Raw genomic sequence first — 57,671 nt, 5'->3', positions numbered from 1 at the left:
GTAGTATCTCTAAATTTATCTACAATAGCATCTTTTGTTTTTAATGCAATGTATTTTGAATGTGTAAACACATTAGAATGTACTGTAGCATCAATTGCCAAAGAACCTGTAGGTTTCATGTAGTTTTCCCAAGGCATTTTGTACACCTTATCATATAAATCTTGCTCAGTTACAACTCTAAACGTTTTTATGGGTTTAAGAATTTTTATGGCTGTTCTTAATCCTAAATTGGCTTTGTACATAAATCCTTTATCACCAACAAAGCTTACATTTCGCACTCCTTTTTTAATGTCTTGTGCTCCTAATTGCAATAGCTCCTTTTCTAGTAAATCTTCAAAGCCAAATAAGGTTTTGGCAACCATTTTAAAATTATTCTCCATACATAAATGCCTTATAGTACTTTCAAAATTCAAAAATACTTTATTTTTGTCAATGCTTATAAACTGTAAGACGATATTCTTAGAAAATTCCACTAGTAGATGAACAAATATTTATTTCCTGTATATGCAGTAATTTTGGGTGTTTTAATCGTATTGATTTACAAAAAGAAAAACCTACACTCTAAATTACTACTATCCTTTAGTGGAGCATTTTTATTAGCTTTAACGCTTTTTGAGTTACTCCCAGAAGTTTATCATCACTTAGAAGCCAAAAAAACAGGCTTACTTATAATGACAGGTATTCTTATACAGGTTATTTTGGAGTTTTTCTCAAAAGGTGCTGAACATGGTCACGTACATCATGAAGACACCAAGGAATTTCCATGGTTACTTTTTATAAGCTTATGTATTCATAGCTTTTTAGAAGGGTTCCCAATACATCAACATAACGATATTGTCTATGGTGTATTAGTACACAAAATACCAATAGCTATAGTAATTACAGGGTTTTTACTAGAATCAAGATGTAATAAATTACAAGTAGTTCTGTTTTTAATTTTGTTTACTGCAATGACGCCTTTAGGAACATTTATTTCTAATCATACAAGTATGCCATCCAACTATGTAAATGCAATTAACGCTATTGTAATTGGTATATTTTTTCATATTTCTACAGTTATTCTTTTTGAAAGTGATGAAGGACATAAATTTAGCTTAACCAAACTAGTTGCCATATTACTAGGTATTGGAATGGCTTATGTAATTTAAAAGGTATGTTTAGTAAAGAAGAATCAAGACGACTGCGTCAAGACTTTTGGATAAGCTTTGGAAAATCATTTCCAAGGAAATGGACGCTATACGATACCAAAATAAAAGGCTTTAGCTTTAAATTTCATTTTGACACCAAAAAAGCACTTATAGCGCTAGACATTGAAGACGATTTAGAAAACCGAATTACCTACTGGGAAAAACTAGTATCACTAAAATCTATTTTAACTCAAGATTACTTACCTAACGTCATTTTTGAAGAAGAATACTTTCTAGAAAACGGTAAAGAGATATCAAGAATTTACCTTCCTTTAGAACAAAAGGTGTCTATTCACAATAAAAATACATGGCAAGATGTAATGGTGTTTTTCAATGAAAATATGAGCAAGTTTGAAGATTTCTTTGAAGATTACAAAGAGGTAATCAAGGATTAATTTATAGGTTTTTAACCATTCGGTAATCGTCCATCACAAAACCATTTCCTATATCCATTACCAATGCTTCAACGGTTTTAAACCCTAGTTTTTCATAAGCTTTAATAGAATTGACATTGTACTTATTCACTGTCAACTCAATGCTATTGCAATGTAACGTGTTAGCTCTACGTTCAACAAACTGCATTGCTGTTTTTCCTATTTTCTTTCCTCTGTAATTAGAAAGCACATAAATCTTACTTAAAAACAAAGCGTCTCGCTTTTTCTTAATGCAAATATATCCTACAGGCACAGTTTCAAAAGTGATCAAATAATACTCAAAACCTTCTTTTACTTGCTGATGTATAGCTTTTTCTGATTGAAACTTATCTAGCATATATGCTACTTGTTCCGCTCCAATAATGGGTGTATAATGTTCGTTCCAGATGATAAAACCTAAATCGGCTATCTGTTTATAATCGTTGGGTGTTGCTAGTGTAATTTCTGTCATCTATTAAAAACTAAAGCACGTAAAAATAAATCATAAAAAAATGACAAATGGCGCCTCCAAGAACAAAAAGATGCCAAATCACATGGTTATAAGGAATACGCTCAATAGCATAAAACACAATACCAATGGTGTAAAACAATCCGCCAGCAAATAATAATAACACTCCATTGCTTCCTAAAGCGCTTGAAACATTAGAAAAATCGAACACAATTAACCAACCCATAACCAAATACAGTAAGGTTGAAAACACTTCAAACTTTCCTGTAAAGAATAGTTTTAGCACAACGCCAAAAGCAGCAATTCCCCAAACAACCCAAAACAAAAGCCAACCAAGACTATCTGGTAATGCAATGAGCAATACAGGAGTATATGTTCCTGCAATGAGCATGTAAATACTAATGTGATCTACTATCCTGAAATAATGCTTTCGCTTTTCTCCTTTTACAGCATGATAAAAAGCGGATGCACTAAACAAAACAATTATTGAAATACCATAAACTATTACGCTAAATAAACTCCAAGGCAACTTCACTTGTAAGGCTGAGAGAATAAGTAAAACCAATCCTGCAATTCCCAACAAAGCACCAAGTGCATGACTCCATGTGTTTAGACGTTCTTCAAAAGGTGTTTGTATTCTCATTCTTTATCAACAGTAGGTTTTGGGTTTAACCATTTATCGGTAAGATCATAAAAATCGATATCAACAGCAGGTTTTTGACGTACTAATAATCCATTTTGAAACGCACGTTCTAAAATATCTTCAATAAGATAATCCTCTTTCACATTCAAAGGGTCAAACTCTTTTTTAAGTGAAATATCAAATAGCTTTGCAGTATTTTGAAACCAGAAAGCGCGCCAACCACTTCTAAGGTCTTTAATAAGCTCAAAAGTCGTTTTACCAGTTTGCCTATGAATTAGTTTTATGAGTATTTGCCCTTCGGTTCGAGTGAGCTTTTTTAATTCCGCTGAAAACTCTTCTTCAATATATCGCTGAATTATCTTTGCATACTGCCTACGTTCTCGTTTAGAATCTAAAGTTGCTAAACGTTCGTTTAAGGTTTCTAATCGTTCAGCAGCTAGTTTTGCATAAGGATATACTTTTATCGTTTTTCGTTTTAAAATAAGATAGCGTTTTCGGTCTTCACTACTATCAAACTTTAATTTATTGAGCAGAATAACTTCATCTAAATCAATTGTTGTTCTTGGAACCGAATCACCTTCAATTATTATCCATTCAACCTCTGTTGTATCTTTCTCTACAACAGGTCGTAATTGGGCAAATGCCAAAAACGGAAACAATATAAAGATGTAGGTTATTTTATGCATACACAGTATATAATCTAAAAGTATTCCAAACTTTTAGGTACTTAAAACGTACTGACCAAAATTAATAATTTACAACCTCTAAAACCTTAAAATCGTATTAATATTATTATTTTAGTCCAAAATAATTGAATATGGCAAAAAAGAGTATACTAAATAAAAAGTCAATGGACTTTTTAGAAAAATATTTAAACAATGCGTCTCCAACTGGTTATGAATGGGATGGACAAAAACTATGGATGGAGTACTTAAAACCGTATGTTGATGAGTTTATTACTGACACCTACGGAACTGCTGTTGGTGTTATAAACCCTGAAGCAGAATACAAAGTAGTTATTGAAGGTCATGCTGATGAAATTTCGTGGTATGTAAACTATATTACTGACAACGGATTAATCCATGTAATTAGAAATGGTGGTAGCGATCACCAAATAGCACCAAGTAAAATTGTAAACATCCATACCAAAAAAGGGATTGTAAAAGGTGTATTTGGTTGGCCTGCAATTCATACCAGAAACAAAGCAAAAGAGCAAGCTCCTACTTTAGAAAATATCACTATAGATGTTGGTGCAAAAGACAAAGAAGAAGTTGAAAAAATGGGTGTTCATGTAGGTTGCGTCATAACTTATCCTGATGAGTTTCATATATTAAACAAAGACAAGTTTGTATGTCGTGCATTAGATAACAGAATGGGAGGTTTTATGATTGCTGAAGTTGCGCGTTTACTTCATGAAAACAAAAAGAAACTGCCTTTTGGACTTTACATAACAAACTCGGTACAAGAAGAAATAGGACTTCGTGGTGCTGAAATGATTACGCAAACCATTAAACCAAATGTAGCTATAGTTACCGATGTAACTCATGACACTACTACTCCAATGATTGACAAGAAAAAAGAAGGTCATCTAGAACTTGGTTTAGGTCCTGTTGTGGCTTATGCGCCTGCAGTACAGCAAAAACTACGCGATTTAATTACTGATACTGCTGAAGAAAAGAAAATACCGTTTCAGCGTTCAGCCTTATCAAGAGCTACAGGAACTGATACTGATGCTTTTGCTTATAGTAATGGTGGAGTTGCATCTGCATTAATTTCTTTACCTTTACGCTACATGCATACTACAGTAGAAATGGTACATAAAGACGATGTAGAGAATGTTATCAAGTTAATTTATGAGTCTTTATTAAAGATTAAAAACGGAGAAACATTTAGCTACTTTAAATAATCAATTCCCGCAAAAAAGCGGGAATCTTTTTTTACACTATGGATGAATTAATTGACATTGTTGATGCCTCTGGTAACCCAACAGGAGAAACTGCTTTAAAATCTGTAATACATACAAAAGGGTTTTATCATAATACTGCTCATGTTTGGTTTTACACTAAAAATGGAGACATTCTACTAGCGCAACGAGCAGCTTCAAAAACCATTTGTCCGTTACTATGGGATGTTTCAGTTGCTGGTCATATCGATGCTGGAGAAGCCATTACACAGGCAGCAGTTAGAGAAACCAAAGAAGAAATAGGTTTAGCTATTTTAGAACAAGACCTTAATAAGATTGGTGTGTTTGAATGTTTTCAAAGCTACGATAATGGTATTGTTGACAACGAGTTTCATCATACTTTTATGACAGAATTAAAGGTAGACATTAATCAGCTAACACCACAAAAAGATGAAGTTGAAGCTTTAAAACTAGTTAGCTTTTCTACATTTCAGTCCTTATTGAATAACAGTGAAACCAACAACCATTTTGTAGCTAGCAATAGAGCCTACTACACTACTATTTTTAATGCTATCCAAAAAAACTGTAGCAGGTTTTAATATTTTACTTAATTTTCAACTATGAATCTACTCCTCCTTGCGATAGCTCCTGTTATAATGATTATCCTTTATATTTATTTTAAAGATAAATATGAAAAAGAGCCCAAACGGTTAATCTTATATTGCTTTTTGTTTGGTGGTATTGGAAGTATAGCGATTACAACTTTTCTTTACCTTGTAACAGATAGTGTTATTCCAATACCTTTTAACACAAGTGTTTTTGACCAATTCATCAAAGCTTTTTTTATTGTTGGATTAGTTGAAGAGTTCAGCAAATATGTCATTGTACGCTATTTTGCTCAGCCTAAAAAAGACTTTAACGAGCCTTTTGATGGTATTGTATATGCTGTGGTAGTTTCAATGGGTTTTGCTGCTACCGAAAACATTATGTATGTGTTTGAAGGTGGTTATAAAATTGCATTTTTAAGAGCCTTTACTGCAGTTCCTGCACATGCTACCTTTGGTGTATTAATGGGCTATTTTATGGGTAAAGCAAAGTTTTCTAATAACAGAATAAAACTAAACCTTATAGGTCTTGCGTTGGCAACCCTATTCCATGGTGCTTACGATTTCTTTTTGTTTATCGACTTTATTCCTGGTATTTGGGTAGGTGCTTTTGTCTCGCTAGCTGTTGGATTATTCCTAGCTAGAAAAGCCATAAAACGCCATCAAAATGATTCGCATTTTAAACTAGATTAATTATGCAAATACAGGTTTGGTGCTTAACTTAGCAGTATGAAGAACACTATAGCCGAACGTATTGCCGATTTCCTTAAACGCTTCCCTCCTTTTGATTTGCTTAAAAAAAATCAGTTGTTGGAGATTGCTGTTCAGGTTACCATTAAGTATCTCGACAAAGGACAGATAATCTACAACCAAAACGACGCATTACACCAGCATTTTTATATTATTCACAAAGGTGCTGTGTCACTAAAAAAGACTATTAACAACACGTCTGAAGTGATTGATAAGTTTGACGAAGGCGATGTGTTTGGACTTCGTCCGCTTTTCGCACAAGAAAACTATGCTATTACTTCCATAACCGAAGAAGAATGTATATTATACAGCATTCCTATTGAGGTCTTTAAACCTATGGCCGAAAAAAACAAAGAGGTAGGTAAATACCTTTTGGAGAGTTTTGCTTCCAATACCGAAAACCCTTTTTCTAAAGAGCATCAACTGCGCTTTTTTTCGGATACCGAAATTGTCTTAAACCCAACCGATAACTTATTTGAGCTACAACCAGTAAGCTACATTAAAAAAATTGTCACTGCTAAGCCCACTTCAAAAATTAAAACCATTGCAAAACTCATGAGCTCCAAAAACATTGGCTCAATAATTATTGAAGACAATGGTTTGCCCTTGGGTATTGTTACCGATAAAGACCTTAGAAATAAAGTTGCTACTGGCTTACATACCATTAAAGAGCCTGTTAAAAATGTAATGAGCGCTCCTGTGCTTTGTTATCCTAAAAACTTAACCATTGCTCAAGCACAAATTACCATGATGAAACATAAAATTGGGCATTTGTGTATTACCGAAGATGGCACACCAAACTCTAAACTCATTGGTTTAGTATCTGAGCACGATATGACGCTTATGAAGGGAAATAACCCTTCTGTGTTAATGAAAGCGATTAAGCGTACTAACAGCACCAAAGACCTTAAACGTGTACGAGAAAAAATAGCCATTTTACTAAAAGGCTATATCCTACAAAATATTCCATTGACACATACAAGCAAGATTATTTTTGAATTAAATGATGCCACAATAAAGCGAATTATTGAACGATGCCTTGAGAAAATGAAAGAAGAGCCTCCTGTTAAGTTTGCGTGGATGTCTCTTGGCAGTCAAGGACGTAAGGAACAGCTTTTACAAACCGATCAAGACAATGCCATTGTGTTTGAAAATGTCCCAAAAGAAGAACTTGAAACCGTTAGAGATTATTTTTTAAAACTGGCAAAAAAGGTCAACAAGCGTTTAAACACTATAGGTTTTGAGTTTTGTAATGCGGATATGATGGCTAAAAACCCTAAATGGTGTTTAAGTCTTGATGAATGGAAAGCGCAATTCAGTAATTGGACCTCCAATACAGGAAATGATGAAATCCTACTCTCTTCTATTTTCTTTGACTTTGATATTAGTTATGGCGAAGCATCACTCACCAACGCCTTGTCAGACCATGTGTTAAGCATAACCAAAACCAATTCGGTGTTTTTAAGCAAATTGGGTGTAAATGCTTTAAGAAGTGCATCGCCTCTTGGTTTCTTTAGACAGTTTCTTGTTGAAAGTGATGGTAAGCATAAAGACTTTTTCGATTTAAAAAAACGTGCACTTATGCCTTTAATTGATGCTGGTCGTTTGCTAACACTAACGTATCAAATCAAAAACATCAACAATACTGCTGAGCGTTTTGAAAAACTTGCTGAACTGTTTCCTGAAAACAAGGAACTTTACTTATCGTCTTCATATGCGTTTAAGGCTATCCTTAAGTTTAGAACCAAACACGGACTCCTAAATAACGACAATGGAAGATTTATTGCTCTTGAAGTCTTAACCAAAGAAGAAAAGATGAAACTAAAGCGTTGTTTTAAAACCATAGCAACACTGCAAGAGTTTATTAAAATAAGGTTTAACCTAAGTACTCTAGTGTAATGTTATCGTTTTTTAAAAAGCAACCCGAACCTAATTATCCTAACTACTGGCTAGACTATGAAGCTTTGTTTACAAACTCCAAAGGCTCTGAACTTCACAATACACGCTTTGTTGTTCTTGATACTGAAACGACTGGTTTTGATTATGAAAAAGACCGTGTACTATGCATAGGTGCTGTAGAGGTCTATAATAATGAGATAAATATTGCCAACACCTTTGAAGTATATATTAAACAAGAGCATTTTAACGAAAACACTGTAGAGATTCATGGAATCATAAAAAACGAACGTATTGAAACCACTACCGAAGAAGATGCCTTAAAGCTGTTCTTAAATTATGTTGGCAATAGCATTTTAGTGGCGCATCATGCACGATTTGACATCACTATGATTAACAAAATGCTTCTGCGTCATAACTTACCCAAACTTAAAAACAGGGTTTTAGATACTGTAAATTTATATCGCGCGACACGCATTAAATCTAACCTTATTAAACAAGATAAATACACCCTTGACGAAATTGCAGAAAACTATGTACTTGATGTCTCTGATAGACATACAGCTGCTGGTGACGCATTACTTACAGCAATTATTTTTTTAAAAACCACTACACTACTAAAAACCAACAAAGGCTTAACCTTAAAAAAACTCTTCAAGTTATAAGAAGTAGTCTTAACGCTTCAAAGGTTTCGAAAACGTTTTAGTTTATGTACCTTTACAGCTCTAAAATTATAATTTCATGACGAACTTTAAAACATCTGTTAATAACACAGATCATTTTGAAATTTCAAACGAAAACATCCAAAACCTTGATGTCGTTCCTACAAAAGCAAATACATTTCACATCCTAAAAAACAATCAGTCTTTTAATGCAGAAATCATAGAAAAAGATTTCAATAACAAAACCTATGCTGTAAAAGTAAACAACACAGTATATAATGTTGCAATTGCTGATTATTTAGATCAACTTATCAAAGACATGGGATTTGAAGTTGGTGCTTCTAAACATGTAAACGATATAAAAGCGCCAATGCCAGGGCTTATCCTAGATATCAGCGTATCACAAGGTCAAGAAGTTAAAGAAAATGACACATTGCTTATCCTTGAAGCTATGAAGATGGAAAACGTATTAACATCTCCACGTGATGGTGTTATAAAAACCATTTCTGTAGCAAAAGGCGATGCTGTTGATAAAAACCAACTATTAATAGAATTTGAGTAGAACTCAAGAGATGAGAAAAGAGATAAAAGAAATGATAAAATAGAGATCAAATATATACGTCTTTATTCTCTATTCTCTGCTCTCTATTCTATCTTCTATTATCTAAAAAGAACATCTAAAACATGAATATTAAAAAAATATTAGTAGCAAACCGAGGCGAAATTGCCATTCGTGTCATGCGAACTGCAAAAAAAATGGGTATAAAAACGGTTGCCGTTTATTCCACTATAGATAGACATGCACCACATGTAAAATATGCTGATGAAGCTGTTTTAATTGGTGAAGCACCTTCTAATCAATCGTACTTATTAGGTGATAAAATTATACAAGTCGCTAAAGACCTTAACGTAGATGCCATTCATCCTGGTTATGGATTCCTTTCTGAAAATGCTGACTTTGCCGAATTATGCGAAGCCAACAACATTACCTTTATAGGGCCAAAAAGCAAAGCCATAAAAATTATGGGAAGCAAGCTAGCAGCCAAAGACGCTGTTAAAGCTTATGATATTCCTATGGTTCCAGGAACCGACGAAGCTATTACAGATATTGCTGAAGCCAAAAATATTGCTACTGGCATTGGATTTCCTATCTTAATAAAAGCCTCTGCTGGTGGTGGCGGAAAAGGAATGCGTATTGTTGAAAAAGAAGCCGATTTTGAATCGCAAATGGATCGTGCCATTAGTGAAGCCGTTAACGCCTTTGGTGATGGTTCTGTGTTTATTGAGAAATATGTAGCATCGCCGCGTCATATTGAAATTCAGGTGATGGCAGATACACATGGTAACGTCATTCATTTATTTGAGCGCGAATGTAGTATTCAACGTCGTCATCAAAAAGTGGTTGAAGAAGCGCCATCATCTGTACTAACTCCAGAGTTACGTGCTAAAATGGGTGAAGCTGCTGTAAAAGTGGCAAAAGCCTGCGATTATATTGGTGCTGGAACGGTTGAGTTTTTATTGGATGAAAACCACAACTTCTACTTCTTGGAAATGAATACGCGTTTGCAAGTAGAACATCCTGTTACCGAATTAATCACAAAAACCGATTTGGTTGAACAACAAATTCGTGTGGCTCGTGGTGAAGTTTTAGCCATTAAGCAAGCCGATTTAAGCATTCATGGTCATGCTCTTGAGCTGCGTGTTTATGCTGAAGATCCGCTAAATGATTTCTTACCAAGTGTTGGTCATTTAGATGTGTATCAATTGCCAGTTGGTGAAAACATTCGTGTAGATAACGGTTTTGAGCAAGGTATGGATATTCCTATTTATTACGATCCTATGCTTTCCAAATTAATCACTTACGGAACGACGCGTGATGAGGCTATTCAACTTATGATAAAAGCGATAGAAAACTATCAAATTGAAGGTATTCAAACCACTCTTCCATTTGGAACGTTTGTTTGTGAACACGATGCTTTCCGTTCAGGTGATTTTGACACTCATTTTGTTAAAAAACATTACTCTCCAGAAGCCATTAAAGCCAAACAAGAAACTGAAGCAAACATTGCTGCGCTTATTGCTGTAAAACAGTATCTGGAAGACCAAAACGTATTACGAGTACCAAACTAGACAATTATGCAAGACAAAATAAAAGACTTAAACGAAAAATTAGCCCAAGCCTATTTAGGTGGTGGCGAAAAACGTATAGAAAAACAACATGCCAACAAGAAACTAACGGCTCGCGAACGCGTGCAATATGTGCTTGATGAAGGCTCGTTTGAAGAAATTGGTGCTTTAGTGACGCATCGTACCAAGGACTTTGGTATGGACAAGCAACAGTTTTATGGCGATGGCGTTGTAACAGGTTATGGTACTATTGATGGTCGCTTGGTGTACATCTTTGCGCAAGACTTTACGGTATTTGGTGGTTCGCTTTCTGAAACTCACGCCGAAAAGATTTGTAAAATTATGGACCTTGCTGTAAAAGTTGGCGCACCATTAATTGGATTGAATGATTCTGGTGGTGCACGTATTCAAGAAGGTGTGCGCTCGCTTGGTGGTTATGCTGATATTTTTTACAGAAACGTGCAAGCATCAGGTGTTATACCGCAGTTATCTGCCATTATGGGACCTTGTGCTGGTGGCGCTGTATATTCTCCTGCCATGACCGATTTCACCCTTATGGTTGAAAACACCAGTTATATGTTTGTAACTGGACCAAATGTGGTTAAAACTGTGACGAATGAAACTGTAACTTCTGAAGAACTTGGTGGTGCATCTACACACGCATCAAAATCTGGTGTGGCTCATAAAACGTCAACAAATGATGTGGAATGTTTAGAAGACGTCAAAAAACTATTGAGTTACTTACCTCAAAACAACCAAGAAAAGCCAAAAGCCTTACCGTTTGAATTAGGTGATGAATTGAGAGAACAATTATCTAACATTGTTCCTGATAATGCCAACAAGCCTTATGATATGCACGAGGTTATTTCTGGTATTATTGACGAAGATTCATTTTACGAGATTCATAAAGACCATGCCGAAAACATTATTGTTGGTTTTGCGAGATTAGGTGGAAAATCTATTGGTATTGTTGCTAACCAACCTATGTTTTTAGCAGGTGTATTAGATGTAAACAGCTCTAAAAAAGCAGCGCGATTTGTACGTTTTTGTGACGCATTCAATATTCCGTTGTTAACGCTAGAAGATGTTCCTGGTTTCTTACCTGGAACTGACCAAGAATGGAATGGTATTATTGTTCATGGTGCTAAATTATTGTATGCTTTTAGCGAAGCCACTGTACCAAGAATAACGGTTATCACCCGAAAAGCTTATGGTGGTGCTTATGACGTAATGAACTCTAAACACATTGGTTCTGATATGAACTTTGCATGGCCTAGTGCTGAAATTGCTGTAATGGGTGCCAAAGGTGCTGCGGAAATTATCTTTAGAAAAGAGATAAAAGACGCTGATGACCCTGAAGCAAAATGGAAAGAAAAAGAAGCTGAATATGCTGAAAAATTTGCTAATCCTTACAGTGCTACAGAACGTGGTTTTATTGATGAAGTGATTTTACCAAAGGATACACGACGTAAATTGATAAAAGCCTTTGCGATGCTTGAGGACAAACATGTAGATACGCCAAAACGTAAACATGGTAATATTCCGTTGTAATTTTTAGTATCTTTATGATAATCAACTTTTAATCATACTATTATGAAAAAATTACTGGTATCACTAACACTATTGGTGTTTTGCGTAACAGGGTTTGCGCAGACTCCAGAAGAAATGAAAGCATGGCAGGATAACATGACTCCTGGCAAATACCATAAATGGTTAGCTGCTATGAATGGTGAATGGAACGCTACTGTAAAAATGTGGATGGATCCTTCGCAACCACCTTCAGAGTCTAAAGCAACTACCACTAACGAAATGATCATGAATGGACTGTACCAACGTTCATCGCATAATGGTGAAATGATGGGAATGCCTTTTATGGGAGAAAGCATTACAGGCTATGATAATGCTAAAAAAGAATTTATTGCCACTTGGATTGATAATTTTGGAAGCAGTATCATGCTCATGAAAGGACAGTTGGATGAAAAAACCAACACCTTAACCCTTGAAGGCAGTATGCTTGATCCTGCAAGCGGACAAGACATGCAAGTCAAAGAAGTGTTTACTGTATTATCTGAAACCTCTCACAAATTTGAAATGTTTATCGTTATGGGAGACCAAGAAATGAAAAGCATGGAAATAGTTTACACAAAAAAAGACTAAAATAGTGTCAATTTCATAAAAAAAGAGCTCCTTAATTATCGATTAAGGAGTTTTTCTTTTTTTAAGATAGCTTTAAGACTTTACATTCAATTCAATACAGTAAAACAAGGTACTTTTGTAGCATGCGAAAAAAACCAGCCTTCAAAATTGAGTTTATAGCACTTATGGCATCTTTGATGTCTATTGTAGCACTTTCCATAGATGCTTTATTACCTGCTTTACCGCAAATAGGTGATGCTTTGGGTGTGAGCGACCCTCATCAAAATCAGTATTTAATTACCATGATTTTTTTAGGTATTGGGTTTGGGCAATTAATCTTTGGTCCGCTATCGGATAGTTTTGGTAGAAAGCCCATGGTGTACTTTGGGTTTGCTGTGTTTGTTATAGCAAGTATCATTTGTGTAACTACCAATGATTTTACGGTTATGCTTATAGCTCGTGTGCTTCAAGGTGTGGGTCTGTCCTCTCCGAGAACCATTGCTGTTGCTATGACACGCGATACTTACAGTGGTGACTTTATGGCTAAGGTGCTTTCCATAATTGTAATGTTCTTTATTTTGGTGCCTATTGTAGCTCCAACTTTTGGACAGCTCCTCCTCGACTTTTTTAATTGGCAATCTATTTTTAATGCCAACTTAATTATAGGTTTAATCATTGTGCTTTGGTTTTGGAAACGACAACCAGAAACGCTTTCTCCAAAAAAACGTATTCCGTTTAAGCCTTCAATATTTATAAGTGGTACTAAAGAGTTTTTTAAATATAAAGATGCTATTGCCCTTACTCTAGTGTCTGGTTTTATTACAGGTTCTTTTATGGTGTATTTAAGTACGTCTCAACAAATATTTCAAGAACAGTATAACCTTGGGGACATGTTCCCTTATATTTTTGCGAGTACTGCCTTTTCGGTTGGGTTTGCAACCTTTAGCAATAGCCAATTGGTTATTAGGTTTGGGTCGTTTAATATTGCCTATACTGCTGGTATTGCGTATACCATTATCTCATTACTATATGTAGTCTTGTTTCACTCAGGTGTTAACCCTAGTGTGCATGTATTAATTACCTTTTTTATTCTGCAGTTTTTTGCAGTTGGTTTCCTTTTTGGAAACTTACGCTCTCTAGCTATGGAACCTTTAGGACATATTGCAGGTATTGGGTCGGCAATTAATGGTTTTGTATCTACCGTTATGGCTGTACCTATCGCCAACTATATAGGAAGCTTTGTCACCACTTCTGCATTGCCATTATTTATAGGATTTTCGGTATTTGGAATATTATCAGTATTAGTGTTTGCTTGGTTGCGTAACGCACAAAAAAAGACCTTAGCAACAGCTTAATCTTTATCGATTGTTGGTCTTCTGTTTTAATAAATACAGTTATCTTTACTACATCATTTTAAGTTATACGTTATGAAACCTAAACACCTATTGCTGTTAAGCCTGTGCCTCGTCTTGTTAGTTCCTACCAATGCCAATGTGAAATGGGGAAAAACAGGTTATCGTACTGTTGGAGCCATAGCTGATAACTATTTAACAGCTAGGTCTAAACGTATGATTAAAAAACTGCTTAATCATGAGTCTTTAGCTTTTGTATCGACCTATCCTGATGAAATTAAAGCCGATGATCGTTTCAGCCAGTTTTACACTTGGCACTATATAAACATGCCACTAGATGCCGATTATGATGCATCTAAACAACATCCTGATGGCGACTTAGTTTCTGGTATTGCACACTGTAAAGCCGTATTGCAAAACCCTGATGCTACACATGAGGATAAAGCCTTTTACTTACGTATGCTTGTACATCTTATTGGCGATTTACACCAACCTATGCATATTGGTTTAGCCGAAGATAGAGGTGGTAACGACTTTAAATTACAGTGGTTTTATAAAGACACCAACCTGCATTCGGTATGGGATACTAAAATGATTGACGACTATGGCATGAGTTATACTGAACTTGCCTCTAATGCCGATTACCTTACCAAAACCGAAGTAAAAGCCATACAACAAGGTACAGTTATTGATTGGGTCAATGAAACCCATATTCTTACACGAGAAGTGTATGCCAATGTAGAACAAGGAGAAAACTTAAGACACAAATACTCTTATGCCTATTTGCACGTTGCTAGAACACAACTTCAAAAAGCAGGTATTCGACTTGCAGAAGTGTTGAATAGTGTGTTGTAAATTTAGCTTTTAACCTCTCCTTTATTTTTCCTTAGTTAACCCTAAAGATTCTTTACTTTTAACCTGTATATACCCTAAAATACCCCTTAGGTTTATACGCTATATATACGCTATACCTATTTGATATCTCACTGATTATTATAACATTAGTATTATAAAGGACTCTTAAAACTAGTTGGTAGTGTTGCAACACTCGAACTAACGAAAGTTGAGACTGACTTTTCCTTTGTCTTCGACAAGCTCAGACTGACAGTATAGGGATAAGATTGCTTCGTCTCTTCGTTTCTCGCAATGACAAGGAATGACACAAAAAAACCGTTTCTGGGGAAGGAAACGGTTTTAGTGCTATTAATCTATTAAAGGTTTAAAACTGAAGGTCTGCTACAATATCAAACTCATCATATATTGCTTTGTCTTTTAAGTTGTTGAAAAAGCTTTTAGAACCATAACGTACGTTGTACTGGCTACGGTCAATTTTTAAGTTTACAGTGGCTTTACTTCCATAAACTGACAATGTGAAACTAATAGGGTTAGTGATGCCTTTTATAGTTAGGCTTCCTTGTACATCGTAAGCATTTTTACCTGATGGCGTTACTTTAGTAAATACCAACTTAGCTGTTGGATGATTCTCTACACCAAAGAAATCGTCGCTTTTTAAATGTCCGTCCAATTGGTCTTTGTACTCGCCTTCGAGGTCTGTGGTGTTAATGCTAGTCATATCCATTACAAACTCGCCTCCTGTAAGTTGCTCGCCATTGAATTGTAATGTACCTGATTCAATCTTAATGGTACCTTCGTGAGATCCTGCTACTTTGTAGCCTTTCCAAACGACTTTACTCTCTGAAGTGTTTACGGTTTGTTCTTGTGCTTCAACTGAAGCTGTAAATGTTGCAAATGCTATAATTGCAGTGGTTTTTAATGTGTTCATTTTGTTGTGGTTTTTTTGATTAAAAAATTACACTACAAAACTACCAACACATCGTAAGGGTAAAAATGAAGTAGTTTATAAAATAAGGTTAAACTAGTTTAACTTTCTTGAGCGACCTGTTTTTTTATTTTGCTTAAAAACTCTTTGGTAATACCCAAATAAGAGGCTATCATGTACTGCGGAATGCGTTGTTCTATCTTAGGATAGGTTGCTCTAAAGAACAGATAACGATCTTTAGCCGTCATACTAAAGTTGCGAATAATTCGGTTTAAGGCTGCTGCAAGACCACGTTCGGTTACCTTACGGAAAAAGCGCTCTAGCTTTGGTATACGTTCGAAGATCTCTTCGATAGTGTCATAATGAAATTGTGCCAACTCGGTATCTTCTAAACACTGTATGTTGAATTCGGCAGGTGTTTGATTTATGAAACTTCCAATGTCTGAAGTCCACCAATCTTCAACACCTAGCATAATGATGTGTTCGGTTCCTGTATCGTCTACGTAAAATAGTTTGGTGCACCCTTTTAGTATAAACGAACTGGTTCTGCACACATCGCCTTGCTGAAGGATGTATTGTCCTTTTAAATACCTACGATAGTGTAAATGCTCCACCAGATAGTCGGTTTCTTCTTTGGTGAGCGCTACGTGTTTTGCTATGTAGTTTAAAAGTGGTTGGAAGTGCATAACTGTACTTTTGGTAAAAATAGAAAAAGTAGTTTATAGTTTTAGGGTTTATTTGGGTTTAGTTTTTGGGTTCTCGATACTTTCCAACTTTGCGGTTGGAACACTCGAACTGACGAAAGTTGAGATTGCCACGTCGCTACGCTCCTCGCAATGACAAGAGTGTGAAATGCTTAACTAATGGATTCCGCATCAAGTGCGGAATGACAAAACTGAGATTGCTTCGTTGCACTCGCAATGACAATAAGGAAAGACATAAAAAAACCGTTTCTGGTATGAAACGGTTTATCATATAGAATTTAGTGTATTAAAGTACTCCATCCATAATCTCTTTAACACAATCAGGGTTTAGCAATGTGCTTGTATCTCCAAGATTAGCTGTATCATTACTAGCAATCTTACGAAGAATACGACGCATTATTTTACCACTACGTGTTTTTGGCAACCCACTTGTAAACTGTATTTTATCTAGTTTAGCAATAGGCCCTATTTGCTCTGTAATGAGTTGGTTAATTTCCTTACGTAAGTTATCGTGATTTCTGCTTTCTCCTGTTTCTTTTAAAATAACATATCCATAGAGTGCGTTTCCTTTGATGTCATGAGGAAACCCTACAATAGCACTTTCAGAAACTGCTGGATGTTCGTTAATTGCATCTTCTATTGGTGCTGTTCCTAAGTTATGACCAGACACAATAACAACATCATCTACACGACCTGTAATTCGGTAATATCCTACTTCATCACGTAACGCACCATCACCTGTAAAGTATTTATTTTCAAAAGCTGAAAAATAGGTGTCTTTATAACGTTGGTGATTGCCCCAAATGGTTCTTGCCATACTTGGCCAAGGGAATTTTATACATAAGCGTCCATCTACCTGATTACCTTTTATTTCCTGCCCTTGCTCATCCATTAATGCTGGTTGTATCCCAATAAAAGGTAAGGTTGCATAGGTAGGTTTTGTAGGTGTTGCAAACGGAATAGGTGTTATCATTATACCTCCTGTTTCGGTTTGCCACCAAGTATCTACAATAGGCGCTTTTCGTTTACCTATATTATCATCATACCAATGCCATGCTTCTTCATTAATAGGTTCACCAACTGTACCCAAGACCTTTAAAGACGATAAATCATGATTTTCGACGTGCTCAACTCCTTCTTTAGCTAGAGCTCTTATAGCTGTTGGCGCTGTATAAAATTGGGTTACTTTATGTTTTTCTACAATCTGCCAGAAGCGACCATAATCTGGATAGCTTGGGACACCTTCAAACATAACGGTTGTTGCACCATTGGCTAGTGGACCATATACAATATAGCTGTGTCCTGTAATCCAACCTATATCTGCAGTGCACCAATAAATGTCATTTTCTCTATATTGAAATACGTTTTTAAAGGTATATGCTGTATACACCATATAACCTCCTGAAGAATGCACCATCCCTTTTGGTTGACCTGTTGAACCAGAAGTATATAAAATAAATAAAGGGTCTTCGGCATCCATTATTTCTGGTACACAGTCGTGATAAGCTTCTTCCAACAGTGGCTCCAACCAGTGGTCACGTCCTTCTTTCATATTGATTTCAGAATGAATGCGTTTAGCTACCAAAACTGATTCAACTCCTTCACAATCGTTTAATGCATCGTCAACTATTCCTTTTAAGTCAATTGTTTTTGAGCCACGATATGATCCATCAGAAGTAATCACCATTTTAGCATCACAATCCTTAACTCTTGTTGCTAGAGCCGATGATGAAAATCCTGCAAATACTACAGAATGAATCGCACCAATACGCGCACAAGCTAATACTGAAATAGCCAATTCAGGAATCATTGGCAAGTAAATACATACTCTGTCGCCTTTACCTATCCCTTTTTCTTTTAGCACATTGGCAAACCGACATACTTTATCATGTAATTGCCTATAGGTTATATGCTGAGCGTCCTCATCAGGATTATTGGGTTCAAAAATAATAGCTGTTTTATCGCCTCGCGTATAAATGTGTCTATCAATACAGTTTTCGGTAATATTCAATTTTGCACCTTCAAACCACTTTACTTCAGGTTTAGTAAAATCCCAGCTTAATACATTATCCCACTTTTTTCGCCACATGAAGTGCTCTTCAGCTATTTCTTCCCAAAAGACCTCTGGGTTTCTAACCGATTTACGATAGACTTGATAATATTCTTCTAAATGTTTGATATGGTAGTTGCTCATTATTTATTCTGTTTTCCTAGTATTAAAATGGTTTTCCTCTTCTTGTGTTAGTAATCTAGATTTTATAATAAACCGAAGCCCTAAAGGGATTTCTAAAGAGAAACTGGCTCCTCTACCTTCGGTAATATCTATCGTTAAGTGTGTGTGTTTCCAATATTCAAATTGGTCTTGATTCATGTAAAAGTTAACACCTTGAAGTGTGCCTAAAAGCACATCACTCTCATCAAGGTACATGTCATCTTTTTCAAAAATCATTGGTGCAGAACCATCACAACAACCTCCACTTTGATGAAAAATAAGTTCACCATGTTTTTCTTTAAGTTGATTGACGACTGCTGCGGCTTGTTCTGTAATTGCTATTCGTTGCATACCCTAAATATATTAAAAAGGCTGAACATAGATTCAGCCTTCGTTTCTAAATAAAACTAACTAATTTAAAAGAAACCTAACTTATTCTTGTCATAAGAAATAAGCATATTTTTGTTTTGACGATAGTAATCCATCATCATCACATGATTTTCTCTACCAAACCCTGACTTTTTATAACCTCCAAATGGTGCGTGAGCAGGATATGCATGGTAACAGTTTACCCAAACACGACCAGCTTTAATAGCACGAGGTATTTGATATAATTGGTGTGCATCGCGTGTCCAAACACCAGCACCTAAACCGTATAATGTATCGTTTGCAATCTCTAAAGCTTCTGCTTCATCTTTAAATTTAGTCACACACACTACAGGTCCGAAAATTTCTTCTTGGAATACACGCATTTTGTTATGACCTTCTAAAATAGTTGGCTTGATATAAAACCCATTTGCAAGTTCGCCACCCAATTTATTAGCTTCTCCACCACATAATACTTTAGCGCCTTCTTCTTTTCCTATCTCTAAATAAGACTGAATTTTCTCATACTGATCGTTTGAAGCCTGTGCTCCTATCATGGTATTTACATCATACGGATTGTCTTGCACAATAGCATTTGTACGTGCAATAACACGCTCCATAAACTTATCATAAATATCTTCTTGTACTAATAAACGCGAAGGACATGTACAAACTTCACCTTGGTTAAAAGCAAATAATACAGCACCTTCTATAGCTTTGTCTAAATAAGCATCATCTGCATCCATAACACTATTAAAGAAAATGTTTGGTGACTTACCACCTAACTCCATAGTTACTGGATTAAGGTTTTTAGACGCATATTGCATAATCAATTGTCCTGTAGTTGTTTCGCCTGTAAAAGCGACTTTATCTACTTTTGAACTTGATGCTAAAGGTTTTCCTGCTTCTGGTCCGAAACCATGTACTACGTTTATTACACCTGGAGGAAACACGTCAGCTATTTTTTCCATTAATAACGTAGCTGATGATGGTGTTTGTTCTGCTGGCTTTAATACCACACAGTTACCTGTTGCTAATGCAGGAGGTAATTTCCATGATAACATAAGCAATGGGAAATTCCATGGAATAATTTGTCCCACAACACCAAGTGGCTCTTTAATATTCATAGATAAGGTATTGGCATCTAGTTCGGTTGCGCTACCTTCTTCAGAACGAATACACGCTGCAAAATAACGCCAATGATCTGCAGATAAAGGTACATCCGCATTAAGCGTTTCTCTAATAGCTTTCCCGTTATCGCAGGTTTCAACCAATGCAAACTCTTCTAAATTGGCTTCAATAATATCTGCTACTTTATTTAATAAGGTTGCACGCTCTGTTGCAGATGTGTTTCCCCAACTTTCTTTTGCTGCATTGGCTGCATCTAGTGCTAATTCTACGTCTTCTTTTTGAGATCTTGGATATTTCGCAATCACACTATTATCTATTGGTGATCGGTTTTCAAAATATTGACCATCTAATGGTTCTATAAATTTTCCGTTTATAAAATTTCCATAGGATTCTTTAAACTTTGGTTTTGAATAACTCATACTTTTTTAGTTTAGATTATTATTTCGCTTAAAATCAGATAATTATCAATCACTATGAATTGTTAAAAATTTTAACATTTAAACAATTTAAAGCCTATATATTTAGGTTATTGATAATTTTTATAAAGTTATTTTATGATATTCTGATTTTATTGAACATATTTATTAAATTGTTGAACATATCTATCAACACTAAAATAGACTTGTTCAATTTTTGTAATATTGAGTATGAATCATTTATTAAGACATCATAAAAGCCATAGAAAGCTCACCACTTTGGTAGAGAATCGTACTACCTATAATGCAGATTATGCCGAATTGAATATTTATGAAACTCATGAATATGCCGAAAAGGTATCGTTAACTTTCAATTTTCCTGTTATTGCGAGTATGCTTACCGGAAAAAAGATAATGCATATTGATGGTTTACCGTCTTTTGATTTTTTTCCAGGCGAATCTGTTGTTATGCCAACTAATAAAGAAATGATTATTGATTTTCCACTGGCAAAAGCTAATGACCCAACGCAATGTCTTGCACTTGGAATAGATAGCGATAAAATTGATGAAGTCGTTGAAAAGTTTAATCATCATGTAACTATTGAGAGTGAAAACAACAATTGGAAATTAGATGATAACGCGTCGCACCTTATAAATAATGTAGATGTCAACCATTTGGTTGAGCGTTTGGTACATACTTTTACTAATACTACTTCGTCAAAAGATGTTTTATTGGATTTAATGATTCAAGAACTTATTGTAAGGCTTTTACAAACCAAAGCAAAGGCTTTTTTATTGAATGATACTGATGGTATTTTTAACGATACGCGTATAGGTTTTGTTATTAAATACATTAAACAAAACCTTACCAATAAAGATATTACCGTAGATTTACTTGCTGAAAAAGCATGTATGAGCGCGTCGCATTTTCATAAGAAGTTTAAAAACACACTTGGTGTCTCACCTATAGATTATATCAATTCTGAAAAAATTAAATTTTCTAAAAAGCTTATCAAGGAAACCAAAGATTTACGCATGTCTGAAATAGCGTTTAAGTCTGGGTTTAATAACACCAGCTACTTTAACAGACAGTTTAAAAAAATGGAATTAATGACGCCACAGCAGTTTAAAAACTCTATCAGTAAATAGTTTTAATGCTGAACAGCTTCGCCTGCTCCACTTGGTATTCTTATGTTTTCTACAATTTCTTGAACTTCAGCTGGTGGTGCTTTTGTAAATTTCATAACAACTATAGACACTACAAAATTAAGTACCATAGCCACTGCTCCAAACCCTTCAGGAGAAATACCAAACCACCATTCGCTTTTATCAGGAACTACATCGTCAAACCAACCTAGTTTGTACTTAATCATGTATAACAACATAGCTGTAATACCAACAATCATACCTGCAACAGCACCTTCTTTATTCATTCGTTTGTAAAAGATTCCTAAAATAATAGCCGGAAAAAAGGATGCCGCAGCCAACCCAAATGCAAGCGCTACAACAGCTGCTACAAAACCAGGTGGATTAATCCCAAAATAGCCTGCAACACAGACAGCTCCAACAGCTGATAAACGCGCAGCGATGAGTTCGCCTTTTTCAGAAATATTAGGCTTGATAATCTTTTTAACTAAATCATGAGAAACAGAAGCTGAAATAACTAACAATAAACCTGCTGCTGTTGATAATGCTGCAGCTAGTCCGCCAGCAGCAACTAAAGCGATCACCCAATTAGGCAGTTTTGCTATTTCAGGATTTGCTAACACCATGATATCTCTATCAACGGTTAATTCGTTTATAGATTCGTCAGCTACATATTGAATTAGTCCGTCGTTATTTTTATCAGTAAATGCAATAAGTCCTGTAGCTTCCCATTTTTTAAACCATTCAGGAACTGTTGCATACGGTTGATTGGAAACCGTTTCAATTAAGTTTGTTCTAGCAAAAACAGAAACAGCAGGTGCTGTTGTATATAAAATAACAATAAGCAGCAACGCAATACCTGCCGATTTGCGAGCATCTTTAACTCGTTTTACCGTAAAAAACCTAACAATTACATGAGGTAAACCTGCAGTACCTACCATTAATGCCAAGGTAATTGCAAAGACATCAATCATAGATTTTGAGCCATTGGTATATTCAGAAAAACCGAGTTCTGTGCTTAAACCATCTAATTTATCTAATAGATAAGTTCCTGAACCATCACTTAAAGTATCCCCAAAACCTAGTTGCGGAATCGGGTTTCCTGTCATTTGAATAGAAATAAAAATAGCAGGAACCATAAATGCAAAAATAAGTACACAGTATTGTGCTACTTGTGTATAAGTAATGCCTTTCATTCCACCTAAAACAGCATAAAACAAAACAATAAGCATCCCAATAATAACACCTGTATCAATATCAACTTCGAGAAAACGAGAAAACACAACACCAACACCACGCATTTGTCCTGCCACATAAGTAAACGACACAAGCAAAGCACAAAATACAGCAACAATACGTGCAGTTTTAGAATAATATCTATCACCTATAAAATCAGGTACTGTAAACTTGCCAAACTTACGCAGATAAGGTGCTAGTAAAAGGGCTAATAACACATAGCCACCAGTCCAACCCATTAAATAAACAGAACCATCATAACCACTGAAAGAGATAATTCCTGCCATAGAAATAAATGATGCGGCACTCATCCAATCGGCTGCTGTTGCCATTCCGTTTGCCAATGGAGAAACGCCACCACCAGCAACATAAAAGTCTTTTGTAGAACCTGCTCTAGACCAAATAGCAATACCTATGTATAAAGAAAATGTAATACCAACGAGTATGTAGGTCCATGTTTGAACATCTACATTTAAAAAGAAATTATGCATCATATCCGTACTTTTTGTCTAGTTTATTCATTAATCTAACATAAACGAAAATAAGGACAACAAACACGTACATAGATCCTTGTTGAGCAAACCAAAACCCAAGTTTAAAGCCTCCTAATTGTATGGTGTCTAATTCTTCCTTAAATAAAATTCCTGCGCCATAAGACACCAGAAACCAAATTGCCAAGAGGATTAAAACGTACTTAATATTGACTTTCCAATACTTTACTGGGTTTTGTTTATTCATAATAAAAAACTGTTTTAATTTTCAATTTATAAATAAAAGCCAATAATAATTATTAAACTATCAACATTTTCACTAATTCTTATACAATAATTTCAAATCATAATATTAATCTATCAAAATAAGCACTAGTTTTTGGGAATGGTTAATTTTTACTAAATTAAGGCTGCTTTTTTAATGAACCATGTGCGAAAATATCCATAGAGAAATTACCCAACTAAAACCTTTTGATGTGTTTTTGGTTATTGATCGAACCAAACCCAGTTTTGATTTTCCAATTCACTTTCACCCAGAGTACGAACTTAATTTTATTAGAAATGGTAAAGGTATACGACGTATTGTTGGTAACAGTATGGAAGAAATTGACGCTATTGAATTGACGCTTATAGGCTCAAACCTAGAACATGGTTGGGAGCATCATAACTGCACAAGTAATGCTGTTGATGAGATAACCATTCAGTTTCATGATTGGTTATTTACTGATGAATTGCTGAACCTAAACGCGTTTAAAGCCATTAAACAATTGTTCTTAAGGGCGAAGGAAGGCATAAATTTTTCAACAGAAACTGCTTTAAAACTTGAAAAACAGCTTACCTCTTTAGCTGAACACAATAATATTAATGATTATTTTGAATTGTTTTCAATACTTCAAACATTGGCTGACAGTGATGACTATAGACTACTCAATACTGACAACGATGTTGAAATAAGCGAATACGAAAACAGTAAAAAAATACAATTGGTACATGACTTTGTACATAATAATTATCACCAAAAAATTTCGTTAGATGAGATTTCGTGTTTAGTAAATATGAGCACAAGCTCATTTAATCGTTTTATAAAAAAACGAGCAGGTAAGACTTTTATTAACTACGTAAATGATGTTCGTTTAATTTATGCTACTAAACAGCTTATAAATACTGACATGAGTGTTAGCGAAATAAGTTACAATTGTGGATTTAATAACATATCCAACTTCAACAGGATATTTAAAAAAATTAAAAAAATTACACCAAGCAATTACAGAAACGAGTTTAGTAAAGTCACTCGTTTTTCATCTGAATTACACCAAGTATAATTCATTTATTTATCAGAAGAAGTCTTTAGCGTTCGTGTGTAGCTTTTAATTTGTTTAACCACTTTAGGTGCTAAAATAAGCGTAGAAATCATTGTTGGAAATGCCATTAAAGCAAAGAAACCATCAATTAAATTAATCATCATTGCTAGTGAGGTAGTTGCTCCCATTATAATACTAAGTATATACACTATGTTGTAGTAATTTTTGTTTTTAGCTCCAATTAAAAACGACAAACATTTTGTTCCATAATATGAATATGAAAACAATGATGACACACTAAAAACTATAATGCAACACAACAACATGTATTTACCTGTTGAAGCAAATGTTTGTTCAAAAGCTAAAGCTGTGAGGCTTACTCCATTGGCATCAGTAGTTTTCCAAACACCAGTTACCAATATAGCTAAAGCAGTAAGTGTACATACAATAATAGTATCTATAAATGGACCTAACATAGCTACTAAACCTTCACGAACTGGTTGTGATGTTTTAGTTGCTCCATGAGCCATTGGTGCAGTACCAATACCAGCTTCGTTAGAAAAAGCACCTCTACGTATTCCTAGAAGTATAAGTCCGCCAACTACACCTCCTAAAAATGTATCTCCTGTATAGTGATGAGCTGTAAATGCTTCAGTAAAAATAAGCGAGAAATATTTTGGTACTTCACTCGCATTTAAAATTAAAATTGAAAGCACCATTACAAAATACAACAACACCATAGCAGGTACTAACTTTGAAGCTGTTTTACTAATTCTATTTAACCCACCAATAATTACCAAAGCAGTAAAAAACACCAAAACACCACCTATAACAAGGTTTGAGGTAGTATTCACCTCCACTCCATTTGGTTGTAACAATATATCATTAATAGCTTGCGTAAGCTGATTAACATTAAACACAGGTAATGCACCAACCATACCACAAAAACTAAAAAACACTGCTAAGGGTTTCCAATGTTTGCCTAAACCTTCAACGATAACATACATTGGTCCACCTTGTAAGTTGCCTTGACTGTCTTTACCACGATACATAATCGCTAAAGCAGCCGTGAAGAATTTTGTTGACATACCAATAATAGCACTCACCCACATCCAAAACACTGCTCCAGGACCTCCAATAGATATTGCAACAGCAACACCAGCAATATTCCCCATTCCGATTGTGGAAGACAATGCTGTAGTGAGTGCTTGAAAATGTGTAATTTCTCCAGGATCATCAGGATTATCATATTTACCTCTAAGTACACTTAAAGCATGACCAAACAACCGAAAAGGCAAAAACCTTGATAAAATGAGTAAGTACAAACCACCTCCAATTAACAAAATAAGCAATGGCAAGCCCCAAGCATATGAAGCAAAATCTGAAATAAATTGATTGAGTTGTTCCATGAAGTGTTTTAAACAGTACTAAAAGTAATAATTTATTTGAATAGGTAATATTTGTGATTTACAAACTTCTTCTTTAATAAGAAAATAAAACCATAGCCATTCAAAGAAAAAACTCATTTTTTTCTTCATTATTCACATAAAATAAATAGTTTTGATTCATTAAATATTAACCCCAAATTTTATATTATGACAAAACTTTACCTAACTTTTTTTATTATTCTAACATGTACTATTCATGTAAGTTCGCAAATTACTTTTAAGGGCTGTACAGGAGTATTAGGAGACCAAGATTTTTACCTATCCAATACAGGTACTACTGATGATTCTGGAGACATTAGAAACACTTACGAAACGCAACCTAGTGACTTTGCCCAAAGTTGTCCTGCAGGTGTTTGTGAATTAAGAATTATATGGAACACATCCCTTGACAGATGGGAAATTCAACTAGACAATGATGGACCACTAAACTCTCCTGATTATACTACTGCAGTGATGTATTACAACACTACACCTTCTTTACCAAACCCTCCAGATTTAACCTTAGGGAGCTGGGTTAACGCTGAAGGTTATTGCCCAGAAACTATTACTACTTTAACAGGAAGCGTACAGGGCAATACATTAGGGAATGATGAAGTTGCTTTAATTAGTAATGTGAGTATATATCCTAATCCTTCAAGCAACTATATTGTTGTTGATGGCTTGACAAATACTACAACTTTTAATATTTATAATCTTGTTGGTATGAACCTTAAAAATGGTAAAATATCAAATAAAGAAAAACTAAATATTCAAAACTTAAATAACGGAATCTACTTATTAAAATTAGAAAACGGCACTACGTTTAAGTTTATAAAAGAATAACTACTAGCAACTTATAATAGCACACACCTGTTTCTTATACATAGACCGAAAGGTTTTGTTTGAGAAATAGGTGTTAATAATTAACATCACTTTACATCAGGCTTACTTAATGCCAACTTATTTTTTAACTTTTTAAAATCCCTATAACTTAAATTAAAAGCATGAAACACATTTACTCTGCCTTACTATTTACATTAATCAGTACATTATCATTCTCACAAGTTTTTGACTGGGAAACGGTTGAACTTGCTGATACTGGAGTTGCTCAAACAGTAGCTGGTATTACAGCTACATTTTCTTCATCTTATTCAAATACTGATGCAACGGCCTTATATGGTAATGGCTTCTCTGGCACTTCAGGTGTTGTTGTATTTACCTATCAAACAGATTCAGGTGATTCTGCAACTGTAAGTTTTAGTTCTCCAGTTGATATAACTTCGATTTATGCTTTTGCTCTTTATGATTATTCTGGAACTCGCACTTGGACCTTTACACCTTCAGGTGGAAGTAACTCAAGTGTTAATCAAGACTTGATATACGAAACAGGATCAACTGTAACTGTAAATTGGACAAACGTTAATTCTTTTACTATAACTAGTAGCCTTGGTAATGATTCATTTGGTCTTGATGATATCGTATTTTCTGCTGCAACATTAAGCACAAGTGATTTTAGCTTTAATGATAAAGTTGTTTACCCTAACCCTTCCTCAAGTTTTATTCATATTAAAGGCTTAACAGAAATAAGCAACTATAATATCTTTAACAATCTTGGTGCTGAAGTAATGAATGGTACACTATTAAACACTAACAAAATAGACATTCAAAATTTAAACAATGGTATCTATTTCTTAAAGACTGATAATGGAAACACGTTTAAATTCATAAAAGACTAATAATACTAACTGGTAATAAAAATTATAACTTCAATGGCTACAAGGTTCAAAAACTATGTAGCCATTGTTTTTATAAGGCAGCTTTTGTATTTTAACCTAACACACAAAACCTAATACAACCAACAAATTCTCACCAAAAACACATATATTAGTAGAGCTATAAGTGATTATATTAAATTTAAAAGCACCTTAAAACATAAATGCTTTTGTAGCTCATTTAATACAGAACTTTTAAACTCATTAAATCAAAGGGCATACCCATAAAACAATATAGTTTTTAAAACACTAAAACCATGAAAAAAATAAAATTTAGCACACAAGTAAATGCCTCTTCGCAAAAGGTATACGAAACTATGTTAGGGCTTAACAATAAAAATACTTATGAGCAGTGGACAGCTGAATTTAATCCAACCTCTACATATGAAGGCAGTTGGAACAAAGGTGAAAAAATGTATTTTGTTGGAACTGATGAAAACGGAAAAAAAGGTGGAATGATTTCAGAAATTGCTGAAAATATCCCATCTAAATTCGTGTCTATTCGTCATTATGGAATTCTTGATGGTGATTATGAAATCACTTCTGGTGAGCAAGTTGAAAAATGGGCTGGAAGCCTTGAAAACTATTCGTTAACAGAAAACAATGGTGTCACAACAGTAGAAATTGAATTGGATACTGATGATAATTACGCAGATTATTTTAATAACACTTGGCCTAAAGCACTAAACAAACTGAAAGAGATTTCAGAAAACCAGTAAAATGAATTCAACACAACAACTCGCCAATCGTTTACGCGAAGTTATTTTAAATGGAACTTGGATAGCTAACACCAATTACAAACACCAGCTAGAAGCTTTAGATTGGACTGTTGCTCTTGCCAAAGTAAAATCGCTCAACACTATTGCTGTGTTAGCACAACACATCCATTACTACATTGCTGGTGTAAAACATGCTTTTGAAAGTGGTACGCTAGAAATACGTGATCAATACAGTTTTGATTTTCCTCCAATAGAATCACAAGAGCAATGGAATGCTTTTTTAAATAAATTTTGGACTGATACCGAAGGTCTTATCGAACTAATTGAAAAATTACCTAACAGTAAGCTTAACCAAAGTTTTATAAATGAAAAATATGGAACTTACCAACGTAATATTGATGCTATGATAGAACATAGTTACTATCACCTTGGACAAATAGTATTGATACAAAAACTACTAGCCTAAATAAGCCAACACATTAGCTTGGATACGCTCTTGTATATTACTTACATCAGCTTTTACAAAAGGTTCTCCTGTAATGTTTTCGTAAAGTTCTATGTAGCGCTCTGAAACACTTGTAATATACTCATCACTCATTTCAGGAACGGTTTGACCTTCTAAACCTTGAAAATTGTTTGCAATCAACCATTGACGCACAAACTCTTTTGATAATTGCTTTTGGGCTTCTCCTCTATCCTGACGTTCTTGATAACCGTCAGCATAAAAATATCGTGAAGAATCTGGAGTGTGGATTTCGTCAATCAATACAATCTTTCCGTCTTTGGTTTTTCCAAATTCGTATTTGGTATCTACTAAAATCAATCCTCTTTCAGCAGCAATTTCAGAACCTCTTTTAAAAAGCTTACGTGTATAATCCTCAAGTACTAGGTAATCTTCTTCAGATACAATTCCGCGTTTTAAAATGTCTTCTCTAGAAATATCTTCGTCATGATCTCCCATTTCAGCTTTTGTAGCTGGTGTAATTATAGGTTCAGGAAACGCATCATTTTCTTTCATCCCTTCAGGCATTGGCACACCACACAACAGTCGTTTTCCAGCTTTGTACTCACGTGCTGCATGACCAGACATATAGCCACGAATAACCATTTCAACCTTAAAAGGATCGCACAAATGACCCACAGCAACATTTGGATCAGGAGTAGCAGTTAGCCAATTAGGGACCAAATCTTCAGTAGCTTTCATCATATTGGTTGCAATCTGATTTAAAATTTGCCCTTTGTAAGGAATTCCTTTAGGCATCACCACATCAAAGGCGCTTAACCTATCGGTTGCAATCATTACTAACTGCTCGTCGTTAATATTATAAACTTCTCTAACCTTTCCTTTGTATACACTTTTTTGATTAGGAAAATTAAAATTGGTATCTATTATTGTGTTGTGTGACATTTGCTTTAATTTATCATCATTACATACTATATAATGATAACTCTATTTAATTTTTTGTTGGCTGCGACTAAAAAACTACCAACTTAATTTATTCTCTATTTTCTATGCTCTTGTATGCTGCTATAATCTTTTTTACCAGCTTATGGCGAATAACATCTTTATCGTCTAAAAATATAATACCTACGCCTTCTACATTTTTAAGAATTAACAAGGCTTCTTTAAGTCCTGAAATGGTACGACGTGGTAAATCGATTTGTCCAGGGTCACCAGTTAGTAAAAACTTAGCATTTTTCCCCATACGTGTTAAAAACATCTTCATTTGTGCATGAGTAGTGTTTTGACCTTCGTCTAAAATCACAAATGCATTATCCAAAGTACGTCCACGCATAAAGGCTAAAGGAGCAATTTGTATCGTTCCGTTTTCTATAAAACTTGCCAGTTTTTCTGCAGGAATCATATCACGTAACGCATCATACAACGGTTGCATATAAGGGTCTAGTTTTTCTTTTAAATCACCTGGAAGAAATCCTAGATTTTCACCAGCCTCAACAGCAGGTCTTGTTAAAATAATACGTTTTACCTCTTTATTTTTTAATGCCTGAACCGCTAGAGCAACTCCTGTATAAGTTTTACCTGTTCCTGCAGGACCAATGGCAAATACCATATCATTTTTACGCATGCTTTCAACAAGCTTCCTCTGGTTTAGAGTTTGCGCTTTTATAATTCTTCCTCCAACACCATGAACAATGGTTTCTCCACTTTGTTCAGACGTTGTATAATCGTCACTACTTTGACTGGTAAGTACACGCTCAATAACATTTTCGTCCAACTTATTGTACTTAGCAAAATGAGTCATTAACATGGTCATACGACGGTCAAACTCTTCAAGCAAGTCTTCGTCACCATATGCCTTAATTTTATTTCCTCTAGCTACAATTTTTAATTTTGGGAAGTATTCTTTTAGAAGTTCGATATTTACGTTTTGAGCTCCAAAAAACTCTTTAGGAGTTATTTCTTCTAATTCAATTATAAGTTCATTCAAAAGGTACCTGATTTAATAAATTAATCTGTTTTGTTTTATTAGTTTTGTGTAGTAACAAATCTACACAATTTTAAGCGAGGTTAGATTAAAAAAATATCAACAATTATTACATGGCAATAATCACATTAACAACTGATTTTGGCGAAAAAGACCACTTTGCAGGAGCTATTAAAGGTGCAATTTACAGTGAGCTTCCTGATGTTAGAATTGTTGATATCTCGCATTCGGTTTCTCCTTTTAATGTTCCTGAAGCGGCTTACATTATTCAAAATGCATACAGTAGTTTTCCTAAGGGAACTATTCACCTTATAGGTATCGACTCTGAGTTAAACCCTGAAAACAAGCATATTGCAGTAAAACTAGACGACCATTACTTTATATGTGCCAACAATGGAATAATGAGTATGATATGTGCCGAAATTGCTCCTGAAAAAATTGTGGAGATTAATATCCATGATAAAATTGAAACCAATTTTCCTGTTTTAGATGTGTTTGTAAAAGTAGCTTGCCATATTGCCAGAGGAGGAACGCTTGAAGTGATTGGAAAAGTTATTAACACAATTAAGCCTATTAGAGATTTAGTGCCTTTTGTAAATGATGAAAAAAACCAGATTATTGGTAGTGTTATTTACATTGATAATTATGGCAACGTAGTTACCAATATAAGACGCAAATTTTTTGAATCTATACAAAAAACTCGTGCCTTTGAAATTTCTGCTCGCAACTATAAGTTTAAAGAAATATTGAACAGATATAGCGATGTTGTAAATTTTGACACTCCTGAAGATAAACGTTATGATGAAGGAAAAGGATTGGTTGTTTTTAACTCTTCAGGTTATTTAGAAATTGCGGTTTATAGAAGTAATCCTACTACTGTTGGTAGTGCCTCTACACTTATGGGATTAAGCATGCGAGATACTGTAACGGTTAACTTTTCAAAAACTTAAATATGTTTGTACGAATTGTAAAAATGAGCTTTGAGCCAAAACACATTGATGAATTCTTATCGAACTTTGAGTTAAGTAAACACAATATTAGAGCTTTTGATGGCTGTGAGTTTTTAGAACTTTACAGAGATAAGCACAATACAAACGTATTTTTTACGTATAGTCATTGGAATACCGAAGCCGACTTAGAGCGCTACCGACAATCGAGTTTATTTAAAGGTATTTGGAGTAAAACCAAACCTCTTTTTAATGCAAAACCTGAAGCTTGGAGTGTGGATAAATTGGCGAGTTTAGATTGATAAAATTTGAAATTACCAATTAATTCATCACAGAAACAGAACTAAAAAATTCGTGATTTACTAATAAACTTTTAACTTTCCACTTTAAACTTTTCAACTAAGATAATGCTAGCAATTCTAAAAAAAGAAATTACCTCATTTTTTGCATCACCAGTTGGTTACTTGGTTATAGCCATTTTTTTATTACTCAACGGATTGTTTTTATGGCTTTTTAAAGGTGAATTCAACATTTTAGATAATGGGTTTGCTGACCTCAATAGTTTTTTCACTTTAGCACCTTGGATACTTATTTTTCTTGTTCCTGCAGTAACTATGCGTAGCTTTAGTGATGAAAAAAAACAAGGAACACTTGAACTTCTACTCACTAAACCTGTAAGTCATTTACAAATTGTTTTAGGCAAATACGTTGGTGCACTGGTTTTAATACTTATTACCTTGTTACCAACACTATTATACGTGTATAGTATATACAAACTTGGAAGTCCAGAAGGAAATTTAGATTTAGGAAGTATTACAGGTTCTTATTTTGGCTTATTACTTATGGCTGCTGCTTACACAGCTATAGGTGTATTTTCTTCAACACTCTCAGACAATCAAATTGTAGCTTTTATTATTGCTGTGTTTATTTGCTTCTTCTTTTATTTTGGGTTTGAAGGTTTAGCTAATTTTAATCTTTTTGGTGATGCTTTTCGCCTTGAAAAATTAGGAATGGATGACCATTACAAGAGCATTAGCAGAGGTGTTATTGATACTAGGGATTTATTGTATTTTGTAAGTATTATTGTATTGTTTGTACTCATAACTGCTAGACGAATTGGCACAAAAGTCATTGATAAAAAAGAATGGTTACATCTATTAGTATTACCTTTAGGATTATTGGTTTTAAACCTCTTTACGCAGTCAATTTATAAGCGTTTCGACTTAACACAAGACCAACGTTATACGTTATCAAAAGCAGCACTCAACACTGTTGAAAATGTAGATTCTCCTTTAATTATCGATGTTTTTTTAGAAGGCGATTTCCCTTCGGAATTTAGACGTCTTAAAACCGAAACCAAGCAGTTATTGGAAGAGTTTGCGCTTCAAAATAACAACATTAAATTTAGTTTTATTAATCCTATTGAGAATGAAACAACTCGAGACCAAAACATTCAGCAATTAGTACAACGTGGTTTACAACCCTTTCAACTTACCGTAAAAGAAAATGGAAAATCGTCTCAGGAATTAATTTTCCCATGGGCTTTGGCTAGTTACAACGAGCAGACCGTAAAAATCCCATTAATAAAAAACAGCATTGGAGTTACTGACCAAGAACGCATCAACAATTCCGTGCAACATTTAGAATATGCTTTTGCTGAAGGGTTTAAAAAACTAACCACTGAAAAATCTAAGAAAATAGCCATTTTAAAAGGAAATGGCGAGCTGAATGACATATATATTGCTGATTTTTTAACAAGTATTAAAGAGCATTACAATATTGCTCCTTTTACTATGGATAGTGTTGCTAACCATCCGCAAAAAACCTTAGAGCAATTAAAAGGTTTCGATTTAATAATAGCTGCAAAACCAACTATTCCTTTTACTGAAGAAGAAAAATATGTCTTAGACCAATATACTATGAATGGCGGAAAAAGTCTTTGGCTTACCGAATCGGTTATTATGGACAAAGACAGTTTGCTAAACGACTCAGGAAGAGCTATTGCTGTTATTAGAGATTTGAACCTAAATGATTTTTTCTTTAAATATGGTGTTCGCATCAATCCTGTGTTAGTTAACGACATGTATTCTGCTCCAATAACTCTTGCTATTGGAGAAGGTAATGACGCTCAGTTTCAACCAATACAATGGCAATATTCGCCATTAGCAGCTAGTAATCCAAATCATGCAATAACCAACAACTTAAACTTGGTAAAGTTTGATTTTGCAAGTCAAATAGATACTTTAAAAAACGATGATGTTTCAAAAACTGTTTTATTACGTAGCTCTCAACTAACCAAGCTAGATGGTGTACCAAGAGAAATAAGTTTAGATATTGTTACCCAAGAACCTGACCCAAAAACATATACTAAAGGATTACAACCACTTGCTGTTTTATTAGAAGGTGAATTTACATCGGTTTATAACAATAGAGTAAAGCCTTTTAATCTTTCTAATGACAGAACGAAGAGTGATGCTACTAAAATTATTGTCATTGCTGATGGTGACGTTATTAAAAATGATGTAGTAAGAAACAAGCCGCAACAATTAGGTTTTGATCGTTGGACAGGTGAAAGTTTTGGAAACAAGGAGTTTTTAGAAAATGCTGTTAACTACCTTTTAGATGACAATAAACTTATAGATATTAGAACAAAAGAAATTGCTATAGCTTTCTTAGATTCCAAAAAAATTGAAGCACAAAAAACAAAGTGGCAATTTATAAATATTGCTTTGCCTCTACTCCTTTTAGGCATTTTTGGTTTTGTCTTTAATTACTTAAGACGAAAAAAATACGCATAAAAAAAAGCGACCCAAAAGGTCGCTTTTTTATTTTATTGAGAGTTGTTAGTTATTTAACCATTAGTTTTTTAACTCCTTTTTGTTGACCATTTATTACTTCAACAAAATACATTCCGCTAGATAAGTTCTCTACACTTACAAGTTTACGCTCGTTAGTATTAAATGATTTTGAAATCAATAAACGACCATTAATATCATAAACACCTACTTTAACGTTTTCTTGTTGGTTTAACAAAGTAAACTCAAAATGATTTTTAGCAGGATTAGGATAAATTGCAAATCCTTCTAGTTCTTTATCAGCTACACTTAAAGGTCCTGCAGTACTGCATAATTCAAGTGAGAAACTATTTAAAAACCCACCATCTTCATCATAACCATCATTAACTGTAAGTGTCCAATCACCAGCTGCATTTTCTCCTATAAATGGAGTCAATAAATTTTGAGGTTGCATTGTTCCTGAAAGTGCTGGCACTGTTCCTGAACAAGAAAACTCAACACCCGAATCATCAAAAGTTACATTTGTATCGTCTAAATCATCACAAGCGTTACTAAACAATACAACGGAAGTACCTGATGGACTAGTTAAACTAACCGTTAAATCACCCATCCAAGTATGTGATAAATTAACAGTCACATTAATATCACCAACTAAAATATCTTGACCTGCTGGTACATTTATAACCGATGTAACCGTATTTGGCACAGTATCTATAGGTTGTGGGTTATCATTTGCAGTAGATGAAATAGAACAATTAACAGCTTCAGTAGTAAAAGAAGAAGACACAAAATTAGCATCAACACAATCAGAGAATGCCATAACTCTCCAGTAATATTGTGTGTTACTATTCAATGCCGGAACACTAACAGTGTTTGCTTCTACTGTATCTTCAAAAATTAGAGTACTAAAGTCAGAAAGCTCAGAAACTTCAACTTTATAACCACTTGCTCCACTGACTGCGTCCCAAGTTAATCCTGGATATATGTAAACACCTGACTCTCCTGCGCTAGGGTAATTTAATGTTACATCACTAATAGGGTCAGCGCTTAATACTTCAATTTCCATTTGTCTTGTCTTAGTATCAGAAGTACCAGTAGCAACAACATCAAAGGAATAAGTACCAGGAGTCACTGAGTCTAAACCAGATATTTCTAAAGTAAAGTCTTCATCGGCAGTGATTACACTAGGAGTAAATGTTGCCACTGCTCCTGCTGGTAATCCAGTAGCTGACAGTGTTGTTGGCCCATTGTAAGTGTCACTTGATGAATAGTTAAAGTAATAATCTCCAACTTCATCTGCACAAAAAGTTTTTGTAATATTTTCAGGAGTAAATGCAAAATCTGATTCAGAAATCCCTGTTACGATTAATGCAAAATCTTGATTTCCTGAATCTAAAGTCCCTTTATGATCTACTATGATTGTATAATCTCCAGCAGGAACATCTATTTCAACTTTTTCAACATTATCAACGTTATTTACGCTTCTAATTGCAGGAGAAGTATAACTAAATGCACTTAAAGCCCAAGGATAAGTTGTATTATTACTAGCATCTACGACTCTTAAATCTAAATCATTAACTAGTCTAGGTGTAGTATCATCTACCGTAGTACCCTGTACTGTACCTGCAGGATCAGTCCAAGCAATTGTAACCACTAGAGGCTCTGTTCCTAACGCTGTTACAGACTTTGTGAATGTTGCTCCATCGGCAAGACTGTTCTCTTCAATTAAAGACTGAAATTCTTCTTCTAAAATTGTAATAGCTGCTGTTTCACAATCTAATAATCCCCAACCAAACTGATAATCAGGACCAGGAAAAACACCTGCTTCAGAAGCAGTATGAATTGCTAATGCTCTTAATGTTGAAGACTTCATGAAATTACCATGAATATCACTGTAAAGCTCTTGGAGTAACCCTAAAGAACCTGAAACACTTGGTGTAGCCATAGATGTACCATTCATACTACCATATGCAGTATTAGAAGTAGCTACAGATGAATATGTGTTAACACCCTTAGCTGAGATGTCTGGTTTTATTCTTCCATCATCAGTTGGTCCCCAACTACTAAAACTTGACATCACAACACTTGAAGGCCCTGTATAATTATTAACTTGGTTTACAGCAGCAACTGTAATTCCGTTTTTAGAGACTCCTCTATCAGTTAATAAATCATAACCATTATCTCCAGTATTGTAACCTGCGTTTCTATCATTTCCGGCAGAAAAAACTGCAGTATAGTAAGGTGCATTGTATAGTATGTTATCTACTTGAACTGCTAAATTATCATATCTCCCAAAATAGTATGTTGGTAAAAATTCAGCATTAAGTCCATAAGAATGATTAGAAATTAACAACCCATTTGCTGCGGCAGTAGTCATTTCTGAAAGATCGTTATCAAAGTCATACGCATTTAGACTAGCTCTAAACGCCATACCTCTAGCTTGACCACTTGCTGGCACATTAGATCCAATCATTGTTCCTGACACATGCGTTGCATGGTTAGACAATGTTGTTGATCCATCTTGTTGAGTAACTCTATCAACTAATAACTCATGCGTATCCAAAACTTTTCCTCCATCCCAAACACCTAGAGTCATTCCTGTACCTTCAACAGATAAATTTAGTCCTCCACTTGGACCTGTGTAGAGCTTATTTGCTCTAACCGTAACTCCAGCTCCTCTATTGTCTGTTGACAAATAAAGTAAAGTTCCATCTTCTAAAACTTTATGCAACTTTGACATACCTCCATTTTCTGTAAAAATTACAGTTGGTAAATTGTTTTCCATAGCATAAACTCTAGCTGCCTTTAAATCATTTTCAAAAGCTAACGAAAATTCATTCGCCATTTGTGAAAGTAATGCATGGTCATAAGTAGCAATAATTTCTCTTTTTTGTTCATCGGTTTGGGCTGTTAAGAAATTAAAACTAACAAAAGAGAGCATTAGGATTAATTTATACCCGAAAGTATTTTTATACATTTTTCATTTTTTTAAGCGTATAAATATACCACATAATATTATAATCACAATACTTTTTATGTTAACGAGAATCTAAAATTCTGGTTAAGAAATACAAAAAATTTACTTGTTAATAAAAATGTATAACTAAGGCTTACAATTATCACTTTAATAAAATATATTTGCTTAAATATTCATAACGATAAAAATTTAAAGCAATTTCATGAAGTTTATAGTATCGAGTACGTATTTGCTTAAACAATTACAAGTTTTAGGTGGAGTAATTAACAACTCTAACACACTTCCAATTTTAGATAATTTTTTGTTTGAACTTGAAAACTCAAAATTAACGGTTTCAGCTAGTGATTTAGAAACCACAATGTCATCAGTAATTGATGTTGAAAGTGACAGTAATGGTAGTATAGCCTTACCTGCACGATTACTATTGGATACCTTAAAAACGTTCCCTGAGCAACCATTAACGTTTGTTGTTGAAGATAACAACACAGTTGAGATTAGCTCTAACCATGGTAAGTATGCTTTAGCTTATGCTGAAGGAAACGAATTTCCTAAAGCTGTTGAATTAGAAGATCCAAGTACAACTATGGTTTCTGGTGAGATACTAGCAACAGCTATTAGCAAAACTATTTTTGCTGCTGGAAATGACGATTTAAGACCTGTTATGAGTGGTGTATTCTTTCAGTTTTCAACAGACGGTTTAACCTTTGTTGCTACTGATGCTCACAAATTAGTTAAATACACTAGAGAAGATGTTAAAGCAAATCAAGTTGCTGAATTTATCATGCCTAAAAAACCTTTAAATCTTTTAAAAGGAATTTTAGCTACGAGTGATGATGATGTAAAAATTGAGTATAACGATTCAAATGCTAAATTTACTTTTGAAAACTCTGAATTAGTTTGCCGATTAATTGATGGAAAATACCCTAATTATGAAGCTGTAATACCAAAAGAAAATCCAAATAAATTAAGTATTGACAGAACACAGTTTTTAAACTCTGTTAAACGTGTTAGTATTTTCTCAAATAAAACAACACATCAAATTCGCTTAAAAATTGCAGGAGCTGAATTAAACATTTCTGCCGAAGATATTGATTACTCAAACAAAGCTGAAGAACGCCTAACATGTGACTACCAAGGTGATGACATGCAAATAGGTTTTAACTCTCGCTTTTTAACTGAAATGTTAACAAACTTAAATGCTGACGAAGTACAATTAGAAATGAGCTTACCTAACAGAGCAGGTATTTTAACGCCTGTTGATGGTTTAGACGAAGGCGAACAAGTTACTATGCTTGTTATGCCTGTAATGTTGAATAGTTAGCCTTTTCAAATTAATTATATCATATATAAAAAGCGCTTACCAATGTAAGCGCTTTTTTTGTGTTAAAATTATAGTTCCTCTTTTATAATTATTAGTAACACTTTTTAATTATTAGTATCATCCAAATATATGAATGAGCCATTATACGTTCCTGACACCAATACACCATCAGCTCTCTCAAATTCAACAGATAAAGTAATATTATCTACTGAGTAGTCAATTACTGTTATATGTCCTGATGTTACTTCTAAATCTGGATTACTTCCACTTTTATAAAATTGACTGAATCCATTTTCAAATTCAGAATTAATAACATCTCCATTAACAATAAATTCTAAACTAGAAATATCATCTAAATCATACGCTTCTCCTGATGAAAGATCAAAATGATTAATCCTTGCAGTAAAATAATCGACATTATTTAGTGTTGTTCCTGAAAAAGAAGCATTAATTTCTGCTTCAGTTTTATTTGTTAAACTTAAAAAAACCGAATTAAATGATGGCTCTACTAATGCTGCTTTCATCTCAAAAGAAGATTCACCAACTTTAATAAAATTACTTTCTGAAGTATTGGAATCATCATCAGATGAACAAGAAGTTAATACAATAGTAAACATTACGAGTGTGATTGTTTTTAAATATTTCATAGTTTTTGTTTTGAATAGTTTTTTTAAAAAAAGCGCCCACAAAAGTGAGCGCTAAATCAAGTTGATATAACATCAACTTAGTTTCTAAGAAACTTCTGATTAATAGTTCTTTTAGATGTTTTAATTTGAATCATGTATAATCCTGAAGGTAAATTAGCCACATTAATTCCATTATTAACTTCATTTACTTGCTTTACTAACTGTCCACTAATAGTGTAAATAAACACGTTCTCAACTTGCTCTGTAGACTTAATAAATAACCTGTCACTTACAGGATTTGGGTATAGTTTTACTGAATTTGTATTTAAAGACAAATCATCAATTCCTAATGTTGAATCATATTCAAAAGCACCAAGGTCTATTGTACTGTTAAAAATTCTATCATTACCTGATAAATCTAAATCACCAAATAAAGCAGTATCATAAAATGTATTATCTCCATTATCTAAAACATAAGATGAACTTGTTGTTGGTTTATATTCTGCACTTAAATTAAGTGATACTGTATTTGGGTCTAAATCTTGAATATTAGTAAATGATGGTGCTGCAAATGCTCCTGATGCGCCTCCATTGTTTGTTATTTGAGTTATAGAATTATTAATTACTAATTCATAATGATTACCCTGTGTACCATAAGAAATATCTCTGTCTGCATAAACTCCGTTTAACGTATTACTAAAAAAGATTGAGTTATTTATCTCTAAATGTCCTAAGGTATTATCAGATCCCATAATAATAGTCTGACCATAAGATGTATTATTGACGTTTACTACATTATTATTAATAAAAGATGAATTAGTTATTATTAAATCTAAGTCTCTGAAGTTTGTAAATGAGCCATCAGGAATTCGGTAGGCATTGATAACAGAAAACTTGGTTTCATTGTCAGCAAACAGTACGTTAGAAAAATCTGCATAAATATTATTAAAGCGATCTGTTTGTAATAAAATAATACTTTGTCCAGTACTTACATTATTTGTAAAGCTTACGTTGTAAAGTTTGAAGTTATCTTTTAAGCCTGTTCCTTTAATTAAAAAATCATTACTATAGTTATTTTTAAAGCTACAGTTTTTTATGCTTAGGTTTTCAATCCAAGTAGAAGCACCATAATATTTTGAATAAATAACACCATTATCTTCAGTAAGCGCGTTGCTGGATGTATCGTAAATATTTTCTAAAATAAAACCATCAATCGTAATGTTTGTAGCATCTACTACAATTAATCTATCTGCATTATCAGATTTATTAGAAGTAAAATCACCATCAACGTCGTCACCATTCATATCTCCTGTAATCACAGTTGCATTAGTTGTATTTATTAGTGTTAAATCTCTATCTGATAATTGAGTTTCAGAACCATCAAAGCCTCCATAAATAGAAATACTAGTATCATTTATTTCTAAAGGTGTGTTTTGAGCTGTTGGCTTGTAAACTCCTTTAGCTACCCAAATATTTCTATTAGGACCAGCTACAGCTAGTGCTGCATCAATTGTTGTATAAGCATCAATCCACGAACTTCCATCATTTGCTCCAGTTGCATTAGCATCTACATAAACAGGTCCATAATTACAGTTAGAAGAATAACTAGAGTTTGCATCTCTTGTCCAACCTTGTGCGTACTGACCAGCGTTAGTATATGGTGGTGTATAATTAGAATCATGTTGTATACACGTTAAATTTGGGTTTCCATAAGATTTCATGTATGTAAAATTAGGATTGTTACCATTAGCTAAATTTAATTCTACCAACTGATTATTTTGACAATGAATTTGATTTAATGTTGGAATATTACTAACATCTATTGTTGTTATTTGGTTATTTGCACAATGTAATCGTGTTAAACTGGTGTTGTTACTAACATCTAATGATGTTAAGATATTTGAATATACTTCTAATGTAGTTATATTTACAAAAGCTTCAATTCCTGTTAAATCTGTAATTCCTAGACTTGTAGCCGATATTGTTCCTGTAAAAGCTTGCGCTTCAGCTACCGAAATTTCTGTATCAGAATTTGTATTAATAGCAGTATTGTTTAACAAATAATTTTTAAAGTTGAAATCTGGAATGTTTACGTTTTGAGCGAAAATTGCAGAAACACCCAAACATAAATAGGTTGTAAATAAGAGTAATGTTTTTTTCATTGTAGTTGAGATTTGTTTTATTTTCAACCACAAAACAACTACTACATATAAGGTTTTCAATTTGCTTTTTTCTGAATAGGTCTAATTTCTTTCTGAATAAATAATAAAGATTATTCTTACATTTTAAATCAAATAAAAAAAGCCTGCTTAAATAAGCAGACTTTAAAAACTTTAGGTTAATAGCGCGTTTTTAATTATTCACAATTCATTTTTTGTCCGTATGGCATTTGTCCGTGAATAACACCACCAAATTGTGAGCTACCATAACCACTACCATTGTATTGCTGTTTAATTAAAAAGCCTTGTAAATAGCAGTCGTTATTTTTATTTTTTTCTGTGAATGCACCTTTAATCCAACGGTATAAAATACGACCTGTGTATTTGTTTTTTACAATACTCCAGTCGTTAGATTCTATGTTTAATTTTAGAAGTTTTGCACCATCTTTTGCTATCGTTTTAGAAACATTCTCTTTTGCAAAACTCACTAATGATGCATTACTATTCATACTTCCAGCTTTTGGCATTTTTATGGCATCCATGGTTGATTTTGCAGCAGCATCGTAATTGGCTTTTAACGTGGCTTCAAACTCTTTTACAATTGGTTTCGCTTTTTCTAACCAATCTAAATGAAATTGTTGCTCGCCTTTACCTATCACATTTAGAATAGTAATATCTTCTTGAATCATGTACGATGGCACATTAAATGCGTGTCCGCCTTGGTGAGAAGCTGCGTAAATTACAAATACGTCGTCTGCAATTAACATGCCTCTTACTAAAATTGGCATACCTGTACCAAGCTCTAAAGTTTGCGATCGGTCTGCACCAACTTTGGTTGTAAACATTCCTGAAACCAACTCGTAACCTATGTAACCTTCTGGTGACATTGCTACTAGTTCTGGTGTTGTTAAAAAGCGTAACCACGCATATTCTGGATCTTGCGCAGGCAACAAGTCTACATTATCGCCCATGTCTGTCATCTGACGTCTTATCTTTACTCGATCAACACCAACTGCGCTCATACCTTTGGTCATCGCAAAAGGATACGACATATATAAAAAATCGTCACTTACTGTATTAGCTGGTTTAGGCTTATTAGCTTCGGCTTCTTGTTGCTTTTTCTCAAGATATTTTTGATAGTATAAATCTTGCTTCGCCTGGTCGTTTGGGTATTTTTTAGCTAATTCTGCTTTAAATTCTTCATCGGTGTATTCTGTTTTTGATGCATTTTGATTAGATGTTGAAGAACTGCTAACCATTCCTGATGCGTTTTCAGATTTTGAAGATGAATTGCTTGTTTCTTTTTTATCTAACTTCTTCTCTACTGTTGCTTTGGCTTTGTTTTTTAGCATTTTACCAAATTGCGCATGCGATGTTGTGTAGCATAATGCTAACACAAATAATAGAATTATTTTTTTCATAAGAATCGTGTTTAGTGGACTTCAAAATAAAGCACTTAACAACCATTCTAAATTTGGATTTTTCTAAAAACGGGGATTTTTTTTCTGAAGGAATTTCAGAAATTTCAAATAAATCACATAAACGTTTCCTTGATTACTTCAAGAAACTGATCACGTTTAGATTTTGAAATTGGGATGCGTTTTTGATTATTCATTAACAAATAATCGCCATCATCTTTAACCAATTCATCTACATATTTTAAGTTGATTAAATACGACCGATGACATTTAAAAAACATCGCATTGCGCTCAAGTTGTTCAACAAAATGCTTTAACGGTTTGCAAATGGTTTTTTGTTTACCATCAATAAGTTGCACATTTGTGTACATACCATCGGCTTCAAAATAAACGATATCATTATGCGATGCGAACATGATTCCTTTAGGGATTTCTAAAGCAATTTTGTCCATTGACAGCTGCTTTAACGAGTCGCGTAACTTGTTTAACTGGTCGTTTAAATTGTTCGCTTTTATGGCTTCTTCAGCTTTTGTCACTGCTTCTTTTAGCTCGGTTGTGTCCACTGGTTTTAACAGATAATCTACAGCTGATAATTTGAAAGCTTCAATCGCATATTGATTGTACGCCGTTACGAATATGATTTTAAAATCAATCTGATTTGGAAAATATTCTAAAATATCTAATCCTGATTGATTAGGCATTTCAATATCTAAAAAAACAACATCTGGTTTACTGGTTTTTATCAAATCAACACCAGATGCTAGATCTTGCGCTTCTTCAATACTTGTAATACTTGCGCAATGCTCGGTTAGTAAGTTTGATAGTAAATGTCTGGCGCGTTTTTCGTCGTCTATAATTATCGCTTTCATATCTTAATGTATTGGCATCGTGATGACAACTTTTGTACCTGCAGCTACGTCGTTTTCGTTATACAAATCGTTGGTAGTTATGGCTATATCACGTTTTAATTTATTTTTATAAAGATGCACACGTTCTTCGTTTGCTTTGGTAGCAAACGGTTTGTGCTGTTGATTTGGTCGTTTTAATTTTTCGGATTGTGCGCGACCAATTCCGTTATCTTCAACGGTAATTTCTAATTTGTTTTGCTGAATAATTTTCGCTTCAATATGTAGTTTTCGGTCGTTTAATTTGTGTAATAATCCGTGTTTTAAAGCATTTTCAACGTACGGTTGAATGAATAATGACGGTACTTTTATCTGTTTTGTTTTCAATTGATTATCAACCGAAATAGTATATTCCAATTCATCTTCAAAACGCACTTTTTCTAATTCTAAATATAGTTTTAACGCGTTTAATTCCTCTTCTAAAGTAATTTCGTTTTGCTGACTGTAATCTAAATACATGCGGATTAATCGGCTAAACTTCACTAAATATGAGCTTGCCAATTCCTTTTCGTTAGAAATAATATAATCTTGAATAGAATTTAAAGCATTGAAAATGAAATGCGGATTCATTTGCGAACGCAGATTTTCTAACCTCAAATTCGTAATTTTTTTATCGATTAAAATTTTATCAACTTCAGCAATGCGTTGTTGTTCTTTTTGTTGTAATCGCCATTTAAAATATAGCCAAATTAATCCGAAAACGGATGCCAAAATCAAACCATAAAACCAATAGGTTTCCCAAAATGGTTTTGCTATAGTAAAGGTAATAGGACTTGCAAATTGCACGTCTTTACTGCTAATATTTTGACCTTGTAATTCAAACGTATAATCGCCACTAGACAAGCTGTTAAACACCACAAAATGTGTGTTTAAAGGCACGTTTCGCCACGTGGTATCAATTGGTTTTATACGGTATTTGTAACTAACATGTTTATTAGATTGAAATCCGTTTGAGTTAAAATCGAATCGTAATTTATTATAATCGTAAGGTAAATTGTAATTGGTATTTACAACCGTATCTTTATCATTTATTTGAACGGATGTTATCCGAACTTTAGAGGTTTTAAAAGCCTTAAAAAGCGTATTTTTTTTGGGCATTACATACAATGAATTTGGAAAAACAGACACCAAATAATCTTCAAGAATAATAAACTTATCTACTGATAATGTTAATCCATCTTGTGTATTTAATCGCCTTACTTGATTGGTTTTGGGATGAAGCTTATAAAACCCTTCTTCGGTAGAAATCCATAAAAATTCACCATCAGATTTTAATGTATTTATTTGCACTTGCTTTGACAACGCATCATGTCTAGAAATTAATTGACCATCCTTAAAACACAACAAGCCATTGTGCTGTGTTGCCAACCAAATAGCATCGTTTATTTTAGCAATTGAGTTTACTAAAATACTTTCGTTATCTAGCTTAATTTCTTTTGACTGAAAACTATTAACATCAAATTGATATAAGCCATCAATAAAAGAAACAAATAACTGATTGTTTAATATTTCAGATGCTTTTACTCTGCTTTTTCTAATAACTCTTGTAGAATCTGAAATATACGGTTTGTTATATATTATGGCTTCTTTGTAGCTTCCGTAGAAGAGATTTTCATCATTAATTTTTGAAAATGTTTTTGCAACAGAGTATTTATTTTTTTGGTCTTTAATGGTGAATAGATTTAGATCTACACTATAAGATTCTGATGCATTAATACTAACAATTACGTGGTTTTGTGATGCGTCAAAAAATAAATTACCTATGATTTTTGATCCAGGTAATTTGAGCGTCTTAAAAACACCGTTTATATTATAAAACAACAACTTACCATTATTTGTACCTAATAAAAATTGATTGTTATTTAATGCACATGCTGCGGTAATTTTATCTTTTGCTTGTTCTAAATTAAGCTGTCTAATATTAAGATTAGAAGACACAAAAACACCGTTGTCTAATGTTGTAAACCAATAATTTTTATTAAAATCTACCAATACATCGGTTACAGACTCGTTACTAAACAATTGTTCTTTTAAAACTAATTGCTGATCTTTTAATTGAAAAATAAACACACCAGATGTTGTTAAAAACCAATAGTCATTATTTAAAGAAGTGATGTTGTAAATGGTTAAATCTTCTAATAATTTAGGTGTCTTCAGCTTTAAAACATCGTCTATTTCAGTTTTATAAATATAAAGTTGATTTTTGCCTTGTTCTTTAAAATTTAACAGCGCACTATTTTTAAAAGCGTATACCTTTGGTGACTGCATTCTGTATTTAGACGTGAGTGTTTTAAGCAGTTTTATTTGTCCATTTTTGATTTGATACCAGTTCTGTTTTTCTTTTGAAGGTCTGTTATTTGCATTCATTTTAATGACATAGGACAAATCATTGTGAGTACTCTCACTAACAGACATACCTTCAAAAAGCTTGATGGCGTTTTTGTCTTTTAAATTAATATCATAAATACCATCTACAGTAAATAAGCGTATGGATGTATTGGTAATTTCAAAAGGTGACAACTGCCCTTTCACCAGTTTACTAGCGTCATAAAAAAGGTGTAATGTATCGTTTTCAACATAGAAAATTTGCCCGTAAATATTACTACACCAAAGTTTTCCTTTTTCATCTAATTTTAATTGAAATAAAGAATTTGCTTTTTGGTTAGGGTTTGTAAACTTTTGGTAATTATTTCCGTTATAACGGTATAAACCCTTATCTGCAGCAAGCCAGATATAGTGGTTGTGATCTTCTAGAATATCATAAAACTCAACATCTGGAAGATTTGAGACTTTAGACATGTGCTGTGTCACCGGATTTTGAGCAACTACAAAAACTGGTAACAATAAAAATAATATGTATTTAATATAACGCCACATAAATATCAATTAACAAACTTAATATTTATGTTCACAATGAGCGTCTTATTTTTCTGTAACTACCTTATTTTTTTCTAAATATAAAAAAACGCCCACTATACAGTGAGCGTTTTTAATTTACCTCTATAAAAAATATAACTAACTAATAAAACTAAGAGATAAAGGGTATGTTGGAGTTTCTCCATTGTTTGCTTTAATAGCGTTTATGATAGGAAAAACTAATGAAATAATGCCAAGTATTATAAAACCTAATATACCTAATCCGAAAGCTAAAATTAAAGGAATGCATAATAAAGCATAAATGATCATGCTAATTTGAAAGTTTACTATGTTTTTTCCATGAGCATCCATTTGAAATACTTTCTCTTTTTGAGTTATCCAAATTATAAGCGGAACAATTAAACTTCCAAAACCAGTAATAAAACACAATAATTGACTTAAATGTGTTATTACTATAAGTTGTCTATCTTCTCTCATGATGGTGTAAATTTTGATTGATACTTATTTGACGCTGAAAAATCAAGAATGTTACACCTTTAATATAAAAAATATTATTGACCCATTTTATATAAAGACAATCCAATTTTAAATAGTTTTGTGATAATATTATGGACTCACTTACTCAAATAGTTTTAGGTGCTGCTGTTGGTGAAGCAGTTTTAGGAAAAAAAGTTGGTAACAAAGCTATGCTTTACGGAGCAATTGCTGGCACAATTCCAGACTTGGATGTATTGGCCTCTAATTTTACCGATACAGTATCAGCTTTAGAAATTCATAGAGGGTTTACACACTCCATAGTATTTTCTATTGTGTTTGCACCTATTTTTGGTTGGCTGGTTTCAAAAATCGAATCCTTTAAAAGCTTTAAATCTTGGTCATGGTTATTCTTTTGGGCTTTTATAACACACCCTTTACTAGATGCACATACCACTTGGGGAACCCAATTATTTTGGCCTTTTGATTTACGACTTGCTTATAAAAACATTTTTGTAGTAGACCCTATCTACACTTTACCTTTTTTAGTGTGTTTACTCTTAGCACTTTTCAGCAGAAGAACGAATCCTAAACGGCAATTTTTTAATAGACTTGGCTTAATTTTAAGTTCAACCTACCTTGTTATTACTTTATTCTTAAAATGGGCTGCATTTTCCCAATTTAAACAAGCATTGAACAATCAAAAAATTGATTATATAGATATCGATACAAGACCGTCGCCTTTAAACACGATCCTTTGGAATGCTAATGTAGATACTAAAGATGTTTATTTACTGGGAGACTATTCGTTTTTTGACTCACAACCAATCGCATTTTCTGCATATGAAAAAAATCATCATTTAATTGATGACTTAAAACATAATGAGAAAGTACAACGAATGATTGCCATTACTGAAGGTTGGTACAGCATTTCTCAGAAAAACGGAAACTTATATTTTAATGATTTACGCTTTGGACTATTGAATTTAAAACCAGAATCGAACGATTTTGTGTTTCAATTTTTAATAGAAAAACATACAGATGGAACTGTGAATTTTATTGAACAACCAAGAGACAGAAGTGATGCTAAAGGTATGCTCAATGCATTATGGAAACGCATTAAAGGAAATTAAAATCGGTATAGCAGCATATTACCATACCGATTTAATCTTTCTATTTTTTTAATGTACTAGGGCAAACCTCATCAGTTACTGGAATTCCTGATTTTTTTATTGCTCCAAATCCACCAGCTACATCAACTAAATTATGAATACCTCTACTCTTTAAAATTGAAGCTGCTATAACAGATCGATACCCTCCTGCACAATGCACATAAAAGGTCTCTTCGTTAGGAAATTCTGCTAAGTGCTGATTTAGATAATCTAAAGGTGTAAAATGTGCAGTTGGTAAATGTGATTTTAAAAATTCGCCTTCTTTTCTAACATCAAAAACAGGGATGGTATTCGCTTCCATTCTATTTTTAAATTCATTTGCAGAAATAGATTCAATAGTATCTGTTTCTTTTCCTGCTGCTTCCCAAGCTTCATAACCGCCTTCTAAATAGCCTAAAGTATTATCAAAACCAACACGAGATAAACGTGTCACAGTTTCTTCTACTCTATCCTTATCAGCAACAATAAGAATTGGTTGCTCAACATCAGCAATAAGCGCTCCAACCCAAGGTGCAAAACCGCCATCAATACCTATAAAAATTGAACGTGGGATGTGGCCTTTTACAAATTCTGATTGATGACGCACATCTAAAACGATTGCTCCTGTTTCGTTTGCCAAAACTTCAAAGGCATTAGGTGACAATGCTTTTGTTCCTCTTTTTAATACCTCATCAATATCATCATAGCCTTCTTTATTCATTTTCACATTTAAAGGAAAATATTGAGGTGGAGGCAATAAGCCATCAGTCACTTCAGCAATAAACTCTTCTTTAGTCATATCAGCCCGTAAAGCATAGTTCATTTGTTTTTGGTTTCCTAAAGTATCAAACAAGAAACCTGCTAAATCTTCTTTGGTAATATCACCTGCTTTTTGAGCTAAATCTGGTCTACCTACATCACCTAAAAATAATGTATCACCACTAAAAATCGCATGGTCTTTACCGTTTTCATCTTTTAATAAATAAGTTGTACTCTCCATGGTATGCCCTGGAGTATGTAGAGCAATTATTGAAATATCTCCTATTTTAAACTCCTGATTATCTTCAGCAATTATTGCATCAAAAGCAGGATTTGCGAGAGGTCCATAAACTATTGGAGTTCCTGTTTGTTTAGAAAGTGTAACGTGACCGCTAACAAAATCGGCATGAAAATGTGTTTCAAAAATGTACTTAATCTTTGCATTATCCTGAGCTGCCTTTTTAATATATGGACTCACTTCTCTTAAAGGGTCTATAATAGCAGCTTCACCATTACTTTCTATATAATAAGCACCTTGTGCTAAACAACCTGTATATATTTGTTCTATTTTCATAGTCTTTACGTTTTAATGTCATTAAATATTTTACAGTTTTGCAAAAATAACATTTGCTGTGTATTACTTTGCAAACTCTTTTATAATTATATAAACAGCCATGATAAGTACAAACCAACCAAAGCTCTTTTTTAGTTTTTTATTAGATACATACTTTGAAAAATAGCCTCCAAGTAAAATTCCTGCAATAGTTACTAGAGAGAATGTAATAAGAAATTTCCAGTCAATTACTAGCGTTTGCATATCTCCAAGAAAACCTATCAACGAATTTATTGCTATGATTACTAATGATGTTCCTACTGCTTTTTTCATGGACAACCCAGACCACAACACTAACGCAGGAACATATAAAAAACCTCCTCCTGCTCCTATTAATCCGGTTACAGTACCAATTACCAATCCTTGAATAAAGGTTTTATAATAGGGTTGAGGCACAAATTCGGTTTGAGTATCTTTTCTATTTTTTATCATTGAAATAGCAGCAAACAACATTACCAAAGCAAAAAACACCATTATGAGCATATCTTTAGTAATTGAAAAACTACTAGTACTAAAAATAACGTCTGGAATATTAGGAACTAAAAATCTTCTAGAAGCATAAACTGCCAAAAACGAAGGAAAACAAAAGAGCAATCCTGTTTTAAAATCTACTTGCTGTTTTTGGTGTTTTTGTATTACACCTACTACTGACGAAGAACCAACAACAAACAAAGAGTATGCTGTTGCTACAACTGGGTTATAGCCTAATAAATAAACTAGAAGAGGCACTGTTAATATTGAACCTCCTCCACCAATTAAGCCAAGTATAAGACCAATAACTAGTGCTCCAAAGTATTCAAAAAACAATAACAAATCCATATCTTATTAATATGAGACAAAAATAAGATAGATATATTAGTTTATTGGCAACTAATGTTACAAAAGCAAAATAATGAATATGTACTAATAGTTTTGTTTTATTCTATCACTAGTTTTTTAACACTGGTAGAGTTTTCAGTTTTTATCTTAACTAAGTAAAGACCAAGAGGAAGTTCTAATTGTATTGGAACATTATTAGTTATTTCAGACTCAAATACAGACTGACCTGTTAAATTATATATTGCAATTTTGCCTTTAGCCTTCAGTCCTTTAAAAAACAGTTTTCCGTCTGTAGGATTTGGATACATTACAACTTGCTCCTGCGCTACAGGATTAATTGCTAATGTCTCTTCAATTGTATACGTTGCTTGAACATTAACCGAGTTTCCGCAATCATCAGACAAAGTAAATGTTACAGTTTCAAATGCATTACAACCAAGTGTGCCATCACTATCATGAGTCACAGTTGCGCTACTACAGTTGTCGGTTCCAGAAAAACTAGCTAACCAAGATTGAAAATCAGCATTAGCACTAGCTGAACATTCTACAGTAACATTAGCTGGTGTCGAATCCCATTGAGGGTTTGTGTTATCTTCAATAGTAAAAGTCGCGTCTTTAGTTATGCTATTTCCGCATTCATCAGACAATGTAAATGTAACAGTTTCTGAACCTGTTGCTCCACATAAGTCACTTAAGCCTGTACTATTATGAGTTATAGTTGCAGCACCACAAGACACTGTACCTGAAAAACTACTAAGCCAAGTCGCAAATGCGCCTCCTGGATCTGAAGTTCCATCGCAGGCAACTGTCATATCAGTTGGTTCATTGGTCCATTGAGGTGCAACAAATGTAATTCTACGCAACTCGCCTATATAAATATTAACATAATACACAAAACCATCTAAAGGGTTTTGATACATATGAACAATTCCTAAACCTGTATTTAATGGTGCTAATTCTGAAATATCACTTATCCAGTTTTGGGAGCCATCAGTTAATGTTGCAGTGTTAATCCAGTTTCTTACATAGTCCGTGAACAAAAACTTACCATTCATAGAACTCCCAAGTGCATCTCCTTGAATATAAACACCAGTTATGGCAGTATTTCCTCTAAACTGAACTCCAGTTGTAGGAGCTCCTGTAGTCCCTACTCTAGGATCAGTTGGAGTTGTTCCATTAAACCATGGCACACGTGCATCATTTGTGCCACCATGTCTCCAAGCTACTTCTGGTCTGTCATGTACAAAACGTCTCATTGTTGGATCAGCGTTATCAGTCCAATTGGTTGGTTGAGGACAATTACTTACAAAAAGTGCATTACCTTCATCAGGATTTGTAGCTCCACTATTATAATAACTATTAAGTTGTGTTTGTCCTTCATACAAAGGCCAACCACCATTTAAACCTCCTTTATCAAAAATGTGTAAATCTTCCCATACATTCCAACCAACATCAGCCACAAATATGGTTCCTGGATCACCATCAGCAGGATTAGTACTTCCGCTTCCTGGTAAAAGTGACATTCTAAATGGATGACGTAATCCCATTGCCCACATTCTAGATTCTGGTGCTCTAGGGTTTGAAGCATTATAGTGAGGGTTAGAAGGTACACCATCTCCTGTAGCAGGATCTAAACGTAATACTTTTCCGCAAAGCGAAGTAATCATTTGACTTCTGAATGCTCCAACATTTTCTTCTGGACGCATAATACCATCATTTATAGCTTGCTGGTAATATGTTTCGTTAGCGCTTCCAACATCAGTTGAAGAATAACTTGCATTATCTCCTGTTGACACTAATAAAGTTCCATCATCTGCAAAAATAACTGTTCCTCCAGCATGCGACTCATGTGTTAATGGTACTCCAGTAGAAACCGATTCACCTAAAAGCACAGTTCTTGATGCATAATCAGTTGTTAATGGGTTACTTCCTATATTTAATTGATAGCGTGTTAATCTACTTATAGAAGCTTCATAATAATCATTATCGTTTGGATCATAATTTGGAGTTCCATAATTCATAAGATGTTCTCTATCTACCATATAATACATATACACCAATCCATTAGTATCAAAATCTGGGTCTAAGCAAAAACTTTGAAACCCAAAATCTCTCCAATCTCCTACTTCATCTGAAATATCTAAAACTGGTGTTGTTTGTTTTACATAAGTAGAGCCATTCCAATTAGACACATAAACATGCCCTCTTTTTTCCCAAACAAACATTTTAGTACCATCATTATTAAACACTACTCCCATAATGGTATTGTAGCCTGTTTGCACTGTTTCGTGATTGTAAGTAGGTGTTGGTGTATTTGAATATAATTGTACTTCAGATAATTGAATACTATTATCAGAACCACATTGTGTAGTGAAATTTATTCTATAGTATTGATAGTATGTTGAATTTGTAAAATTAAATGTTCTTTGATGAAATCTAGTTCCTACACAAGGAATGGATCCTGAAGCGATTTGCGTAAAGTCAGTTCCATTATTTGAACCTGAAACTGTATAATTTTGAGGATCTCTATTGGGAGAATCGTTTGCTGTAGTAATCGATATTGACGATGCAGCTTTTGGGTTTGCACCTAAATCAACTGTAAAGCCCATACCATCGGCATAATTAAAATCTAAAAACTTAGTGGATGCTGAACCATCAATAATATTTTCTACAGTTTCATTTGCTGGAGAATTTACAGAACCTAATTCTGTAATTGTCATAGCTGGTGAAAAAATAGGCGTTTGCGAAAATGAAAAGCTAACAAGTAAGAAAAAGAAGCTTAAAAACGAAATAGTCTTAGAATAAGACTTAATATAATAGCAAAACATGTCTAGTGACTTTAAGTTAAAATAAAATGATTTGCTATTAATCTTAATCCAAATGTAGGGATAAAAAATTAATGAAAAGAAATAATCTCGATAAGTCGTTTAAATAGGCTTCAAACTACCATATTTTAACAATAATTCACTAATTACCAACACATAACACCTAATATTAATGTACAGGATTTTGTGCACATGGACAGTTACTAATTCCTTGTAGAAAATCAAACCCAACAGTTATACTGTGTGTCCCTGAATTATAACCAGCCAAATCATTAATTGTAAACTGATAGGAATACGCAAAATAAAACTTTGACTTCATGATACCTGCCATAGGACCAATATTTAAAGGTTTAAAAAACTGGTCGTTAAGAAACCTATAGGATGCTCCAACCCAATAATAATCTTCATTTCTGTTATACTTTCGGTATTTGAAGTTAATATCAGTACTTGAACGCTTATCACTATTGAATAGTTGATAGTAAACAGACGGTTCAAACTCTACTCTTTTATTTTGCTTACTCTGAATGATTAAACCTGAATATAATTGAAAGTTTAAAAGTAAACTTGGTTCTATTCCAACAAAATCATCAATTTCTTTTTCAAGAATATTGTTAGCATTTAAGCTAAAATAAAATCCTTTGTATCTATATAAAGCTCCAATATCAAAGTTATTGTTATTAATTGCTCTATCATCAGTGATACTTGGATCTACAATAGGAATTTCGTAAGTAGGTTCAAAATTTTCAATATCAATTCTAAAGCTATTGATGTTATAAGAAACACCAAATGACAGGTATTGCTTAGATTTATAATCTAAAATAAGGTGATGCGCAAAAGAGAATTTAACTCCTTTTTGACGTGTATTTCCGTTTTTATCATTGTATAACGACAAACCAACTCCTGAACGGTCAGCAATTCTAAAATCGGCATAAAGCGCTTGATTATCTGGGGCGTCTTTAATACCAACCCATTGTGTTAATCCGTTGGCTCTAATTCTAAAGTTATCTCCAATTCCTGCATAGGTTGGTGAGATAACAAAACTATTGTCGGCTAAATACTGTGTCCAAACTGGCAAATTCAACTCTTGTCCATAACCATTTAAGACTACTAAAAACAGAATGTATTTTATAATTTTTTTCATGAAATTTCTTTTTTATTAAAAGACCATTTAGACCTTAACTATTATCTGTAAAGTGTAAAGTGTCCTACAAAATCTCTATCATCTACTGAACTATTTAACCTAACCACATACCAATAGTCTCCAGTTGGTAACTCGGTATTATTATATCTACCATCCCAATATTGTCCTTGTCTATAGGTACCTACTTTACGACCATAGCGATCAAAAATGTCGAACTCTAGATTAGGGTAATTTTGAGTGCATCCAGGAGCCCAATAATCGGTAACTCCATCTCCATTTGGCGTAAAGTAATTTGGAATACATATATCTATATACTCCATAACTATAGTAGCCGTTGCAGTACATCCACTACTATCAGTTACAACTACTGTGTATTCACCAGTTTCCATAATGATAAACGTATTAACATCACCATAATCTTCATCATTAAGTGAGAATTGATAATCTCCTGTTCCACCAGAAGCCACAGCTATTATTTCATTTATTTCTCCTTGATTTAAAACCAGAGTTAATGGCTCATAGCTTTCAATATCGAAAAGTTCAGTAGTTTGAATACAACCATTAGTGTGTCTTACATCTACATAATTGCCAATACCTGAAGGTACATCTACAAAGATGTTGCTTGTTTGGTATGGTCCATTGTTTAATGAATAGTCCAAATCAGCAGGATCAACATCTCCTGTAACTGTAACAATAACACTATTTGAAGAGGCATTGTCTACACACGCATATTCAACTTCTACTGCTGGTTCAAAACTTATAGCTTCAGGGAAAGTAATATTCCATTCAGATTCGCAACCTTGACTATCTCTTACAAAAACAATATGGTCGCCTCCATTTAAATCAGTAAAATCAAATTCTGTTTGAGTTACAGTTCCTGTAGTATATGGACCATCATAATCATCTAAGCTCACACTGTAAGGCGCTGTACCACCTGAAATTTCAATACTGAATTCTCCATTAGCATCTCCTTCACATAGTTCAGGGAACATAGAATCTGGAACAATACTAATAATTACAGGTATTGGTTCTTCAATGGTGAAATTGTAAGTTAAGTAACAACCTAACTCATCTTGCACAATAACATCATAAGTTCCAGGAGCTAAATCATCAAAAATATTCGTTTCAAAAAACTGATTAAGTTGAGGCGAAATCGCATACATGATAACTCCTGTTCCTCCTGTTGCTGTTATTTCTAAAACACCATCATTTGCTCCTGTACATGTTACATCAGTCACTGTAAACGTCGCGTCTAACATTTGAGATGGTTCAGTAATTGTTATTGGCGCAGAAACTGAACTACAATCGCCACTTTCAACACTAACTACATATGTACCTGCAACAAGTTCGGTAAACATTCCTGGTGTATTTTGAGTTGCAGAAATTGGGTTACCTGAAGTATCTTCTAACGTGTACACATAGTTTCCTAGACCTCCTTGAGCAGTGGCAAAAATATTACCTGTATTATCTCCAGCACAATTTATAGTTGGATTGGTAGAATACAAGTCGATTTCTAAATCTAGAAGAGGGTCAATTGTAATTTCATTAGACACATTAGCTACACAACCATTGGCGTCCATAACATAATATTGATATGTTCCTACTGGAACTGAAAATGTTGTAGAAGTTGTAAACGTTCCTAATATTGTGGTAAAAGTACTATCGTTACTGTAGCTGTATGTTCCTGTTCCTCCTGTAGCACTTAATGTTAATGTTGACTCTATTAAACAAGTTTGAGTACTAGCAGTCACCAAACTAGCTTGTATAGGTGTTGGTTCATCAATCACTATATCTAGCGAAGTCATTTCACAATTATATCCATCGTTTATAACTACTGAATATGTACCAGCTCCTAAATTTGAAAACACATTAGACGTTTGCGGTCCTGATGAGCTAGGAGTTGGTAAAATAGTGTTTAAAGTATATGTGTAATCACTTCCTTGACCACCAGTAACATTTGTTATTGTAATTGTAGCGTTTTGATCACCAAAACAAGACAATACTGTTGTACTTGGCGTAAACGTTGCATTAATAGGTGTTGGTACTTCTAGTGTAATAGTTTCAGAAGCTATACAACCTCCTGCATCCATTACATTTACTGTATACGTACCTGCAGAAAGGTTTTCAAACATTCCGTTTGGAGAATACCCAACTGTTGCTGCTCCTGTTAGTTCATACTCATAACTTCCCCATCCACCAGTAGCGATAGCAGTAATAGTACCTAGGTTATCGTCACAAGTTACATTTGAGGTTTCTGAAACTGTTAGTGTTAACGCTTCTGAAGGTGAAGAAATAATCACACTCTCAGTGGCACTACAAAACGGACTTTCAGTTTCTGTGATAACAACAGTGAAAGTTCCTGCAGTCATTCCTGTTACAGTTAATGGGTTTGTAGCTGTATTAGCATTAACTGCTCCAGTTACTGAAGTTCCAATGCTATCAAACACTTCATAAGTATATGCTCCTGAATATCCACTAACATTAATATCAAAACTTCCTGAAGTATCTCCAAAACAGGTTACAGCAGTTGGCGTTGTTGTAAATGTAGGTGCTATTGCTTCAGGTAACGATAC

General features: G+C 33.9%; 50 protein-coding genes (2 of these 50 running past the window's edge). 24 read left to right on the top strand and 26 right to left on the bottom strand.

Annotated features, from left to right (window positions below; all coding sequences use genetic code 11):
* A protein-coding gene (locus tag ABD011_RS08885) for a THUMP domain-containing class I SAM-dependent RNA methyltransferase (protein ID WP_129760736.1) crosses the window boundary here: on the bottom strand, positions 1-380 show its beginning. It extends 778 nt beyond the left edge of the window; 380 of the gene's 1,158 nt are visible here — the first part of the coding sequence; the start codon lies at positions 378-380; the stop codon falls past the left edge of the window.
* Between the two features lie 99 nt (positions 381-479).
* Between ABD011_RS08885 and ABD011_RS08880 the strand changes: the two genes are divergently transcribed.
* Positions 480-1,148, top strand: a complete 669-nt coding sequence (locus ABD011_RS08880; RefSeq protein WP_343797576.1) for a ZIP family metal transporter — start codon at positions 480-482, stop codon at positions 1,146-1,148.
* Between the two features lie 5 nt (positions 1,149-1,153).
* Positions 1,154-1,582, top strand: coding sequence for a DUF4268 domain-containing protein (locus ABD011_RS08875; protein ID WP_134200052.1), 429 nt, complete (start codon positions 1,154-1,156; stop codon positions 1,580-1,582).
* Between the two features lies 1 nt (position 1,583).
* On the opposite strand, the gene ABD011_RS08870 is transcribed toward ABD011_RS08875, so the two are convergent.
* The 3 genes from ABD011_RS08870 to ABD011_RS08860 are packed head-to-tail and all read right to left on the bottom strand — an operon-like array spanning position 1,584 to position 3,398.
* Positions 1,584-2,072 (bottom strand): GNAT family N-acetyltransferase, encoded by a 489-nt coding sequence (locus tag ABD011_RS08870; protein WP_343797573.1) that lies wholly within the window; start codon positions 2,070-2,072, stop codon positions 1,584-1,586.
* Positions 2,073-2,082: 10 nt separating this feature from the next.
* Positions 2,083-2,712, bottom strand: a complete 630-nt coding sequence (gene trhA / locus ABD011_RS08865; protein WP_343797571.1) for a PAQR family membrane homeostasis protein TrhA — start codon at positions 2,710-2,712, stop codon at positions 2,083-2,085.
* Positions 2,709-3,398, bottom strand: coding sequence for a DUF4294 domain-containing protein (locus tag ABD011_RS08860; RefSeq protein WP_131507351.1), 690 nt, complete (start codon positions 3,396-3,398; stop codon positions 2,709-2,711). Before ABD011_RS08860 ends, trhA begins: the two co-directional genes overlap by 4 nt.
* A 131-nt stretch (positions 3,399-3,529) precedes the next feature.
* On the opposite strand from ABD011_RS08860, the gene ABD011_RS08855 reads away from it, so the two are divergent.
* The 11 genes from ABD011_RS08855 (at position 3,530) to ABD011_RS08805 (ending at position 14,998) form a co-directional block, all read left to right on the top strand.
* On the top strand, positions 3,530-4,618 hold the full coding sequence (locus ABD011_RS08855) for a M42 family metallopeptidase (RefSeq protein WP_131507352.1): 1,089 nt from the start codon (positions 3,530-3,532) through the stop codon (positions 4,616-4,618).
* Between the two features lie 38 nt (positions 4,619-4,656).
* The gene (locus ABD011_RS08850; protein ID WP_343797568.1) at positions 4,657-5,214 is read left to right on the top strand and encodes an NUDIX hydrolase; all 558 of its coding nucleotides are present in this window, start codon (positions 4,657-4,659) and stop codon (positions 5,212-5,214) included.
* Positions 5,215-5,235: 21 nt separating this feature from the next.
* Complete coding sequence (locus ABD011_RS08845) at positions 5,236-5,913, top strand: PrsW family intramembrane metalloprotease (protein WP_134200060.1); 678 nt, start codon at positions 5,236-5,238, stop codon at positions 5,911-5,913.
* 36 nt (positions 5,914-5,949) lie between these two features.
* On the top strand, positions 5,950-7,869 hold the full coding sequence (locus ABD011_RS08840; protein ID WP_343797565.1) for a DUF294 nucleotidyltransferase-like domain-containing protein: 1,920 nt from the start codon (positions 5,950-5,952) through the stop codon (positions 7,867-7,869).
* Entirely contained in the window at positions 7,869-8,531 is a 663-nt protein-coding gene (locus ABD011_RS08835) for a 3'-5' exonuclease (protein WP_343797563.1), read from the top strand. Before ABD011_RS08840 ends, ABD011_RS08835 begins: the two co-directional genes overlap by 1 nt.
* Before the next feature lie 76 nt (positions 8,532-8,607).
* On the top strand, positions 8,608-9,090 hold the full coding sequence (locus ABD011_RS08830; RefSeq protein ID WP_129760725.1) for an acyl-CoA carboxylase biotin carboxyl carrier protein subunit: 483 nt from the start codon (positions 8,608-8,610) through the stop codon (positions 9,088-9,090).
* Between the two features lie 128 nt (positions 9,091-9,218).
* Positions 9,219-10,658, top strand: a complete 1,440-nt coding sequence (gene accC / locus ABD011_RS08825) for an acetyl-CoA carboxylase biotin carboxylase subunit (RefSeq protein WP_343797827.1) — start codon at positions 9,219-9,221, stop codon at positions 10,656-10,658.
* Between the two features lie 6 nt (positions 10,659-10,664).
* Positions 10,665-12,206 (top strand): acyl-CoA carboxylase subunit beta, encoded by a 1,542-nt coding sequence (locus ABD011_RS08820; protein ID WP_134200070.1) that lies wholly within the window; start codon positions 10,665-10,667, stop codon positions 12,204-12,206.
* Positions 12,207-12,248: 42 nt separating this feature from the next.
* Positions 12,249-12,812, top strand: a complete 564-nt coding sequence (locus ABD011_RS08815; protein WP_131507370.1) for a DUF1579 domain-containing protein — start codon at positions 12,249-12,251, stop codon at positions 12,810-12,812.
* Positions 12,813-12,934: 122 nt separating this feature from the next.
* The gene (locus tag ABD011_RS08810; RefSeq protein WP_343797559.1) at positions 12,935-14,146 is read left to right on the top strand and encodes a multidrug effflux MFS transporter; all 1,212 of its coding nucleotides are present in this window, start codon (positions 12,935-12,937) and stop codon (positions 14,144-14,146) included.
* 72 nt (positions 14,147-14,218) lie between these two features.
* A complete protein-coding gene (locus ABD011_RS08805) occupies positions 14,219-14,998 on the top strand; it encodes a S1/P1 nuclease (RefSeq protein ID WP_343797557.1) in 780 nt (259 codons plus the stop codon).
* 364 nt (positions 14,999-15,362) lie between these two features.
* Here ABD011_RS08805 and ABD011_RS08800 read toward each other — a convergent pair whose 3' ends face one another.
* From ABD011_RS08800 to ABD011_RS08780, 5 genes are all read right to left on the bottom strand, one after another.
* Positions 15,363-15,926: a YceI family protein gene (locus ABD011_RS08800; protein WP_129760714.1), complete on the bottom strand. Its 564-nt coding sequence runs from the start codon at positions 15,924-15,926 to the stop codon at positions 15,363-15,365.
* 98 nt (positions 15,927-16,024) lie between these two features.
* Positions 16,025-16,609, bottom strand: a complete 585-nt coding sequence (locus tag ABD011_RS08795) for a Crp/Fnr family transcriptional regulator (protein ID WP_335975143.1) — start codon at positions 16,607-16,609, stop codon at positions 16,025-16,027.
* Positions 16,610-16,913: 304 nt separating this feature from the next.
* Positions 16,914-18,821 (bottom strand): acetate--CoA ligase, encoded by a 1,908-nt coding sequence (gene acs, locus ABD011_RS08790; RefSeq protein ID WP_343797553.1) that lies wholly within the window; start codon positions 18,819-18,821, stop codon positions 16,914-16,916.
* Between the two features lie 3 nt (positions 18,822-18,824).
* On the bottom strand, positions 18,825-19,190 hold the full coding sequence (locus ABD011_RS08785) for a DUF779 domain-containing protein (protein ID WP_343797551.1): 366 nt from the start codon (positions 19,188-19,190) through the stop codon (positions 18,825-18,827).
* 65 nt (positions 19,191-19,255) lie between these two features.
* Complete coding sequence (locus tag ABD011_RS08780) at positions 19,256-20,755, bottom strand: aldehyde dehydrogenase family protein (protein ID WP_343797549.1); 1,500 nt, start codon at positions 20,753-20,755, stop codon at positions 19,256-19,258.
* 228 nt (positions 20,756-20,983) lie between these two features.
* Between ABD011_RS08780 and ABD011_RS08775 the strand changes: the two genes are divergently transcribed.
* Positions 20,984-21,901, top strand: coding sequence for an AraC family transcriptional regulator (locus ABD011_RS08775; protein ID WP_129760709.1), 918 nt, complete (start codon positions 20,984-20,986; stop codon positions 21,899-21,901).
* Between the two features lie 2 nt (positions 21,902-21,903).
* On the opposite strand, the gene ABD011_RS08770 is transcribed toward ABD011_RS08775, so the two are convergent.
* Positions 21,904-23,628 (bottom strand): sodium:solute symporter family protein, encoded by a 1,725-nt coding sequence (locus tag ABD011_RS08770; RefSeq protein WP_343797546.1) that lies wholly within the window; start codon positions 23,626-23,628, stop codon positions 21,904-21,906.
* Complete coding sequence (locus ABD011_RS08765) at positions 23,618-23,872, bottom strand: DUF4212 domain-containing protein (RefSeq protein WP_343797544.1); 255 nt, start codon at positions 23,870-23,872, stop codon at positions 23,618-23,620. Before ABD011_RS08765 ends, ABD011_RS08770 begins: the two co-directional genes overlap by 11 nt.
* Before the next feature lie 181 nt (positions 23,873-24,053).
* Between ABD011_RS08765 and ABD011_RS08760 the strand changes: the two genes are divergently transcribed.
* A complete protein-coding gene (locus ABD011_RS08760; protein ID WP_129760706.1) occupies positions 24,054-24,947 on the top strand; it encodes an AraC family transcriptional regulator in 894 nt (297 codons plus the stop codon).
* Between the two features lie 5 nt (positions 24,948-24,952).
* Here the strand turns inward: ABD011_RS08760 and ABD011_RS08755 are convergent, their stop codons facing one another.
* Positions 24,953-26,335 (bottom strand): alanine/glycine:cation symporter family protein, encoded by a 1,383-nt coding sequence (locus tag ABD011_RS08755; protein WP_343797541.1) that lies wholly within the window; start codon positions 26,333-26,335, stop codon positions 24,953-24,955.
* A gap of 186 nt (positions 26,336-26,521) precedes the next feature.
* Here ABD011_RS08755 and ABD011_RS08750 point away from each other — a divergent pair, with 186 nt between their 5' ends.
* The 4 genes from ABD011_RS08750 (at position 26,522) to ABD011_RS08735 (ending at position 29,310) form a co-directional block, all read left to right on the top strand.
* On the top strand, positions 26,522-27,196 hold the full coding sequence (locus ABD011_RS08750; protein ID WP_343797539.1) for a T9SS type A sorting domain-containing protein: 675 nt from the start codon (positions 26,522-26,524) through the stop codon (positions 27,194-27,196).
* A gap of 161 nt (positions 27,197-27,357) precedes the next feature.
* Positions 27,358-28,089, top strand: coding sequence for a T9SS type A sorting domain-containing protein (locus ABD011_RS08745; protein WP_343797537.1), 732 nt, complete (start codon positions 27,358-27,360; stop codon positions 28,087-28,089).
* Positions 28,090-28,382: 293 nt separating this feature from the next.
* Positions 28,383-28,844, top strand: a complete 462-nt coding sequence (locus tag ABD011_RS08740; RefSeq protein ID WP_343797535.1) for an SRPBCC domain-containing protein — start codon at positions 28,383-28,385, stop codon at positions 28,842-28,844.
* A gap of 1 nt (position 28,845) precedes the next feature.
* Entirely contained in the window at positions 28,846-29,310 is a 465-nt protein-coding gene (locus tag ABD011_RS08735) for a DUF1572 domain-containing protein (RefSeq protein ID WP_343797533.1), read from the top strand.
* Here the strand turns inward: ABD011_RS08735 and ABD011_RS08730 are convergent.
* Both ABD011_RS08730 and ABD011_RS08725 read right to left on the bottom strand, forming a co-directional pair.
* The gene (locus ABD011_RS08730; RefSeq protein WP_343797531.1) at positions 29,302-30,252 is read right to left on the bottom strand and encodes a phosphoribosylaminoimidazolesuccinocarboxamide synthase; all 951 of its coding nucleotides are present in this window, start codon (positions 30,250-30,252) and stop codon (positions 29,302-29,304) included. The two genes, ABD011_RS08735 and ABD011_RS08730, sit on opposite strands and share 9 nt — an antisense overlap.
* Before the next feature lie 88 nt (positions 30,253-30,340).
* Positions 30,341-31,294 carry a PhoH family protein gene (locus ABD011_RS08725; RefSeq protein WP_131507400.1) on the bottom strand — a complete coding sequence of 318 codons (954 nt, stop codon included), beginning with the start codon at positions 31,292-31,294 and terminating at the stop codon, positions 30,341-30,343.
* 110 nt (positions 31,295-31,404) lie between these two features.
* Here ABD011_RS08725 and ABD011_RS08720 point away from each other — a divergent pair, with 110 nt between their 5' ends.
* The 3 genes from ABD011_RS08720 (at position 31,405) to gldG (ending at position 35,036) form a co-directional block, all read left to right on the top strand.
* Positions 31,405-32,241 (top strand): SAM hydrolase/SAM-dependent halogenase family protein, encoded by an 837-nt coding sequence (locus tag ABD011_RS08720; protein ID WP_134200096.1) that lies wholly within the window; start codon positions 31,405-31,407, stop codon positions 32,239-32,241.
* Positions 32,242-32,243: 2 nt separating this feature from the next.
* The gene (locus ABD011_RS08715) at positions 32,244-32,540 is read left to right on the top strand and encodes a putative quinol monooxygenase (RefSeq protein ID WP_343797527.1); all 297 of its coding nucleotides are present in this window, start codon (positions 32,244-32,246) and stop codon (positions 32,538-32,540) included.
* A 105-nt stretch (positions 32,541-32,645) separates the two neighbouring features.
* Positions 32,646-35,036 (top strand): gliding motility-associated ABC transporter substrate-binding protein GldG, encoded by a 2,391-nt coding sequence (gene gldG, locus ABD011_RS08710; RefSeq protein ID WP_343797525.1) that lies wholly within the window; start codon positions 32,646-32,648, stop codon positions 35,034-35,036.
* A 49-nt stretch (positions 35,037-35,085) separates the two neighbouring features.
* Here the strand turns inward: gldG and ABD011_RS08705 are convergent, their stop codons facing one another.
* The gene (locus ABD011_RS08705) at positions 35,086-37,974 is read right to left on the bottom strand and encodes a S8 family serine peptidase (protein WP_343797523.1); all 2,889 of its coding nucleotides are present in this window, start codon (positions 37,972-37,974) and stop codon (positions 35,086-35,088) included.
* 238 nt (positions 37,975-38,212) lie between these two features.
* Here ABD011_RS08705 and dnaN point away from each other — a divergent pair, with 238 nt between their 5' ends.
* A complete protein-coding gene (gene dnaN, locus ABD011_RS08700; RefSeq protein ID WP_129760696.1) occupies positions 38,213-39,331 on the top strand; it encodes a DNA polymerase III subunit beta in 1,119 nt (372 codons plus the stop codon).
* Between the two features lie 104 nt (positions 39,332-39,435).
* Here the strand turns inward: dnaN and ABD011_RS08695 are convergent, their stop codons facing one another.
* The 6 genes from ABD011_RS08695 to ABD011_RS08670 all read right to left on the bottom strand — a co-directional run bounded on the left by ABD011_RS08695 (position 39,436) and on the right by ABD011_RS08670 (position 47,793).
* Positions 39,436-39,978, bottom strand: a complete 543-nt coding sequence (locus ABD011_RS08695) for a hypothetical protein (RefSeq protein ID WP_343797521.1) — start codon at positions 39,976-39,978, stop codon at positions 39,436-39,438.
* A gap of 77 nt (positions 39,979-40,055) precedes the next feature.
* Positions 40,056-42,119 (bottom strand): T9SS type A sorting domain-containing protein, encoded by a 2,064-nt coding sequence (locus ABD011_RS08690; protein WP_343797519.1) that lies wholly within the window; start codon positions 42,117-42,119, stop codon positions 40,056-40,058.
* Positions 42,120-42,313: 194 nt separating this feature from the next.
* On the bottom strand, positions 42,314-43,537 hold the full coding sequence (locus ABD011_RS08685; RefSeq protein WP_343797517.1) for a hypothetical protein: 1,224 nt from the start codon (positions 43,535-43,537) through the stop codon (positions 42,314-42,316).
* A 113-nt stretch (positions 43,538-43,650) separates the two neighbouring features.
* Positions 43,651-44,403 carry a LytR/AlgR family response regulator transcription factor gene (locus ABD011_RS08680; RefSeq protein WP_343797515.1) on the bottom strand — a complete coding sequence of 251 codons (753 nt, stop codon included), beginning with the start codon at positions 44,401-44,403 and terminating at the stop codon, positions 43,651-43,653.
* Between the two features lie 3 nt (positions 44,404-44,406).
* Entirely contained in the window at positions 44,407-47,238 is a 2,832-nt protein-coding gene (locus ABD011_RS08675; protein WP_343797513.1) for a sensor histidine kinase, read from the bottom strand.
* 216 nt (positions 47,239-47,454) lie between these two features.
* Positions 47,455-47,793 (bottom strand): DUF4870 domain-containing protein, encoded by a 339-nt coding sequence (locus ABD011_RS08670; protein WP_343797511.1) that lies wholly within the window; start codon positions 47,791-47,793, stop codon positions 47,455-47,457.
* 131 nt (positions 47,794-47,924) lie between these two features.
* Here ABD011_RS08670 and ABD011_RS08665 point away from each other — a divergent pair, with 131 nt between their 5' ends.
* Complete coding sequence (locus tag ABD011_RS08665) at positions 47,925-48,923, top strand: metal-dependent hydrolase (protein WP_343797509.1); 999 nt, start codon at positions 47,925-47,927, stop codon at positions 48,921-48,923.
* 40 nt (positions 48,924-48,963) lie between these two features.
* Here ABD011_RS08665 and ABD011_RS08660 read toward each other — a convergent pair whose 3' ends face one another.
* The 5 genes from ABD011_RS08660 to ABD011_RS08640 form a co-directional block, all read right to left on the bottom strand.
* On the bottom strand, positions 48,964-50,274 hold the full coding sequence (locus tag ABD011_RS08660) for an MBL fold metallo-hydrolase (RefSeq protein WP_343797507.1): 1,311 nt from the start codon (positions 50,272-50,274) through the stop codon (positions 48,964-48,966).
* Positions 50,275-50,337: 63 nt separating this feature from the next.
* On the bottom strand, positions 50,338-51,132 hold the full coding sequence (locus tag ABD011_RS08655) for a sulfite exporter TauE/SafE family protein (protein ID WP_343797505.1): 795 nt from the start codon (positions 51,130-51,132) through the stop codon (positions 50,338-50,340).
* 98 nt (positions 51,133-51,230) lie between these two features.
* Positions 51,231-53,852 (bottom strand): PQQ-dependent sugar dehydrogenase, encoded by a 2,622-nt coding sequence (locus ABD011_RS08650; RefSeq protein WP_343797503.1) that lies wholly within the window; start codon positions 53,850-53,852, stop codon positions 51,231-51,233.
* Between the two features lie 274 nt (positions 53,853-54,126).
* Complete coding sequence (locus tag ABD011_RS08645) at positions 54,127-55,098, bottom strand: PorP/SprF family type IX secretion system membrane protein (protein ID WP_343797500.1); 972 nt, start codon at positions 55,096-55,098, stop codon at positions 54,127-54,129.
* A 41-nt stretch (positions 55,099-55,139) separates the two neighbouring features.
* On the bottom strand, positions 55,140-57,671 hold the final stretch of the coding sequence (locus tag ABD011_RS08640) for a T9SS type B sorting domain-containing protein (protein WP_343797498.1). 5,688 nt of this gene lie beyond the right edge of the window; 2,532 of the gene's 8,220 nt are visible here — the last part of the coding sequence; its start codon lies beyond the right edge, outside the window; it ends in the stop codon at positions 55,140-55,142.

It is taken from the genome of Gaetbulibacter jejuensis (genome assembly GCF_039524015.1).
In the GTDB taxonomy this organism is placed as follows: Bacteria; Bacteroidota; Bacteroidia; order Flavobacteriales; family Flavobacteriaceae; genus Gaetbulibacter_B; species Gaetbulibacter_B jejuensis.
This window is presented reverse-complemented; position numbering and strand designations above follow the sequence as displayed.

Bases quoted from the DNA above. Each gene is read 5' to 3' on its own strand.
- ABD011_RS08870 (WP_343797573.1), bottom strand. From the start codon at position 2,072: ATGACAGAAATTACACTAGCAACACCCAACGATTATAAACAGATAGCC.
- ABD011_RS08690 (WP_343797519.1), bottom strand. From the start codon at position 42,119: ATGAAAAAAACATTACTCTTATTTACAACCTATTTATGTTTGGGTGTT.
- ABD011_RS08830 (WP_129760725.1), top strand. From the start codon at position 8,608: ATGACGAACTTTAAAACATCTGTTAATAACACAGATCATTTTGAAATT.
- ABD011_RS08805 (WP_343797557.1), top strand. From the start codon at position 14,219: ATGAAACCTAAACACCTATTGCTGTTAAGCCTGTGCCTCGTCTTGTTA.
- ABD011_RS08705 (WP_343797523.1), bottom strand. From the start codon at position 37,974: ATGCTCTCTTTTGTTAGTTTTAATTTCTTAACAGCCCAAACCGATGAA.
- acs (WP_343797553.1), bottom strand. From the start codon at position 18,821: ATGAGCAACTACCATATCAAACATTTAGAAGAATATTATCAAGTCTAT.
- ABD011_RS08855 (WP_131507352.1), top strand. From the start codon at position 3,530: ATGGCAAAAAAGAGTATACTAAATAAAAAGTCAATGGACTTTTTAGAA.
- ABD011_RS08655 (WP_343797505.1), bottom strand. From the start codon at position 51,132: ATGGATTTGTTATTGTTTTTTGAATACTTTGGAGCACTAGTTATTGGT.
- ABD011_RS08810 (WP_343797559.1), top strand. From the start codon at position 12,935: ATGCGAAAAAAACCAGCCTTCAAAATTGAGTTTATAGCACTTATGGCA.
- ABD011_RS08660 (WP_343797507.1), bottom strand. From the start codon at position 50,274: ATGAAAATAGAACAAATATATACAGGTTGTTTAGCACAAGGTGCTTAT.
- ABD011_RS08720 (WP_134200096.1), top strand. From the start codon at position 31,405: ATGGCAATAATCACATTAACAACTGATTTTGGCGAAAAAGACCACTTT.
- ABD011_RS08795 (WP_335975143.1), bottom strand. From the start codon at position 16,609: ATGCACTTCCAACCACTTTTAAACTACATAGCAAAACACGTAGCGCTC.
- ABD011_RS08695 (WP_343797521.1), bottom strand. From the start codon at position 39,978: ATGAAATATTTAAAAACAATCACACTCGTAATGTTTACTATTGTATTA.
- ABD011_RS08680 (WP_343797515.1), bottom strand. From the start codon at position 44,403: ATGAAAGCGATAATTATAGACGACGAAAAACGCGCCAGACATTTACTA.
- ABD011_RS08645 (WP_343797500.1), bottom strand. From the start codon at position 55,098: ATGAAAAAAATTATAAAATACATTCTGTTTTTAGTAGTCTTAAATGGT.
- dnaN (WP_129760696.1), top strand. From the start codon at position 38,213: ATGAAGTTTATAGTATCGAGTACGTATTTGCTTAAACAATTACAAGTT.
- ABD011_RS08775 (WP_129760709.1), top strand. From the start codon at position 20,984: ATGAATCATTTATTAAGACATCATAAAAGCCATAGAAAGCTCACCACT.
- ABD011_RS08820 (WP_134200070.1), top strand. From the start codon at position 10,665: ATGCAAGACAAAATAAAAGACTTAAACGAAAAATTAGCCCAAGCCTAT.
- ABD011_RS08760 (WP_129760706.1), top strand. From the start codon at position 24,054: ATGTGCGAAAATATCCATAGAGAAATTACCCAACTAAAACCTTTTGAT.
- ABD011_RS08770 (WP_343797546.1), bottom strand. From the start codon at position 23,628: ATGATGCATAATTTCTTTTTAAATGTAGATGTTCAAACATGGACCTAC.
- ABD011_RS08665 (WP_343797509.1), top strand. From the start codon at position 47,925: ATGGACTCACTTACTCAAATAGTTTTAGGTGCTGCTGTTGGTGAAGCA.
- trhA (WP_343797571.1), bottom strand. From the start codon at position 2,712: ATGAGAATACAAACACCTTTTGAAGAACGTCTAAACACATGGAGTCAT.
- ABD011_RS08755 (WP_343797541.1), bottom strand. From the start codon at position 26,335: ATGGAACAACTCAATCAATTTATTTCAGATTTTGCTTCATATGCTTGG.
- ABD011_RS08815 (WP_131507370.1), top strand. From the start codon at position 12,249: ATGAAAAAATTACTGGTATCACTAACACTATTGGTGTTTTGCGTAACA.
- ABD011_RS08850 (WP_343797568.1), top strand. From the start codon at position 4,657: ATGGATGAATTAATTGACATTGTTGATGCCTCTGGTAACCCAACAGGA.
- ABD011_RS08800 (WP_129760714.1), bottom strand. From the start codon at position 15,926: ATGAACACATTAAAAACCACTGCAATTATAGCATTTGCAACATTTACA.
- ABD011_RS08750 (WP_343797539.1), top strand. From the start codon at position 26,522: ATGACAAAACTTTACCTAACTTTTTTTATTATTCTAACATGTACTATT.
- gldG (WP_343797525.1), top strand. From the start codon at position 32,646: ATGCTAGCAATTCTAAAAAAAGAAATTACCTCATTTTTTGCATCACCA.
- ABD011_RS08735 (WP_343797533.1), top strand. From the start codon at position 28,846: ATGAATTCAACACAACAACTCGCCAATCGTTTACGCGAAGTTATTTTA.
- ABD011_RS08685 (WP_343797517.1), bottom strand. From the start codon at position 43,537: ATGAAAAAAATAATTCTATTATTTGTGTTAGCATTATGCTACACAACA.
- ABD011_RS08780 (WP_343797549.1), bottom strand. From the start codon at position 20,755: ATGAGTTATTCAAAACCAAAGTTTAAAGAATCCTATGGAAATTTTATA.
- ABD011_RS08675 (WP_343797513.1), bottom strand. From the start codon at position 47,238: ATGTCTAAAGTCTCAAATCTTCCAGATGTTGAGTTTTATGATATTCTA.
- ABD011_RS08785 (WP_343797551.1), bottom strand. From the start codon at position 19,190: ATGCAACGAATAGCAATTACAGAACAAGCCGCAGCAGTCGTCAATCAA.
- ABD011_RS08715 (WP_343797527.1), top strand. From the start codon at position 32,244: ATGTTTGTACGAATTGTAAAAATGAGCTTTGAGCCAAAACACATTGAT.
- ABD011_RS08670 (WP_343797511.1), bottom strand. From the start codon at position 47,793: ATGAGAGAAGATAGACAACTTATAGTAATAACACATTTAAGTCAATTA.
- ABD011_RS08880 (WP_343797576.1), top strand. From the start codon at position 480: ATGAACAAATATTTATTTCCTGTATATGCAGTAATTTTGGGTGTTTTA.
- ABD011_RS08840 (WP_343797565.1), top strand. From the start codon at position 5,950: ATGAAGAACACTATAGCCGAACGTATTGCCGATTTCCTTAAACGCTTC.
- ABD011_RS08650 (WP_343797503.1), bottom strand. From the start codon at position 53,852: ATGACAATTACAGAATTAGGTTCTGTAAATTCTCCAGCAAATGAAACT.
- ABD011_RS08765 (WP_343797544.1), bottom strand. From the start codon at position 23,872: ATGAATAAACAAAACCCAGTAAAGTATTGGAAAGTCAATATTAAGTAC.
- ABD011_RS08860 (WP_131507351.1), bottom strand. From the start codon at position 3,398: ATGCATAAAATAACCTACATCTTTATATTGTTTCCGTTTTTGGCATTT.
- ABD011_RS08875 (WP_134200052.1), top strand. From the start codon at position 1,154: ATGTTTAGTAAAGAAGAATCAAGACGACTGCGTCAAGACTTTTGGATA.
- ABD011_RS08745 (WP_343797537.1), top strand. From the start codon at position 27,358: ATGAAACACATTTACTCTGCCTTACTATTTACATTAATCAGTACATTA.
- ABD011_RS08835 (WP_343797563.1), top strand. From the start codon at position 7,869: ATGTTATCGTTTTTTAAAAAGCAACCCGAACCTAATTATCCTAACTAC.
- ABD011_RS08845 (WP_134200060.1), top strand. From the start codon at position 5,236: ATGAATCTACTCCTCCTTGCGATAGCTCCTGTTATAATGATTATCCTT.
- ABD011_RS08730 (WP_343797531.1), bottom strand. From the start codon at position 30,252: ATGTCACACAACACAATAATAGATACCAATTTTAATTTTCCTAATCAA.
- ABD011_RS08740 (WP_343797535.1), top strand. From the start codon at position 28,383: ATGAAAAAAATAAAATTTAGCACACAAGTAAATGCCTCTTCGCAAAAG.